Annotated in this window: 57 protein-coding genes and 1 pseudogene; 30 read left to right on the top strand and 28 right to left on the bottom strand. The window is 68.7% G+C overall.

Going from position 1 to position 55,832, the window contains the following annotated elements:
- Positions 1-69: 69 nt before the first annotated feature.
- From ABZ345_RS35090 to ABZ345_RS35080, 3 genes are all read right to left on the bottom strand, one after another.
- On the bottom strand, positions 70-975 hold the full coding sequence (locus ABZ345_RS35090; RefSeq protein WP_359858577.1) for an NmrA family NAD(P)-binding protein: 906 nt from the start codon (positions 973-975) through the stop codon (positions 70-72).
- A 190-nt stretch (positions 976-1,165) separates the two neighbouring features.
- Positions 1,166-2,593 (bottom strand): coniferyl aldehyde dehydrogenase, encoded by a 1,428-nt coding sequence (locus ABZ345_RS35085; RefSeq protein ID WP_359858574.1) that lies wholly within the window; start codon positions 2,591-2,593, stop codon positions 1,166-1,168.
- Positions 2,594-2,650: 57 nt separating this feature from the next.
- Positions 2,651-3,463: an SDR family oxidoreductase gene (locus tag ABZ345_RS35080; RefSeq protein WP_359858571.1), complete on the bottom strand. Its 813-nt coding sequence runs from the start codon at positions 3,461-3,463 to the stop codon at positions 2,651-2,653.
- A 73-nt stretch (positions 3,464-3,536) separates the two neighbouring features.
- Here ABZ345_RS35080 and ABZ345_RS35075 point away from each other — a divergent pair, with 73 nt between their 5' ends.
- The 8 genes from ABZ345_RS35075 (at position 3,537) to ABZ345_RS35040 (ending at position 10,354) form a co-directional block, all read left to right on the top strand.
- A complete protein-coding gene (locus tag ABZ345_RS35075) occupies positions 3,537-4,127 on the top strand; it encodes a helix-turn-helix domain-containing protein (protein WP_359858569.1) in 591 nt (196 codons plus the stop codon).
- Positions 4,128-4,411: 284 nt separating this feature from the next.
- Positions 4,412-4,570 carry a hypothetical protein gene (locus ABZ345_RS35070; RefSeq protein WP_359858566.1) on the top strand — a complete coding sequence of 53 codons (159 nt, stop codon included), beginning with the start codon at positions 4,412-4,414 and terminating at the stop codon, positions 4,568-4,570.
- Positions 4,563-5,192: a methyltransferase domain-containing protein gene (locus ABZ345_RS35065; RefSeq protein ID WP_359858564.1), complete on the top strand. Its 630-nt coding sequence runs from the start codon at positions 4,563-4,565 to the stop codon at positions 5,190-5,192. Before ABZ345_RS35070 ends, ABZ345_RS35065 begins: the two co-directional genes overlap by 8 nt.
- Before the next feature lie 29 nt (positions 5,193-5,221).
- The gene (locus tag ABZ345_RS35060) at positions 5,222-5,572 is read left to right on the top strand and encodes a VOC family protein (protein WP_359858561.1); all 351 of its coding nucleotides are present in this window, start codon (positions 5,222-5,224) and stop codon (positions 5,570-5,572) included.
- Positions 5,573-5,649: 77 nt separating this feature from the next.
- Positions 5,650-6,630, top strand: a complete 981-nt coding sequence (locus ABZ345_RS35055) for an acyl-CoA desaturase (RefSeq protein ID WP_359858558.1) — start codon at positions 5,650-5,652, stop codon at positions 6,628-6,630.
- A gap of 93 nt (positions 6,631-6,723) precedes the next feature.
- Positions 6,724-8,592, top strand: a complete 1,869-nt coding sequence (locus ABZ345_RS35050; RefSeq protein WP_359858555.1) for a hypothetical protein — start codon at positions 6,724-6,726, stop codon at positions 8,590-8,592.
- Positions 8,593-8,643: 51 nt separating this feature from the next.
- Positions 8,644-9,345 carry a 3-oxoacyl-ACP reductase family protein gene (locus tag ABZ345_RS35045; RefSeq protein WP_359858552.1) on the top strand — a complete coding sequence of 234 codons (702 nt, stop codon included), beginning with the start codon at positions 8,644-8,646 and terminating at the stop codon, positions 9,343-9,345.
- Between the two features lie 64 nt (positions 9,346-9,409).
- Positions 9,410-10,354, top strand: coding sequence for a LuxR C-terminal-related transcriptional regulator (locus tag ABZ345_RS35040; protein ID WP_359858549.1), 945 nt, complete (start codon positions 9,410-9,412; stop codon positions 10,352-10,354).
- Here ABZ345_RS35040 and ABZ345_RS35035 read toward each other — a convergent pair.
- Complete coding sequence (locus ABZ345_RS35035) at positions 10,351-11,217, bottom strand: hypothetical protein (RefSeq protein WP_359858547.1); 867 nt, start codon at positions 11,215-11,217, stop codon at positions 10,351-10,353. The genes ABZ345_RS35040 and ABZ345_RS35035 overlap by 4 nt on opposite strands.
- Positions 11,218-11,405: 188 nt before the next feature.
- Between ABZ345_RS35035 and ABZ345_RS35030 the strand changes: the two genes are divergently transcribed.
- Complete coding sequence (locus tag ABZ345_RS35030; protein ID WP_359858544.1) at positions 11,406-11,927, top strand: RICIN domain-containing protein; 522 nt, start codon at positions 11,406-11,408, stop codon at positions 11,925-11,927.
- On the opposite strand, the gene ABZ345_RS35025 is transcribed toward ABZ345_RS35030, so the two are convergent.
- The 5 genes from ABZ345_RS35025 to ABZ345_RS35005 form a co-directional block, all read right to left on the bottom strand.
- Positions 11,928-13,133, bottom strand: coding sequence for a cytochrome P450 (locus ABZ345_RS35025; RefSeq protein WP_359858713.1), 1,206 nt, complete (start codon positions 13,131-13,133; stop codon positions 11,928-11,930).
- A gap of 14 nt (positions 13,134-13,147) precedes the next feature.
- On the bottom strand, positions 13,148-13,930 hold the full coding sequence (locus ABZ345_RS35020; protein ID WP_359858541.1) for an ABC transporter permease: 783 nt from the start codon (positions 13,928-13,930) through the stop codon (positions 13,148-13,150).
- Positions 13,927-14,859, bottom strand: a complete 933-nt coding sequence (locus tag ABZ345_RS35015; protein ID WP_359858538.1) for an ATP-binding cassette domain-containing protein — start codon at positions 14,857-14,859, stop codon at positions 13,927-13,929. The genes ABZ345_RS35020 and ABZ345_RS35015 overlap by 4 nt, the downstream gene beginning before the upstream one ends.
- Before the next feature lie 4 nt (positions 14,860-14,863).
- The gene (locus tag ABZ345_RS35010) at positions 14,864-15,706 is read right to left on the bottom strand and encodes a hypothetical protein (protein WP_359858535.1); all 843 of its coding nucleotides are present in this window, start codon (positions 15,704-15,706) and stop codon (positions 14,864-14,866) included.
- A gap of 69 nt (positions 15,707-15,775) precedes the next feature.
- Positions 15,776-16,291, bottom strand: coding sequence for a ribbon-helix-helix protein, CopG family (locus ABZ345_RS35005; RefSeq protein WP_359858532.1), 516 nt, complete (start codon positions 16,289-16,291; stop codon positions 15,776-15,778).
- Between the two features lie 207 nt (positions 16,292-16,498).
- Here ABZ345_RS35005 and ABZ345_RS35000 point away from each other — a divergent pair, with 207 nt between their 5' ends.
- Both ABZ345_RS35000 and ABZ345_RS34995 read left to right on the top strand, forming a co-directional pair.
- The gene (locus ABZ345_RS35000) at positions 16,499-17,071 is read left to right on the top strand and encodes a SigE family RNA polymerase sigma factor (RefSeq protein ID WP_359858529.1); all 573 of its coding nucleotides are present in this window, start codon (positions 16,499-16,501) and stop codon (positions 17,069-17,071) included.
- A complete protein-coding gene (locus ABZ345_RS34995; protein ID WP_359858526.1) occupies positions 17,061-17,843 on the top strand; it encodes a hypothetical protein in 783 nt (260 codons plus the stop codon). Before ABZ345_RS35000 ends, ABZ345_RS34995 begins: the two co-directional genes overlap by 11 nt.
- 15 nt (positions 17,844-17,858) lie before the next feature.
- Here the strand turns inward: ABZ345_RS34995 and ABZ345_RS34990 are convergent, their stop codons facing one another.
- The 4 genes from ABZ345_RS34990 to ABZ345_RS34975 are packed head-to-tail and all read right to left on the bottom strand — an operon-like array spanning position 17,859 to position 21,377.
- Complete coding sequence (locus tag ABZ345_RS34990; RefSeq protein WP_359858523.1) at positions 17,859-18,644, bottom strand: TIGR02452 family protein; 786 nt, start codon at positions 18,642-18,644, stop codon at positions 17,859-17,861.
- A 36-nt stretch (positions 18,645-18,680) separates the two neighbouring features.
- Positions 18,681-19,664, bottom strand: a complete 984-nt coding sequence (locus tag ABZ345_RS34985; RefSeq protein ID WP_359858520.1) for a hypothetical protein — start codon at positions 19,662-19,664, stop codon at positions 18,681-18,683.
- 37 nt (positions 19,665-19,701) lie between these two features.
- Positions 19,702-20,133 carry a universal stress protein gene (locus ABZ345_RS34980; RefSeq protein WP_359858518.1) on the bottom strand — a complete coding sequence of 144 codons (432 nt, stop codon included), beginning with the start codon at positions 20,131-20,133 and terminating at the stop codon, positions 19,702-19,704.
- A gap of 2 nt (positions 20,134-20,135) precedes the next feature.
- Complete coding sequence (locus ABZ345_RS34975) at positions 20,136-21,377, bottom strand: SLC13 family permease (protein ID WP_359858515.1); 1,242 nt, start codon at positions 21,375-21,377, stop codon at positions 20,136-20,138.
- 445 nt (positions 21,378-21,822) lie between these two features.
- On the opposite strand from ABZ345_RS34975, the gene ABZ345_RS34970 reads away from it, so the two are divergent.
- Positions 21,823-22,650, top strand: a complete 828-nt coding sequence (locus tag ABZ345_RS34970) for a DUF4082 domain-containing protein (RefSeq protein WP_359858512.1) — start codon at positions 21,823-21,825, stop codon at positions 22,648-22,650.
- A 32-nt stretch (positions 22,651-22,682) separates the two neighbouring features.
- Positions 22,683-23,045 carry a nuclear transport factor 2 family protein gene (locus ABZ345_RS34965; RefSeq protein ID WP_359858509.1) on the top strand — a complete coding sequence of 121 codons (363 nt, stop codon included), beginning with the start codon at positions 22,683-22,685 and terminating at the stop codon, positions 23,043-23,045.
- Positions 23,046-23,085: 40 nt separating this feature from the next.
- Here ABZ345_RS34965 and ABZ345_RS34960 read toward each other — a convergent pair whose 3' ends face one another.
- Positions 23,086-24,672: an endo-1,4-beta-xylanase gene (locus ABZ345_RS34960; RefSeq protein WP_359858506.1), complete on the bottom strand. Its 1,587-nt coding sequence runs from the start codon at positions 24,670-24,672 to the stop codon at positions 23,086-23,088.
- 27 nt (positions 24,673-24,699) lie between these two features.
- Entirely contained in the window at positions 24,700-25,830 is a 1,131-nt protein-coding gene (locus ABZ345_RS34955; RefSeq protein ID WP_359858504.1) for an ROK family transcriptional regulator, read from the bottom strand.
- A gap of 126 nt (positions 25,831-25,956) precedes the next feature.
- Between ABZ345_RS34955 and ABZ345_RS34950 the strand changes: the two genes are divergently transcribed.
- The 3 genes from ABZ345_RS34950 to ABZ345_RS34940 all read left to right on the top strand — a co-directional run bounded on the left by ABZ345_RS34950 (position 25,957) and on the right by ABZ345_RS34940 (position 28,632).
- Positions 25,957-26,913: a hypothetical protein gene (locus ABZ345_RS34950; RefSeq protein WP_359858501.1), complete on the top strand. Its 957-nt coding sequence runs from the start codon at positions 25,957-25,959 to the stop codon at positions 26,911-26,913.
- A gap of 47 nt (positions 26,914-26,960) precedes the next feature.
- Entirely contained in the window at positions 26,961-27,650 is a 690-nt protein-coding gene (locus tag ABZ345_RS34945; protein WP_359858498.1) for a class I SAM-dependent methyltransferase, read from the top strand.
- A gap of 124 nt (positions 27,651-27,774) precedes the next feature.
- A complete protein-coding gene (locus ABZ345_RS34940; RefSeq protein ID WP_359858495.1) occupies positions 27,775-28,632 on the top strand; it encodes a histidine kinase in 858 nt (285 codons plus the stop codon).
- Positions 28,633-28,646: 14 nt separating this feature from the next.
- Here the strand turns inward: ABZ345_RS34940 and ABZ345_RS34935 are convergent, their stop codons facing one another.
- From ABZ345_RS34935 to ABZ345_RS34905, 7 genes are all read right to left on the bottom strand, one after another.
- Complete coding sequence (locus tag ABZ345_RS34935; RefSeq protein ID WP_359858492.1) at positions 28,647-30,182, bottom strand: helix-turn-helix domain-containing protein; 1,536 nt, start codon at positions 30,180-30,182, stop codon at positions 28,647-28,649.
- Positions 30,179-31,240 (bottom strand): DUF917 domain-containing protein, encoded by a 1,062-nt coding sequence (locus tag ABZ345_RS34930; RefSeq protein WP_359858489.1) that lies wholly within the window; start codon positions 31,238-31,240, stop codon positions 30,179-30,181. The genes ABZ345_RS34935 and ABZ345_RS34930 overlap by 4 nt, the downstream gene beginning before the upstream one ends.
- Positions 31,241-31,296: 56 nt before the next feature.
- A complete protein-coding gene (locus tag ABZ345_RS34925) occupies positions 31,297-32,367 on the bottom strand; it encodes a DUF917 domain-containing protein (protein WP_359858486.1) in 1,071 nt (356 codons plus the stop codon).
- Positions 32,360-33,931, bottom strand: a complete 1,572-nt coding sequence (locus tag ABZ345_RS34920; RefSeq protein WP_359858483.1) for a hydantoinase/oxoprolinase family protein — start codon at positions 33,929-33,931, stop codon at positions 32,360-32,362. The genes ABZ345_RS34925 and ABZ345_RS34920 overlap by 8 nt, the downstream gene beginning before the upstream one ends.
- Before the next feature lie 15 nt (positions 33,932-33,946).
- Positions 33,947-35,266, bottom strand: coding sequence for a cytosine permease (locus ABZ345_RS34915; RefSeq protein WP_359858480.1), 1,320 nt, complete (start codon positions 35,264-35,266; stop codon positions 33,947-33,949).
- A gap of 115 nt (positions 35,267-35,381) precedes the next feature.
- Positions 35,382-36,014 carry a hypothetical protein gene (locus ABZ345_RS34910; RefSeq protein WP_359858477.1) on the bottom strand — a complete coding sequence of 211 codons (633 nt, stop codon included), beginning with the start codon at positions 36,012-36,014 and terminating at the stop codon, positions 35,382-35,384.
- Between the two features lie 63 nt (positions 36,015-36,077).
- A complete protein-coding gene (locus ABZ345_RS34905) occupies positions 36,078-36,629 on the bottom strand; it encodes a hypothetical protein (RefSeq protein WP_359858474.1) in 552 nt (183 codons plus the stop codon).
- Between the two features lie 56 nt (positions 36,630-36,685).
- On the opposite strand from ABZ345_RS34905, the pseudogene ABZ345_RS34900 reads away from it, so the two are divergent.
- The 9 genes and pseudogenes from ABZ345_RS34900 to ABZ345_RS34860 all read left to right on the top strand — a co-directional run.
- Positions 36,686-36,856: pseudogene (locus ABZ345_RS34900) on the top strand (YbaB/EbfC family nucleoid-associated protein); the annotation flags it as partial.
- A 46-nt stretch (positions 36,857-36,902) separates the two neighbouring features.
- Positions 36,903-37,082, top strand: coding sequence for a hypothetical protein (locus tag ABZ345_RS34895; protein ID WP_359858721.1), 180 nt, complete (start codon positions 36,903-36,905; stop codon positions 37,080-37,082).
- Positions 37,079-37,387: a hypothetical protein gene (locus ABZ345_RS34890; RefSeq protein ID WP_359858471.1), complete on the top strand. Its 309-nt coding sequence runs from the start codon at positions 37,079-37,081 to the stop codon at positions 37,385-37,387. The genes ABZ345_RS34895 and ABZ345_RS34890 overlap by 4 nt, the downstream gene beginning before the upstream one ends.
- Positions 37,384-38,682 (top strand): hypothetical protein, encoded by a 1,299-nt coding sequence (locus tag ABZ345_RS34885; protein ID WP_359858468.1) that lies wholly within the window; start codon positions 37,384-37,386, stop codon positions 38,680-38,682. Before ABZ345_RS34890 ends, ABZ345_RS34885 begins: the two co-directional genes overlap by 4 nt.
- Positions 38,679-39,128 carry a DUF6346 domain-containing protein gene (locus tag ABZ345_RS34880; RefSeq protein WP_359858465.1) on the top strand — a complete coding sequence of 150 codons (450 nt, stop codon included), beginning with the start codon at positions 38,679-38,681 and terminating at the stop codon, positions 39,126-39,128. Before ABZ345_RS34885 ends, ABZ345_RS34880 begins: the two co-directional genes overlap by 4 nt.
- Entirely contained in the window at positions 39,125-39,277 is a 153-nt protein-coding gene (locus ABZ345_RS34875) for a hypothetical protein (protein ID WP_359858462.1), read from the top strand. The genes ABZ345_RS34880 and ABZ345_RS34875 overlap by 4 nt, the downstream gene beginning before the upstream one ends.
- A 114-nt stretch (positions 39,278-39,391) precedes the next feature.
- Complete coding sequence (locus ABZ345_RS34870) at positions 39,392-40,786, top strand: TIGR02677 family protein (RefSeq protein ID WP_359858459.1); 1,395 nt, start codon at positions 39,392-39,394, stop codon at positions 40,784-40,786.
- Positions 40,783-41,868: a TIGR02678 family protein gene (locus ABZ345_RS34865; protein ID WP_359858456.1), complete on the top strand. Its 1,086-nt coding sequence runs from the start codon at positions 40,783-40,785 to the stop codon at positions 41,866-41,868. The genes ABZ345_RS34870 and ABZ345_RS34865 overlap by 4 nt, the downstream gene beginning before the upstream one ends.
- Positions 41,861-45,643: an SbcC/MukB-like Walker B domain-containing protein gene (locus ABZ345_RS34860; RefSeq protein ID WP_359858453.1), complete on the top strand. Its 3,783-nt coding sequence runs from the start codon at positions 41,861-41,863 to the stop codon at positions 45,641-45,643. The genes ABZ345_RS34865 and ABZ345_RS34860 overlap by 8 nt, the downstream gene beginning before the upstream one ends.
- Here the strand turns inward: ABZ345_RS34860 and ABZ345_RS34855 are convergent.
- The 3 genes from ABZ345_RS34855 to ABZ345_RS34845 are packed head-to-tail and all read right to left on the bottom strand — an operon-like array spanning position 45,627 to position 49,236.
- Positions 45,627-46,130 (bottom strand): hypothetical protein, encoded by a 504-nt coding sequence (locus ABZ345_RS34855; RefSeq protein ID WP_359858450.1) that lies wholly within the window; start codon positions 46,128-46,130, stop codon positions 45,627-45,629. The genes ABZ345_RS34860 and ABZ345_RS34855 overlap by 17 nt on opposite strands.
- Positions 46,127-46,930 (bottom strand): exonuclease domain-containing protein, encoded by an 804-nt coding sequence (locus tag ABZ345_RS34850; protein ID WP_359858447.1) that lies wholly within the window; start codon positions 46,928-46,930, stop codon positions 46,127-46,129. The genes ABZ345_RS34855 and ABZ345_RS34850 overlap by 4 nt, the downstream gene beginning before the upstream one ends.
- 32 nt (positions 46,931-46,962) lie before the next feature.
- Entirely contained in the window at positions 46,963-49,236 is a 2,274-nt protein-coding gene (locus ABZ345_RS34845; protein WP_359858444.1) for a LuxR C-terminal-related transcriptional regulator, read from the bottom strand.
- Between the two features lie 85 nt (positions 49,237-49,321).
- On the opposite strand from ABZ345_RS34845, the gene ABZ345_RS34840 reads away from it, so the two are divergent.
- Entirely contained in the window at positions 49,322-50,374 is a 1,053-nt protein-coding gene (locus ABZ345_RS34840; protein ID WP_359858441.1) for a cytochrome P450, read from the top strand.
- On the opposite strand, the gene ABZ345_RS34835 is transcribed toward ABZ345_RS34840, so the two are convergent.
- Genes ABZ345_RS34835 through folP form a run of 3 tightly spaced genes read right to left on the bottom strand, consistent with a single transcriptional unit; the run spans position 50,331 to position 52,441 of the window.
- Positions 50,331-50,615 carry a hypothetical protein gene (locus ABZ345_RS34835; protein ID WP_071812532.1) on the bottom strand — a complete coding sequence of 95 codons (285 nt, stop codon included), beginning with the start codon at positions 50,613-50,615 and terminating at the stop codon, positions 50,331-50,333. The two genes, ABZ345_RS34840 and ABZ345_RS34835, sit on opposite strands and share 44 nt — an antisense overlap.
- Positions 50,616-50,663: 48 nt before the next feature.
- Positions 50,664-51,602, bottom strand: a complete 939-nt coding sequence (locus ABZ345_RS34830; protein ID WP_359858438.1) for a hypothetical protein — start codon at positions 51,600-51,602, stop codon at positions 50,664-50,666.
- 14 nt (positions 51,603-51,616) lie between these two features.
- Complete coding sequence (folP, locus tag ABZ345_RS34825; protein WP_359858435.1) at positions 51,617-52,441, bottom strand: dihydropteroate synthase; 825 nt, start codon at positions 52,439-52,441, stop codon at positions 51,617-51,619.
- A gap of 62 nt (positions 52,442-52,503) precedes the next feature.
- Here folP and ABZ345_RS34820 point away from each other — a divergent pair, with 62 nt between their 5' ends.
- From ABZ345_RS34820 to ABZ345_RS34805, 4 genes are all read left to right on the top strand, one after another.
- On the top strand, positions 52,504-53,559 hold the full coding sequence (locus tag ABZ345_RS34820; protein ID WP_359858432.1) for a DUF2786 domain-containing protein: 1,056 nt from the start codon (positions 52,504-52,506) through the stop codon (positions 53,557-53,559).
- A gap of 40 nt (positions 53,560-53,599) precedes the next feature.
- The gene (locus ABZ345_RS34815; RefSeq protein ID WP_359858429.1) at positions 53,600-54,835 is read left to right on the top strand and encodes a hypothetical protein; all 1,236 of its coding nucleotides are present in this window, start codon (positions 53,600-53,602) and stop codon (positions 54,833-54,835) included.
- A gap of 50 nt (positions 54,836-54,885) precedes the next feature.
- The gene (locus ABZ345_RS34810; RefSeq protein ID WP_359858426.1) at positions 54,886-55,368 is read left to right on the top strand and encodes a hypothetical protein; all 483 of its coding nucleotides are present in this window, start codon (positions 54,886-54,888) and stop codon (positions 55,366-55,368) included.
- Between the two features lie 64 nt (positions 55,369-55,432).
- Entirely contained in the window at positions 55,433-55,705 is a 273-nt protein-coding gene (locus ABZ345_RS34805) for a GlsB/YeaQ/YmgE family stress response membrane protein (RefSeq protein WP_359858423.1), read from the top strand.
- Positions 55,706-55,832 lie beyond the last annotated feature (127 nt).

Raw genomic sequence — 55,832 nt, 5'->3', positions numbered from 1 at the left:
GGGGCGGATCGTTGATGGCAAGCTCACGACCGACCATCGGCCGCGACGGACCTGAGATTGCTGTGGCAGTCAGCCGAGGTAGAAGTCCTTGCGGACGGCGACGAACTCCTCGACGGTCAGGGGCCGCTGCCCGGTGATGCGCTCGACGTCGGTGGTCGCCCTGTCGTAGCGGTTCTCGTGGTGCAGCTGCGCCATGGTCGCGATGTGCTGCTCGGTGTGCTGGGGCAGGCCCGCGTGCGCGAGTACTTCTGTGCGCCACCGGTGCAGGGGGACGTCCTGATAGGTCACCGTGCGGCCGAGCGCCGTGGAGAACTCCTGGGCCACTTCGGTCATGTCGAGCGTGCGCGGTCCGGTCAGTTCGTAGACCTTCCCGGCGTGGTCGCCGGGATCGAGCAGGATGGTCGCGACCACCCCGGCGACGTCGTCGGCGGCGATCGGCGAGGTGCGTCCGGTGCCGAACGGCAGTGCCAGCGTGCCGTTGTCGCGGATCGACCGTGCCGCGAGGGCGGTGAACAAAGGGTTGTCGAGGAACGTAGTGGGGCGCACGTGCGCCACGGGCAGGCCGGACCAGTCCAGCACCTGCTCCGCCAGCCAGTGCAGCCGCTGCTGGTGGGATTCCGCGGTGCTGGTGGCGGTCATCTGCGACACCGTCATCTGCGACAGGTCGACCAGCACGTCGAGTTCGGCGTGTGCCTTGGCGACCGTGGCCAGGACGGTCGCCGCGAGCAGGTGGTCCGGTGACACGCTGAGCCCGAAGTACGTGCGGCGGACGCCGTCGAGCGCGGCCGCCACCGTGTCGGCCTGAGTCAGGTCGCCGGTGACGACCTCGGCGCCCAATGCCCGCACCTGGTCCGCGCGGTCGTCCTCGCGGCGGACCAGGACGCGGACCGGCACGTTCTGCGCGCGCAGCCGCTCGGTGACGAGGCGGCCCACGCCGCCGGCGCCGGTGACCAGAACGAGGTCGTGGTCAGTCATCGGTGGGTTTCCTTTTCAGAGGGTGTTCGCCGCGGCCAGGGTCTGGCCGTTGCACGGGTGGTGGCGGGCTCTGGTGCTCGCCGTCGCCGCTCGCGGTCTGCGCCGAGCCGCCGATGGTCTCGACCAGCGGCCGACCGCGCTCGTGGGGTGTGGTGTTCGGGGGTCCTGCGGGGCGCGGGTGATGCCTCGTTCAGCGGAGGAAGAAGTTGAGCAGGGTGTCGGTGCGCTTGGTGAAGGGGGCGCGCAGCAGGCGGGTGGCGTTCCAGCGGCCTTGGGTGTAGATGCCTTTGGGGTGGCTGAGGGTGCGGAAGCCTTCGATGCCGTGGTATTTGCCCATTCCGCTGGCACCAACGCCGCCGAAGGGCAGGTCGTCCTGGGCGACGTGCATGAGGGTGCCGTTGATGGTGACATTGCCGGAGGTGGTGCAGTCCAGGACCCTGCGCCGGTCGGGGCCGTCGTCGCCGAAGTAGTAGAGGGCGAGGGGTCGGGGCCGGGCGTTGACGTGGTCGATGGCGTCGTCGATGGTGCGGTAGCCGAAGATCGGCAGGATGGGGCCGAAGATCTCCTGGTGGGCGATGCGCATGTCGTCGGTGACGCCGAGTACGACGGTCGGGGCGAGGGTGTGCGGGCGGTCGGCGGCGTCGCCGGGCCGATGTCCGACTTCGATGATGCGGGCGCCGTGGGCGCGGGCGTCGTCGATCAGGCTGGTGAGGTTCTGGTACTCCTTGTCGTTGACGATGGAGGTGTAGTCGTCGCTGGTCGGGCCGGCCGGGTAGGCGGCCTTGACGAGCCGGTCGTAGGCGGTGATGAAGGTGTCGATCTCGGATTCGTGGACCAGGGCGTAGTCGGGGGCGATGCAGGTCTGCCCGCCGGACAGGAGTTTGCCGAAGACGATGTCGGACACGGCCTGATCCGTGACGTGTCCCCTGGCCACGATGGTCGGCGATTTGCCGCCGAGTTCGAGGGTGACGGGGACGAGGTGTTCGCTGGCGGCCTTCATCACGGCCCGGCCGACCTCGGTGCTGCCGGTGAAGACGAGGTGGTCGAACGGCAGGCTGGAGAACGCGGAGCCGTCACCACTGACCATGGTCACCTGCTCCGGCGGGAACAGATCGGCCAGCATCGCCGCGAGCACCGCGTTGGTCGCCGGCGTCAGCTTCGAGGGTTTGAGCATGACCCGGTTGCCGGCGGCGATCGCGGTGAGCACGGGCACCAGGGACAGGTTGACGGGGTAGTTCCACGGGGAGATGACGCCGACCACGCCCAGCGGCTGGTACTCGATGCGGTTGCTGCCGAAGCGCAGCAGCAGGTCGATGTGCCGGCGGGTGGGGCGCATGAACCGGCGCAGGTTGCGCCGCAGGTAGTCGATGTTTTGCACCACGCCGACGATCTCCATGAACGCGGTCTCGTGGCGTGAGCGGTGCCCGAAGTCGGTGTCGATCGCTTCCTCGATGGCGCCGCGCCGGGCGATCAGCGCCGCCTTGAGCCGGGCCAGATCGTTGAGCCGTGCTGCGAGGGACGGTGCGCCGTCGCGGAGATAGGCGGCGCGCTGCACCTGCAGGAGGTGCTGGAAACGCTCGGCGTCGGTCGGCTGGGCGGTGACGTCGGTGACGGTCATGACGGTGCTCCTCAACTGGTGCGGATGGCGGTGGAGGGCTGGGCGTGCGGGCTTTCCTCAGCGGGTGGCGGCCGTCTCGGGGCGCGAGCGGCGGGCGGCCCAGCCCATGATCCGGACCATGGTGCGGCGGGGCAGGAGCTTGCTGGCGACGGCGAGCGAGCCGCTGTTGGTGATCACCGACGGGGGTGCGGAGCGGCGGTCGAGGGTGTCCAGGGCGATCTTGACGACCTGCTCGGGGGTGGCCCGTTTCGTGCCGTAGTCGGCGTTCTGGCCGGCGGCGTCGTAGAACTCGGTCTTCGTGGCGCCGGGGGCCACGGCCAGCACGCGCAGGCTGGTGCCGTGGCTTTCTTCCCACAGCGCTTCGGTGAAGCTCAGGACGAAGGCCTTGGTGGCGCCGTAGACAGCCATGTACGGGTTCGGCTGGAAGCCGAGCAGGCTGGCGACGTTGATCAGGATGCCGTTGCCGGTGGCGGTCAGCGGGCCGACGTAGGCGCGGCTGAGGTCGACCAGCGAGGCGATGTTCAGCGCGATCATGCTCTGCAGGCGGTCGGGGTCCTCGTCGGTGAACGCGTCGTGCGTGCCGAAGCCCGCGTTGTTGACCAGCCCAGTGGCATAAATGCCGCGGGACTCGAGTTCGGCACGCAGGGTGCGGCCGGCGTCGGGCAGGCCGAGATCGCGGGCGACGGTGGTCACCGTGACGCCGTGGGCGCGGGTGAGCTCGCCGGCCAGGCTCTCCAGCCGGTCGGCCCGGCGGGCCACCAGCACGAGGTTCGCGCCGCGGCGGGCGAGCTGGCGGGCGAATTCGGCGCCGAGGCCGGAGCTGGCGCCGGTGACGATGACGGTCTGGCTGCGGTAATCAACTTTGCTCATGCCGTTCACTCTACGCACATGCTTGCACTGAGTGCAAGCATGTGCATTGTGTGAGATGAAGTACCATCGGTGCATGGCTACAAAACAGACACCCCTGCGCGAACAGACCCGCACCGTCGTCCGCTCACTGCTCGCCCGGACCGCCATCGAGCTGTTCGCCGAGAAGGGCTACGACAACACGACCCTCGAAGAGGTCGCCGCCGCCGCGGGCATCTCCCGGCGAACCCTGTTCAACTACTTCCGCAGCAAGGAGGACCTCGCGCTCAGCAGCCTCGCCGAACAAGGCGAACTGATCGCCGCATGCCTCGCCCAGCGCCCGGCCGACGAGGATCCCTGGGTGGCGTTGCGCGCGGCGTTCGAGGTGCTCGAGGAGATCGACATGACCGCCGAGGGGCGGCTGGAGTTCATCACGCTGCTGTTCGGCAACGACTCCCTGCGCGCCGGGCACGCCGAGAAACAAGCCCGCTGGCAGGACCTGTTCGCACCACTGATCGAACCGCGACTGCCCGACACCGACCGCCGCACCCTGCAAGCACGCGCGATCGCCGCCGCAGCGATCGTCTGCCTGCAGGTGGCCAACGAGGAATGGGTACGCCTGGGCGGACAAGCCGACATGCTCGACCTCTACGACACCGCCGTCCAGGCCATCCGCTGCCCCACCTGAAACCGGCCGCATCCAGCTCCACCACGCTCGTCGACGTGGAGACCAGGGCCCAAACCGCCTAACCACACCCAACCAGACCGAACGATCCGGCCGCTGTAAGCGCAGCCAGAGGTTGAAACAGCCACCTGACGCCACGCGCCTACCCGAAACTTTCCGGCCATCCGACGACTAGGACGGCGTCGGGCATCCTCACAGGTCAACGGTCAGCTCGAAACGGTCTCTACAAGCCCGCGAGGTGCAAGCTCGGCCGGCACACGCTCGGCCACTCCCAGTTCCGGGCGGTCGTGCGGGACGGTGAGGCCAGCATCAGCTGCCTGGCCTGTGCCACGGACGGCGCCGACCACTCGTGGCGGCTGGCGACCACCGCACCCGCTCCCGATCGCGCCGAGCTGTCCGAGGAGCTCTACTTCGCGCTTCGTCGCGGGGCGAGGGGCCATGGCTGACCGGGGCGCCCGCTGGCAGCGGTACTGGGACCGCAAGTCGGCCTCCTACGACAGGGAGATGGGCGTCCTGGACCGCCGACTCTTCGGCGACTCCCGCCGGTGGGCGTGTTCCCAGGCGTCCGGCGAGGTGCTGGAGGTCGCCGTCGGCACCGGGCTCAACCTGCCCCACTACCCCGCCGACGTCGTCCTCACCGGCCTCGACCTGAGCGAGCGGATGCTCGGCCTCGCCCGGTCCCGCGCCCAGGCCCTCGGCCGCGCCGTGACGCTGCAGCAGGGCACGGCGCACGCTCTGCCGTTCGGTGACGCGAGGTTCGACACGGTCGTGTGCACGCTCGGCCTGTGCGCGATTCCCGACCACGAGGCCGCGGTCGGGGAGATGGTCAGGGTGCTGCGTCCCGGCGGGCGGCTGATCCTCCTCGACCACGTCGCCGGCACGTCCCGCCTCACGCGCGGTGTTCAGTGGCTCGCGGAACGGGTGACGGTCCCGATGGCGGGAGAGCACTTCCTGCGCCGGCCGCTGCGCCTGGTCGAGGCTCGGGGTCTGGAAATAGAGCAACGGCAGCGGTTCAAGCTCGGCCTGGTGGAACGGCTCGTCGCCCGCAAGCCGACATCAGGACAGTAGTTGTCCGCATAGGCGGCCACAATCCGTTCATGATCGGACGTTGGCACGGCCTGGTGATCGACTGCCCCGACCCGCGGGCACTCGCGGAGTTCTACGAGAAACTGCTCGGCATGGTCCGCGTCCAGGACGAGCCGGACTGGGTCGTCATCGGAGACGCCCCCGACCGTCCCGGCGTGGCGTTCGCACGAGTGAAGACCTGGCGCCCCCCGGCCTGGCCCGGCGAGTCGGCGCACATGCACTTCGACGTGCGCGTTGACGACCGCGAAGCGGCCGGGGAGAAGGTGCTGGCGCTCGGTGCGCGCAGGCTGGAGGGCGGTGGCGAGACGTTCGACGTCTACGCGGATCCAGCCGGACACCCGTTCTGTTTGGTCGCCTGGTAGCCGCGCGACGCGTGGGTTTCGCACCTACTTCATCGCCCGTGCATTGCGTGGACGCCGCGACCGGGCATTATGCGCAAATGACACTCCGGCAGGCGAGCGACTTCGCCCAGTTGTCCACCGAGATCAAGCAGGCCGGCCTGCTTGCTCGGCGGCGCGGTTACTACATCGCCAGGATCAGCGCGAACCTGCTGGTCTACGCGGGGGCGTGGGTCACGTTCGCCCTGCTCGGCGACTCGTGGTGGCAGTTGGCGGTGGCGGCCGTGCTGGCGTTCATGTCGACGCAGCTGGCGTTCATCGGGCACGACGCCGGGCACAAGCAGATCTTCGCGTCGCGGCGGTGGAACGAGATCATCGGGTACGGCCACAGCGGGCTGGTCGGCGTCAGCTACGACTGGTGGGTGGGCAAGCACAACCGGCACCACGCCAACCCCAACCACGAGGACGAGGACCCGGACGTCGACATCTCGGTGCTCGCGTTCACGCAGCGCCAGGGCGAGTCCAAGCAGGGTCTGCTGCGGTGGATCGCGTCGCACCAGGCAGCGTTGTTCTTCCCGCTGCTGCTGCTCGAAGGCTTCGCGCTGCACTGGCACTCGATCCGCCACTCCGGGCGTGAGCGGGCGCTGATGATCGCCAACGTCGTCGTCTACCTGACCGCGGTCTTCTGGGTCCTCTCCCCCGTGTACGCGATCGCGTTCGTGCTGGTGCACCAGGCGCTGTGGGGCTTCTACATGGGATGTTCCTTCGCCCCCAACCACAAGGGCATGCCGGTGCTGTCGGCCGGGCACACGCTCGACTTCCTGCGCAAGCAGGTGCTGACGTCCCGCAACGTGCGCGGCGGCTGGTTCGTCGACTTCCTGCTGGGCGGGCTGAACTATCAGATCGAACACCACCTGTTCCCGAGCATGCCGCGGCCGAACTTGAAGCACGCGCAGCTGATCGTCAGCGAGTTCTGCCAGCAGCGCGGGATCTCCTACGCGCAGTGCGGGTTGTTCCGGTCGTACGGGTACGTGCTGGAGTACCTGCACGAGGTCGCGGCACCCCTGCGCAAAGCCGCCTGATTGTCCGGAAGTGGACAAAGCCTCACCAAAAGGCTCGTCCACCGCACGACGCGCTGGTTTCCTCGGTGACACACCGAACTGGGGGAACTACACATGCGCAAAAGGCTGTTCGGCGTGCTCGCCGCAGGTGTGGCACTGTCACTCGTCGCCGCAGGTCAGTCGGCCGCGGAACCCGTCGCGCAGCAGGTGAGCCAGCCCGATCCGATGCTGGCTTTCCTGCCTGCCGAGGCCAAGATCGACTGGAACGCGGTGCAGCAGAACCGCGAGTCCCGCAAGCAGTCGCGGACCAAGGTGCGCACCGCGGGCTCGCCGCTCGCCTACAGCGAGAAGGAGACCGGGCAAGGCGCGAACGACACGCCCGCCAACGCCGAGCACGTGGCCGGGTTCGGCACGGGACGCGGCAAGAACCCGAAGCTCAAGCTGACGGGTGACCTCGCGGGCGACCCGACCATCCCGGTCGTCACGCCGTTCCCCGAGATGAACGACGCCGTTCCGAACGCCGGCGACACCCACGTGCCCGCGCAGGGCAGGGCCGTGCGGACCAGCGGCACGATCGGCGACGGCCCGTACGGCAGCGCGGGTGACGGCTCCGGCGACCACGACTTCTACAAGCTGACCGGCGGCGCGACCGGTCAGTGGGCGACCGTCGAGACGCACACGCCGACCGGCGGCCTGGACACGTTGCTCGCCGCGTTCGACGTGAACGGCCAGCTGCAGGGCCAGAACGACAACCTCGTGGGCACCACGGACAGCAGGCTGCGGGTCTTCGTGCAGCCGGGCACCGACGTCTACGTCATGGTCGCGGGCGCGGGCCCCGGCGGGATCCCGGCCGACCCGCTGAAGCCCGGCACCGGCAAGCACGTCACCACCGAGGGCGCGTACGACCTGACCATCGCGACCGGGGACGGCCAGGTGGACAGGGACTTCTTCTCGGTCGACCTCAAGGCGGGCGATGTGCTCGGCGCGTCGGCGGCGGGCAGGGCCACCAGGGTCATGATCCACGACCCGGCCGGGCGCGAGGTCTTCGGTTCGTCGCAGGACGTCAGCTTCCTCTACGCCGAGACCTCGCCGATGCCCGCCGGTGGCAACGCCGTCGCGGACTTCGTGGCACCGAAGGACGGCCGCTACACCGTTGGCGTCGAGAACGGTGACGGCGCTTATGACGTCACGGTCGAGGCCTACCGCCCCGGCTCGGAGCTCAACCCGCGCCCCGAGGTGCTCTCGATCTACCTCGACTTCGACGGCGCCCGCGTCAACACCCGGATCTTCGGCGCCGAGCCGGCCGGCAACCGGGACCTCTCACCGCTCAGGAACTTCCTGCCCGCGTGGGGTCTCACCGCCGCCGACGAGAACGCCGTGATCGACTCCGTGGTCGCGACCGTGCGCGAGAACATCGAGCACGATCTCGCCGCCAAGGGCACCAACAAGCGGTTCGCCGTGCGCGTGCTCAACAGCCGCGACCACGCCGACCCGTGGGGCCAGAAGAACGTCAGTCGGGTGGTCGTCGGTGGCACCATCGCCGAGTCCGGCATCTCGACCGTCGGCATCGCGCAGTCGATCGACGCGGGCAACTTCGGCAAGGAGGAGACCGCGCTGGTGCTGCTGGACGTGCTCAGCAAGCCCGCCGGCCAGTCCGCCACCTCGCTGAACACCTACATCACCCCGGCCACGGTCAACAAGACCGCGTTCATCGGCAGGGCGATCGGCAACATCACCGCCCACGAGGCCGGGCACATGTCCGGTAGCTGGCACCAGGACCAGTTCAACGCGGTCAACAGCATCATGGACCAGGGCGGCAACCCGAAGGGCATGTTCGGGGTCGGGCCGGACGCCATCGGTGGCACGGCGGACGACGTCGACGTCGACTACCAGGAGGACGTGCTCAACCCCAACGAGGGCTTCACCGGTGTCGAGGACTCCCTCAACCGGACCGCCTGGGCCTACACCCGAGGCAACAACTGACGGTCCGATTCCCGCCAGATCCTCGACGTGATCTCCGCCAGGCTCGACGGAATGGGATCACTTGAAGGAAAAGCAGCCCTGATCACCGGCGGAAGCCGCGGGATCGGGGCTGCTGTGGCGTTCAAGCTCGCCGCACTGGGCGCGCGAGTCGCCGTGACGTACCAGAACACCAAGCCGGACAACGTCCTCGCCATCCAGGCGGACAGCGAGGACCCGAAAGCCGTTGTGGCGGCGGTGGAAGAGACCGCGGCGGAACTCGGCCGGCTCGACATCCTCGTGAACAACGCGGGCGTGTTCGAAGTTGGACCGTTGGACGACCTCGGCCAGGAAGAGTTCGACCGCACCATGGCGGTGAACGTGCGCGCGCCGTTTCTCGCGTCACGGGCGGCGGCGCGGCACATGCGCGAGGGCGGGCGCATCATCAGCATCGGCAGCAACGTTGCCGTGTACGCGCCGTTTCCCGGCTTCGCGTTGTACTCCGCCAGCAAGACAGCGCTCATCGGCATGACGAAAGGCCTCGCGCGCGAACTGGGGCCGCGTGGCATCACCGCGAACATCGTCAACCCCGGTCCTACCGACACGGACATGAACCCGGCGGACGGGCCGATGGCGGACACGATTCGCGGACTGACCGCATTGGGACGCTACGGACAGCCGGCAGAAATCGCCGAAGTCGTTGCCGCACTGGCGGGTGTCACGGGTGCGTACATCACCGGTGCCAGCATCAACGTCGACGGAGGCTTCACGGTGTGAGGCTGTAAAACCCGTTTAGCAGTCGTCGGCTAGGTTCTCCGCCACGTCGTGGAGGAGAGCGGAAATGACGGACTTGCTGGCCGGGCTGCTCAACGCATCAGCCGCCGAGCTCTACCAACGGCTGCTGCGCGCGGGCCAGCTGCCGATCACCGACGCTCCCGAGGTCGAGGAGCTGGTCGAGGCCGGGTTCGCCCGCAAGAGGTTCGTGGGCGAACCCGTGATCGTCCCGGTCGAACCGTCGCGCGCGGTCGACCAGGCGCTGATCACCGTGCAACGCCAGCTCCTCGACCAGCACCGCATGATCGTGCGAGCGCGCGAGCAAATGCATGTGCTGCAAAAAGAATTCGTCGCCAATGCGGACCGGGACGACAGCGGCATCAGCGTCCACACAGACCCGGCGGAGATCGGCGCGCTGTCCGTCGAGCTGTGCCTGTCCGCCGAACGCGACTTCTCCAACCTCGAGACCGAGCACTACCGCAACCCGCCGGACGGCCGGTCGGCCAAGGTGCCGCCGGCCGCCGTGCTCGAACGCGGTGTCCAGTTCCGCAACATCTACTCCAGACCCGTGCTGGACCTGCCGTTCGCGGGCGAGATGGTCAGACGATGTGCGGAAGGCGGGTGGCAGCTGCGGGTTCTGCCGGAGCTGCCGATGAAGATGGTGCTCGTCGACGACCGCGCGGCGCTGCTGCCGTTGGACCGCACCGGCATGGAAGGTGCCGTGCTGGTCCGGGCTCCGGTCATCGTGTCCGCCCTGCGCATGTACTTCGAGATGCTGTGGAACAACGCGCTTCCGTTGCACGACAACGGCACGGTGAGCAAGTTCTCCGCTCATCAGCGCACGGTGCTGCGGTTGATGATCGGCGGGATGACCGACGCCGCGATCGCCCGTCACCTCGACGTGAGCGAACGGACGGTGCGGCGGCACATCTCCGCCGCACTCGACCTGCTCGGCGTGGACAACCGGATCACGGCGACCGCGATGATCGTCCGCGACGGCTGGCTGGACTAGTTCGCGGGCCCGCCAGGTCCGGCGCACTGCCACTCGACCGGCGCGACGCCGCGCTGCTGGTAGCCACCGCCGAAGATCTTGCGGTAGCCACCGCCGGTCTCGTCGTCGGCCCGCCAGTCGCGCTTGAGCTTCCCGCAGTTGATCGGCAGCAGGACGACGAGCTTGCCCGCGGAGGTGAGCCCGAAGCCCGAGTTCCGGTACTTCTGCTGCAGGTCGAACGGCACGACGGAGGCCGGGTCCACGCCGACCGGCACGGTGATGCGGAGCTTGACCACGCCGAAGTCGTCCGACCACACGGTGACGACGTTCTCGAGACCGGCGCTGGTCAGTGCCGCGAACCCGTCGCGGGGGTGGCCGAGCAGCACGCTCCCACCGGGAAGGTTGCCCGCCGCAACACTGCCGGCCCACGTGTCCGCGCCGTTCTGCCAGCCCAGGTGTGTCAGGCGGCGCACCGCACCGGACGGTTCGACGGCGTAGATGACGCCGGGCTGGGTGGAGATCAGCGAGGTGAAGCGGCTCCAGTCGGTGGTGGCGCCGATCCGCTGCCACGACACGAGATCGCCCGACCAGTACAGCGCGGGGCCGATCACGCGGTAGTACACCCCGACGCCGTACACCTCGCCCGACCAGAAGGCCGTGGACACGTTGTCCCAGCCCGAGGTCGCGACCACGTTCTCCCGGACCCAGCGCGACACCGTGCGGTCGGCGTCGAGGCAGAACGCGTGCTCGACCAGGCCGCCCGACGCCGTGATGGCGAAGACCTGCCGCTCCCACAACGGACACGGCTCCGCCGCCTGGGCCGGCGTGACGATCAGCGCCGACAGGCTCACCGCGACGGCGAGCAGAACTTTCCGCAATCCCATGCGCGCAACCTAAACGCTGGGCGCCCGCCGCGGAACGACCGGATCCGGACACTGTCCGGACCCGGTCACCTCCCCCTGGCCGGTAGCGGCCATTGGCCGCTCGTTCCCTTACGTGCCACCGGATTCTCCGCCTAGCTTGTGCCACACCCCGAGGGGGAAGCAATCCACACCAGTTGGGAGTTCGACACATGCGCAGCAGAATCGTCCGGGGCATCGCCCTCGCCGCCGGTATGGCGATCGCGGCACTGGCCACGATCACCGCACCCGCCAGCGCCGCGCCCGGCGCGTTCTACGCAGAGGCGATCAACCGCAACAGCGGCAAGTGCGTGAACCTGGCGGGCCAGTCCGGCGACAACGGCGCGTGGATCCAGCAGTACCACTGCGACCACACGCCCGCCGCGAAGTTCCTGTTCCTGCAGAACCGCGACGGCTTCTACGAGATCTCGAACCAGAGCAGCCGCAAGTGCATCGACATCGAGTCCGGCGGCTGGTGGAACGGTGCCCGCACCCAGCAGTTCAACTGCAACGGCAGCCTGACCCAGCAGTGGCGGCTCGACGACCTCGGCAACGGGTACTACAACTTCGTCAGCCGCTACAGCAACCGGTGCCTCGACGTGCCGTGGGCCAGCACGGACGACCGCGTGATCCTCAACATCTGGGACTGCGTGGCGGGTACCGGGGAACAGCAGTTCCGGCTCAACATCGGCTGATCAGGCGTCCTGTGCCCAGGTGACGGGCAGGGCGTGCACGCCGTAGATGTTCATGTCCGTCTTGAGCTTCACCTCGCGGGCCTCCACCGCGAGGTGAAGGCTCGGGAACCGGCGCAGCAGTCCCTCGAACCCGGCGCGCATCTCGATGCGGGCCAGCTGCTGTCCGAGGCACTGGTGGATGCCGTGCCCGAACGCCAGGTGCCCGCGAGCGTTGCGATGCACGTCCAGCGTGTCCGCGTGCTCGAACTTCGCGGAGTCGTGGTTGCCCGCCAGCAGCGACACGACCACCGTCGAGCCCTCGCGGATCGTCTCCCCGAAGAACTCGATGTCCTCGGCGGCATAGCGGAAGAAGATGTCGCCGACCGCCAGGTACCGCAACAGCTCTTCAACAGCGTCCGGGATCAACGCTGGCTGGTCCCGCAGCGCGGCCAGCTGGTCCGGGTGCTCCAGCAGCGCGAAAGTGCCCAGCGCCAACATGTTCGCCGTCGTCTCGTGGCCGGCGAGCAGCAGCAGGAACGACATGCCGACCAGTTCCTCGATGCTGAGGTCCTCGTCGCGGGCGAGGTCGGACAGCAGGTCGTCGCCGGGCTCGGCGCGCTTGGCCGTGACCAGTTCGGCCAGGAACGTGTTCAGCGCGACCCAGATGGCCATCTTCTCTTCGAGGTCGATGTCCCTCTCCATGAACCTGGAGAAGTTGTGCTGGAAGGACTCCCGGTCGTCGTAGGGCACCCCGAGCATCTCGCAGATCACCAGTGACGGCACCGGAAGCGCGAACGCCTGCACGAGGTCGACCGGCGGCGTGAGGCTCGCCAACTCGTCCAGCTGCCGTTCGGTGATCTCGATGATGTGCTCTTCCAGAGCCTTCATCCGCCTGACGGTGAACGCTCCGGTGAGCTTGCGCCGCAACCGGGTGTGGTCCGGCGGGTCCATGGCCAGGAACAGGCCGGGCACCTGCGGGGACGGCTCGGTCTGCTCCGGCATGCCGGGCACCGGGTACGGCACGTGCAGGATGCCCAGGTCCTGCCTGCTGCTGAACCTGGTGTCGGCTAACGCCGCCCGTACCGCTTCGTAGCCGGTGATCAGCCAGCCCTCGTGGCCGTCGGGGAAGAGCATCGGGCTGACCGGGCGGGTCGACCTCAGCTCGGTGATCCGGGCGGGCGGATCGAACGGGGTGACGTCGCGGTCCATGGGAAGTCCGTGCTGCATCACAGGGTTCTCCTTCAGCGGGTGGATTCGCGGTTGAAGAGCTTCTTGGACCAGAGGTAGCCGCCGAGGCCGATGACGACGCACCAGCCGAAGGCGATGTAGCCGCTGTTGCCGATCGGCGTGCCCATCAGCAGGCCGCGCAACGCGTCGATGAACGGAGTGAACGGCTGGTACTCGGCGAACCAGCGCAGGGCCGTGGGCATCGAGTCGGTGGGCACGAAACCGTTGCCGAAGAACGGGAGCAGGATCAGCGGCAGACCGATGTTGCTCGATCCCTCGACGGTCTTGCTCGCGAGTCCCAGCGCGGCGGAGAACCAGATCAGCGCGAACGCCATGCCCACCAGCAGCCCCACCAGCGCGAGCCACTCGGCGAAGCTCGCCTGCGGGCGGAAGCCGATCGCCACCGCGACACCGAACACGGACGTCATGGCGAGCACGGTCTGAACCAGGCTGCCGATGACGTGTCCAGTGAGGACGGACACTCGAGCGATCGCCATGGTGCGGAACCTGTCGACGATTCCCTCGGTCATGTCCATCGCGATCGAGATCGACGTGCCCTGCACCGCCGCGGTGATGGCCATCAGGATGATCGTCGGCGTGACGTAGTTCAGGTACTCCGCCCGGCCGCCGGTCGGTCCGCCGATGCCGGCGCCGAGCGTGCCGCCGAAGACGTAGACGAACAGCAGCAGGAAGACGACCGGCATGATCAGCAGCTGGAACGTCATCGACGGGTAGCGGATCATCCGCTTCAGGTTGCGGCGCACCATGGTCGCCGAGTCGGTCAGTACGTAGGTCATGGCTGGTGCACCTTCTCGGTCAGGGCGAGGAAGACGTCGTCGAGGTCGGGGGTGTGCGTGCTGAGCGAGTCGACCGGCACCGAGTGCTCGTCGAGCTGGTCGAGCAGTGCCTTGAGCGAGCTGACGCTGCCGTCGTTCGGCACGCGCAACGCGAGCGCCTCACCGTCGCGGGAGGCGTTGCGCACCACCCGGGCAGCGGCTTCGAGGTGGCGGGGATCGTTGAACTGCAACAGGACGTGCCCACCGTGGATGAGGCGTTTGAGCTCGTCCGCGGTGCCCTCGGCGACGATCTTCCCGTTGTTCAGCACGGCGATCCGGTCCGCGAGCTCGTCGGCCTCGTCGAGGTACTGGGTGGTGAGGAAGATCGTGATGCCGTCGGCCACAAGCCTGCGCACGATCTCCCACATGGCCCGGCGGCTGCGCGGGTCGAGACCGGTGGTCGGCTCGTCGAGGAAGATCACCTGCGGCGTTCCCACCAACGTCATCGCGAGGTCGAGCCTCCGACGCATACCGCCGGAGTAGGTGGACGCCGACTTGTCCGCGGCGTCGGCGATGTCGAACTGCTCCAGCAGCCGTTCGACCTTGAGCTTGCCCTCCGCACGGCCGAGGTGGTGCAGGTCGGCCATCAGCTTCAGGTTCTCGCGGCCCGTCATCAGGTTGTCGACGGCGGAGAACTGGCCGGTGACCCCGATCGCGGCGCGGACCGCGTTGGGATCGCTCGCCACGTCGTGGCCCGCGACGGAAGCACTGCCGGCGTCCGCGCGGATCAGCGTGGACAGGATCTTGACCATGGTGGTCTTGCCGGCGCCGTTCGCGCCGAGCAAAGAGAAGACGGTGCCGCGCTGGACGTTCAGGTCGACGCCCTTGAGCACCTCGTGGTCGCCGTACGAGCGGCGCAGGCCGGTTGCCTTGATCGCGTTCATGGTCATCCCCTCAGGCGCGGCGGATCGTGATGTCGCCGAAGGCGGTGTGGGCGGTGATCTTGACGGTCTCGCCCGCGTCACCAGGGCCTTCGCTCGCACCCAGCGAGTTGTGCACGCGGCCGAAGCTGGTCTTGGTGTCGAGCCACGCGGCGGTGCCCTGGGCGATGCCGACCTCGATGCTGCCCATGGCGGTGTTCAGCGAGGCGGTGTCGCGCACGACCTCGCCGACGATGAGGGATCCCATGGCGCTCTTGGCTTCCAGCGAGCCGCCGACGCGTTCCGCGGTGATGTCGCCGTTGGCCGCGCGGGCCTTCAGGTCGCCGCCGACCACACCGATCTCCGTGTTGCCGTTGGAGTTCCTGACGTTCAGCGACCCGGTGACGTCACCGATGCGGACCTGACCGCTGCCGGTCTTGACCTCGGCGTTGCCCGTGACGGCTCCGACGCGCACCTGACCGGCGCCGGTGTCGACCCTCAACGGCCCGGTGCGGTCGACGTGGACGTGCCCCGCCGACATGTCGATCTCGGTCTGGCCCAGCACTCCGGTGGTGCGTGTGCTGCCCGCCGTCACGTCGGCGTCCACTTTGGACCCCGTCGGGAGCTCGATCACGATGTCGACCGACCTCGTCTTCTTGGAGAAGTCGAACGTCCGCTTCTGCCCGCGGATCGTCAGCACGCCGTCGGCGAAGTCGACGCGGGTCTTCTGCGCGGCCTCGATGTCGGAGGGGTCGGACGGGTCGGACGGCCGCACGTCGACCACGGTGTCGGCGCGGTCGCTCGCGAGGATCTGCACGAAGCCCGCGTAGACGTCGAGCAGTACGGAAATCGGTTCATAGGTTTCGTAAGAAGGCATGGCTGTCCCCTCAGGAGGTGTCGGAAGACCGTCTCCGCAGGTCGGAGACGTGAAGAAGAACGGGTGCGGTTAGCGGACCCAGCCGACGAAACGCTGCGACGAAGGAGCGGGCCCACCGGTCAGCGGTTCGCTCGGCTTCGGCGCGAGCTGGGCGGACGCGGCGCGCACGAGCCACGCGTTGACCGAGCGGCCCTCCTTGGCCGCCGCCTCGTCGATCGCGGCCTTGAGCGGCTCTGGCAGGCGGACGTTGATGCGCACGGTGGTGCCGTCCTCGAAGCCGGCCGCCACGTCCTCGGCGGGTGCCGCGACGGGCTCCGGCGTGGCGGCGCCCGGCTGCTCGACCGGCCGGCGCGTCACGACGAACTTGGGGTCACGGCCCCGCAGCAGCACCTGCACCGAGTCCGGCGCCAGGTCCGCGGTGATCTCGTCGGCGGCGGCGGACAGCGCCTCGAGCAGCGCCAGCCGGATCGCCGACTCCATCGTCACGGTCAACCGCTCGACCAGCGCACTCGCTTCGTCGCCGCCGGTTTCGACGGCGGTCAGCAGCTCGCGACCGAGGGAGGCCACATACGGGGTCAGATCCATGGCACCACTATGGCACACGGTGGCACCACGGACAAGCATTTCTGGCTCAGCTTGGCATCATTCTGGCTCACTGCAGGTCAGAGGCCTGATCGAGGAACGTGACGGTCTCCTCGAGGGCGCGCGGCCCGTGCGTGGCTCAGCCGAGGTGCCATCCTCTTAGCCGATCGACATGCCGCAGCAGAGGACGAGCTCGTCGCGCTCTCGGTCATGATCGGCGTGCCAACCCATGTCAACCGCCGCCTTCGGATGGTCGTCTACCTGATCGTGCAACGAGAAACGAGCGCCGACTTCGACCGGTTCGTGCTGGACCGGTCGACCGCGCTGCTGCGCACAGCCGTGCTTCTGGTGGGGGACGTCGGTCACGCCGAGGACATCCTGCAGACGGCGCTGCTGCGCGTGGCCACGCGCTGGAAGTCGGTCCACACGGCACCCGAGGCGTTCACCCGGCAGGTGCTGGTCAACCTGGCGCGCGACCGGTGGCGACGGGCGCGCAGACGGGTGCCGGAACAGGAGCTGACCAACGTCGAACACGTGACGGCCGGACGCGATCCGGCCGACACCGTGGTCGACCGCGACGCATTGCGGCGGGCGCTGGCGAAGCTGCCTCGCCGGCAACGAGAGGTGGTGGTGCTGCGGTTCTTCGACGACCTGTCGGTCGCGGAGACGGCCAAGACGCTGCGCACGTCCGAGGGGACCGTCAAAGCGCACACGAGCCGTGCCGTCGCACGGTTGCGGGAACTGCTCGGCGACCAGATCAGGGAGAACGTTCATGGTGCCTGACAACGAACTCCTCGACGACGTGCGCACCGTGCTGCGTGCCGAGGTCGCGGACGTGACGACCAACCCCGCCGCGCTGCTCGCCTCGGTGAAGCGCGGGCAGACCCGCCGCAGGTGGCCGTGGCTCGTGGTTCCCCTGGTCGCTGCGGCGGCCGCCGCTGCCGTCCTGGTGCCGCAGAAACAGCCCGAGGCCGCGCCCATCGAGGTCGCGCACGTCCTGGAACGAACCAACGCGGCGATGGAAGGCATCCGGGGCATGGTGATTCACGAGCAGGCGCCGTCCGACGAGCGCGACAAGTACTTCAGGCCAGGAGAAAAGGGCCTGAGCGAACGCTGGCACGCCGCGGACGGCAGCGCGTTCCGGTACCGGGCTTCAGTCGACGGCAGGACGATCGTGGACCTGAGCCGTTCGGCAGCCGGTGACGTCTTCGTCGACCACCGGGCGCGGACGTACCGCAGCAGGCCGGGTGAATCGCCAGAAGACCAGGTGTGGACGCCGGAGGAGATCCAGAAGGCGATCCGGGAAGGCCACATCACCGTCGTCGGACCCGGCGAGCCGATCAACGGCACCCAGACCGTGCGACTGGACATCGCCTCGGACAAGGGCGGAGTGGCGACCGAGATGCGGGTCGACGCGAACAGCTACCTGCCGGTGCGCTGGCGATGGGTGCAGGACGGCGGGGCACCGTTCGACGTGACGTGGCTGCCGCCAACACCGGAGAACCTCGCGCAGCTCAAGACCCAGATCCCGGATGGGTTCACCGAGACGAGGTGAATTGGGGGAACGCCCTCACGCCAACGCCGCCGCGAAGGCGTTCAGTGCGGGCGTTCCCTTCTGCCCGTCGAGCACCGCGAACACGACGTGTTCGAAGAACCTGTTGTCCTGCAACGCGTTCCGGAACGTCTCGGCGACGACCACCGGGTCGTTGCCGAACACACCGCAACCCCACGCCCCCAGCACGAGCCGCCGGTGCCCGTGCGCGGCGGCGACCTGCAGCACTCTCGCAGCTCGCCGCAGCAACACGGCGGGCACGCCCTCGGCCCGATCCGGCTGGTTGCGCAGGATGGCGCCGAGATTGGGCGCCGCGGCGGTCAGGAACGAGACCGGGTACGGCTCCGGCAGCAGGTTTCCCCTGTCGTCGCGGAACACCGGCACCCGCGGCGAGTAGATCACGCGGTCGGTGTAGGTCAGGTCTTCGTGCGCGCGGTGGTGCCGGTAGAAGTCGCCGGCCGCGAGCAGGCAGGGGTAGAGCGCCGACGCACGCGCGACGCTCTCCTCCTGAGCCTGTGCGCCGTTGAGGAACCCGCCACCGGGGTTGCGCGCGGAAGCGAAGACCAGGGCGGCGATGTCACCGCCGAGCCGTCGCGTCGCCTCCAAAGTGGACTCGTTGGTGACGTCCACGCGAGGAAGCTCTCCCTGCGCCGGCAACGACAACTCGTCGCCGGGCAGGTGGAGCCGGGTCCCGGACACCGCCGGGGTGACGGCGATCGGGACCTCGCGGTCGTCGACGGAGTAGGAGCCTCGCTCCGAGATCTCGACGGTGTCGCGGGCGATCGCACGCAGCCTGCTGCTCATGATGTGTTCCATCATTCCAAGCAGGCCAAGCGGTTTTCAGATCCGCGCGTAGACCTCGGCCACGGCACCGAACGCGGCCTTGGGCTCCCAGTGCAGGTCGTCGTAGACCTTCACAATGCCCGGACTGGCCATGTCGAGGTCGCGGCTCGGCTCGTCCGGCCGGTGCGGATAGTTGTTGAGCGCGAACATGTACACGAACGCGGCGTCCACGCGCTCGGCCTCGAAGATCTCCAGCAACTCGCGCAGGTACCCGGCCTGCTCGTCCTCGTCCCGGACGTACCCGTCCTTGACGCGCACCGGCAGACCCTCGTGGTGCTCGACGATCTCCATGCTGCGCGGCGCGACGGCACCCGACCCCTTCCAGGCCGCCGTGCCGAACCCGGTGATCGCCACCGGCTTCCCCTGCGCCACCAGGCTTCGCACGGCCGCGGGGAACTGGTCCGCGACCTCGGCCGACCGGATCAGCTCGAACGACATGACGTCGAACAGGCTCCAGTCGACCCGCTCGAACTGGATGCAGGCGTAGGTGAGCCTTCCCCGGAACTCCGCGCGCACCACCGCGACCGCCTTCACCAGGAACTCGTTGAGCCGCTTGCCGGCCTCCACGATCCGGTCAGGATTGCCGAACAACCTGGTCACCCGGTCCAGGACGTCGTCGCCGTCCATGAACCCGACGTTCATGATGCTCAGCTCGACACCCGCCACGAACACGACCTCGGCGCCCTCGGCCCTGACCCGTTCGGCTCGCCGGGCGCAGTCGGCGAACAGCTCGAGGATCTCGGGCTGCGTCAGTTCCAGCGGGTACGGCGAGAACCACACCTCCAGGCCCAGCGAGGCGGCGATCCTGGCGGCCTGCTCCAGCCGTTCCGGATCACCGCCGACGAGGTGGACGGCGTTGCAGTGCAGCTCGTCCCTGATGATCCGCAGGTCCCGCGCGACCACCTCGAGATCGAACTCCGGCACGGAGATCTCGCCGTGCCGGACGAAGCCGGTGTCGTACGCAATGCCCTTTGCTCTCATAAATACATGCGTACACGCAAAGTTGCGCACACGCAACTTACGAAGGCCAGACCAGCAGCACCGGACAGGGCGCGTGGTCGACGACGAACCGCGTCGCCGGCCCGAGGCTGCGCGGACCGACGTGGCTCACGTCGCCGTCACGGCACACCACGAGCAGAGAGGCATCCTGAGCAGCAGCAACGACTTCGTGCTCAACGCGTCCCACCCGCGCGGACGTCGTGCACGGAAGGCCCAGGCGAGCGGCGGCGGCCTCCAGCAACCTCGACGCGTGACCGGCGGCGAGGTCGTCCAACCGACTGCCGGGATCGCGGGACGGGTGACGTCCGAACAGCCCGGCGAACGCGCCGTGGGCAGCACCGGGAATGTCGTGGTCACCGACGTAGAGCAGCAGGAAGTCGGAGCCGTGCTCCCGCGCGGCGTCCACACTGGACTGCCAGGTGTCGTCGGTGATCCACACGACGACTGTCATGGTCATCCTCCGATCACGTGCAGGGACGCCCACAGTGCCACGACGGCGCCGGCCAGGGTGGCAGGCACGGCGAGCAGGCCGAGCCTGGTGAACTCGGGCAGGTTCACCTCGGTGTCGTGGTCGTGCACGATCCGCCGCCACAGCAACGTGGCCAGCGACCCGGCGTAGGTGAGGTTCGGCCCCAGGTTGACGCCCAGCAGCACCGCCAGCACCGCACCGGACCCGAACGGCACGACCAGCGGCAGCAGCACGAGCACGGCGGGCAGATTGTTGATCACGTTGGCCAGCACGGCCGCGACCGCCGCCACCCCGAGCAGGGCGACGAGGCCGTTGCCGCCCGGCACCACGTGCCTCAGCACGTCGTCGAGACCGTTGTCCACCACCGCCCGCACCACGACACCGAGGCCGAGCACGAACGCGAGGAACGGCAACGACGCGGACTGCACGATCTTGAACACCGTCGTGCGCCTGCGAACGAGCGCACGGACCGCCATCGCGCCCGCACCCGCACACGCCGCCCACGCCGGGTCGATTCCGGTCGCCGACGCGAGCACGAACCCGACCAGCGTCAGCCCGACCGTGACCAGCGCGAACACCGGCAGCTCACGTGCCGGCGCGGTCTCCGGCGCGTGCACCGGCGCGTCGAGGTCGGTCCGGAAGAACAGCCGGAACACCACGTACTCGACGGCGATCGCGACCACCCACGGCAACGCCATCAACGCCGCGAACCGCGTGAAGCTCAGCCCGCTGGACGCGAACGCCAGCAGGTTCGTCAAGTTCGACACCGGCAGCAGCAACGACGCGCTGTTCGACAGGTGCGTGCACGCGTAGACGTGCGGCTTCGGCCGCACCCCGAGCTGCGCGGCAGTCGCGAACACCACCGGCGTCAGCAGCACGACCGTCGCGTCGAGGCTCAGCACCGCCGTGATCACCGACGCCGTGACGAACACGCCACCCAGCAACGTCCGCGGCCGCCCGCCCGACGCCCGCGCCATCCAGGTGCCGCACGCGTGGAAGAGGCCCTCGTCGTCGCACAGCTGCGCCAGCACGAGAATCGCCGCCAGGAACCCGATCACGGGCCCCAGCCGCACCGCCTCGTCCACCGCGTGGCCGACCGGCAACGCCCCGGCCAGCACGACGAGCACCCCGGCCGGCACCGCCACGGCCGCCTCGGGCAGGCCCCACGGTCTGACGACCGCGCAGACCAGCACGGCCACCAGCAGCACGATCGACAACGCCAGCACGGCCTCACGCTAGGTCATCTGGACGCCGCCAACCGCAGCACCCGCCCACAGGCTCCACCAGCACCACCGCACCACCGGCACCACCGCTTCACCCGCGCCACCGGCCCACCGCACACCAGCGCCAGCTGCCCCACCGCACACCCGCCCACGGCACACCCACTCCACTGCACCAACCGCCCACAACGCGCACCAGCGCATCACCCGCACTAGCCGTCCCACCGCTCCACCCGCATCACTGCACGACCCGCGCCGCCCCACCGCACGACCCACTCCACCCGCACCACCACTCCGCCCGCCCCGCGTAACCCGCCCCACCTGCCCACCGCACCCGCGCAACCCAGCCCTGCCCAGCTGGACCAGGCGGGTACGACCGTCAGCCGGATGGGTCCGGGGCCGACCGGCAGATCGCCGTAACCACGGCTCCACCAGGAACGATTCGCCGAACATGAGACGATTAGCTGTCCTGCTGCTGGCACTTGTCCTGGTCTCTCCCACTCCGGCGTTCGCGGCCGACAACCCCTTCGCCACGCTCTACTCCCCGACCGCCGACGCCTCCGTCCCGCTGAACGAGCCGCTGCTCGTGTTCGGCGGCGCCTTCAACGGCGAGTCCTCCGGCATCACCGAGGTCGACGTCTCCACCGACGACGGCGCCACCTGGACGTCCACCGACGCGCACACCGAGAACTGGGCCCTGGTGCTGACGCCGACCACTCCGGGCCCGCTGACGATCCAGGCCCGCGCCCACACCGCGTCGACCACCGGCCCGGTCACCGCGTCGCGCACGATCCAGGTCGGCGGCACCACGACGCCACCGTTCACGGGCTCCGGGCTCGTCCTGCACGACACGCCCGCCCCCGACCTCAACGACCCGGACACGGCGGCCGTCGAGCTCGGTCTCCGCTTCCAGGTCGACCGCGACGGCTCGCTCGTCGGCATGGGCCTGCGCCGCGGCGACTACACCGGACCGGTCACCGCGCACGTGTGGTCAGCGGACGGCACGTTGCTGGCCGCGCAAGCCGTCCCCGCAGCCCAGCGTTCGCAGCAGATCACCTTCACCACAACGATTCCCGTGACCGCCGGCACCGAGTACGTCGTCTCCTACTACACGCCGTCAGGTGGCTACTTCGCCACGGAGAACTACTTCCTCGGCGGCATCGCGCAGACACCGTTCTACACACCCGTGAACGCCGGTGTGTACAGCTACGACGGCGGCTTCCCGGCCGAGACATGGAACGCCAGCAACTACTGGGTGACACCGTACTTCGCGGCCTGACCCACGCGGCGGGCGTCGCTATGGTCGTGGACATGGACGCCATCACCTCACTGCACCGGGCACTCGAGGCCGGCCAGTCCGGCGACGAACTGCGCCGGTTCTTCACCGACGACGCAGTGACCGTCGAGCACCCGAACCTGATCAAGCCGACCGGCGCCCGCACACCTCTGGCCCAGATGCTCAAAGCCTCCGAGGTGGGCGCCGACCTGTTGGCGAGCCAGAAGTACGACGTGCACTCGGACGTGCGGTCCGGCGACACCGCGATCCTGCGGATGACGTGGACCGGTGTGATGCGGTCCGGCGTCAAGTTCACCGCGCACATCGCGCAGTTCGTCGAGACCCGCGACGGGTTGATCAGCTCGATCGAGACGTACGACTGCTACGAACCGTTCTGACGGGAGGAGCGGGCCGGGCAGGACCCGCTCCTCCACAACCTCAGGGCCGCAACGCGTCCACCATCGCCGTGTGCGCCTTCTTCGGCGTGATCGACGAGGTCCACGGCAGCGCGGTGCCCGGTAGCGCCGGGTACCGGTTGGTCGTGGCGGTCGAGCCGTACCTGTCGGTGAAGCCCCACGAGGTGAACCCGGTGCAGTTGACCTCCTGCCGGCAGACGGCGACGCGCTCACCGAACTGCTTGGCCTGCAACGTCTGGTCCGTCGTCACGACGTCCATTTCGGACACCCGGACCTTCAGCCCCAGCTCCGCCAGCGCGCGGACGTGCTTGCGGAACGTCTCGGCGGGCACCCGGTCGCCCGCCTCGTACTCGTGGCTCTGCAGACCGACGCCGTCGATCGGCACGCCGTCCTGCTTGAGCTTCTTCACCAGGGCGTACAGAGCCTTCCAGCGCGGTCCCTCTTGTTCTGCGCCGTACTCATTGAGATACAGCACGGCGTTCGGATCTGCTGATCGTGCGGTGCGGAAGGCCTGGGCGATGTAACCGGCTCCCATGGCCTGGTACCAAAGGTTGTGTTCCAGTCCATCGGAGTTGTCCTCGTTCATCGGTTCGTTGACGACGTCCCACTCCGTCACCCGGCCCTTGAAGTGCCCGGCGACGGCCTTGATGTGGTCTGTCATCACGGTCTTCTTGTCCGAGGCCGACCTCATCCACGTCGGCAGCGCCTCGAACCACACCAGCGTGTGCGCGTGCACCGCGATGTCGTTGGCACGGGCGAAGTCCACGATCGCGTCGGCTTCCTCGAACGCGAACACCCCGCGCGTGGGCTGCACGAACTGGGGCTTCATGTCGTTCTCGGGCGTGATCAGGTCGAACTGCTCGCCCGCCGTCGCGCGATAGGCGTCATCGGCCACCAGCGGCGCCACGGCGAGCGCGCTGCCCACACCTATCTTGCGCGGCAACGCTTCCGCGCGTGACCGCAACGAGCCCGGCACGGTCTTCTGCTTCCAGTCCGGCGCCTTGCGAATCACTGTGGCACCGGTGGCCGTCAGGGACTTGAGCTTCCACGACCCGTCCGCGCCGAACCACACCTGGCCCGACGAGAACACGCCCGGATCCGGCAGCGTGCCGAGCTGACGACCGGCCGCCGAGAACGCGAACGTGGAACCGGAGCGCTTGACCTGCACCGCGACGTCCCCGGACAGCCCGGAGCCGAACTTCTTGGCCTGCACCGGTTTGTCGCCCTTGCCGTTCCACAGGGCGACGTCGAGCTGCCCGCCGATCACCCCGACCCGGACGCTCGGCGGTTCCTGCCGCCACTCGTCGTAGATGATCGGTGGCGAGCCGTAGAGCTGCAGGTAGCCGGAACCGGACATCGTCGCGTCGACCTGGAACGCGCCGTTGACCAGAAGACGCGGCCCGAGCAGGTTGACCGGCGGGTTGGGCTGGGATCGGGTCCCTTCCGTGGCAACGATCCAGCGGTCCAGCGGCCGGATCTGCACGCCGTCGGCGGTCTGGGTGGCACCGGCGAAGTGCGCCCAGTCCTGGCCTCCCAGCAGATCGAGCGGGGCGTGCGCGGCCGGCGGTGTCCCGGCCGCGAGTAAGAGAGCAGCGAAAATGCGCAGCATCGAGCCTCTCCTGATGGTGGTGGCAACTCAGCTGGCGGCGGAAACCCTGGTGGTGACGAGATCTGCGAGCACGGACGTGAGCCCGGTGGCGACGGCACCGGCGAGGATGGCGCCCTCCCCCAGCCGGGACGTCTCGACGGCGGGTGGATAGGCGGACAGGCCGGACAGCGTGGCGCGCACGGGTTCGGCGAGCAGGTCGCCGTTCAACCCGATGCCGCCGCCCAGCACGATCAGCGACACGTCGATGACCGACGTGATCCTGGCGGCGTGTTCGGCGATCCGCGTCGCCTCCCACGCCACGAGGTGCAGCGCGCGTTCGTCGTTCTCGCGCGCCGCGGCCATGACCTCCTCGGTGGTGATGAAGTCGGAGTGCTGCCAGACGTGGGCGAGGAACGCGTCCGCGGCGGGGCTGTCGGAGCGAAACCGCTGCCCTTCCGGTACGTGGTCGATCTCGCCCGCGGCGCCGTTGACGCCCCTGTGCAGCCGGCCGCCGAGCACGAGCCCGGCGCCGACACCGCTGCCGATGGACAGGAACGCGAAGTTCCGCACCCCGAGACCGACCCCGCGCCAGCCCTCCCCGACGGCGGCGAGGTTGACGTCGTTCTCGGCGATCACCGGCAGCTCCAGCGCGGCGGCGAGCTCGGCCTGGGCGGCGAACCCCTCCAGCGCGTCCTGGTTGGCGTCGTGGACGATCCCGGTGCGCGGGTCGATCACCCCGCCGATGCCGATCGTGGCGATCTCGGGCGCGGACCCGGCAGCGGCGGCGAGCTCGTCGCGCACCACCTTGGCCACGTCCAGCACGTGCGCGGGGTCGTTGCTGCTCACGGGCTTGTCGAGCCGTGCGAGCACGGTTCCGTCGAGGTCGGAGACGCACGCACGCAGGAACCGGCTGCCGAGGTCGAGCGCGAGCACCGTGGCCGCCGTCGCGCAGGGCCCGAAGTACACCGCGTCGTACCCGGCCGCGTCCTGCGGCCTGGGCACCTCCTCGACCAGCCCGGCACCGAGCAACGCGTCGATCGCCCGGTTCGCGGTCGGCTTGGACATGCCCAGGTACCGCGCGAGCTGCGCGCGGGTGACCGGGTGCGCCTGCCGGATCGCCTGGTAGACGGCCTGCAGGTTGGTCTCCCGCACGTGTGCCCCTGTCACGGCTCCTGTCATGCCCGCCAAACTAGTAACGAGACGTTACCGGTGTCTAGTGGCGGCTGTTCACATACCGCTCGCATACCGGATCTCATACCCCGGCGCTGTTGCCTGTCGGCGTTCCTCGACGAAGGGAGACCGCCGATGTCCGGCGAGAAGCAGTACAGCCGCCGAGCGATGGGCAAGCTGGCGGCGGGCGCCGTCGCGGCGGCGGGCATGGTGTCACTGCCGGGCCAGGCATTGGCCGTTCCGCACTACCGGGCGCACGGCCCGTTGCTGACCGACGGCTACCAGACGTGGATCGACGCGATCAACAACCAGGCGGCCAACCTCGCCAAGGTCGTCACCGGCTGGGGCACGCCGGGCCCCGGTCCGTGGGCGAACTACCGCGACCACGTCTGGACCGCTTGTGGCGCAACGAACTTCCTCATCGTCCGCACGGTCACCGGCGACACCGACAACGTGATCGACCCGAACCGCGCGGTCGCCGAGATCCGCGACTCGCGCTTCTTCGAGTACAAGAGCCTCCGCAGCGGCGCCGACAAGTGCATCATCGAACTCGGCAACGAGCCGAACATCCGCGTCGCCGACCCGTGGACCTACGGCTACAACCTCAGCGTCACGATCGACCGCATCCGGGAGACCTTCCCCGGAGCCAAGATCTGCGGCACCGCGCTGTCGCCGAACAAGGGCACGAACCCGGACACGTGGTACGGCAACCCGAACTTCGTCAACGCCATCAAGAAGTGCGACTTCGTGGGCGTGCACTTCTACAGCAACCCCGACGACGGCAGCTTCAATCGTCAGGGCGACTTCTACGAGCTGACGTACGCGGAAACGCTGTCGCGGTGCGCTTCCAAGTGGCCCGGCAAGCCCGTGATCGCGACCGAGTACTCGATCAGGACCACCGCGCTCACCCCGTACCAGAAGGGCTACAAGTACGGGAACTTCATCCACTTCGACGACTCGGTCGCCGGCAGCCTGTGGGGTGCGACGTACTACCACGTGCAGACCAATCCCGGCGGCGTCGACTTCAACGAGAACGTCGGCTCCGAGGGTGCCCGCGGCTACCGCAAACGCCTCTCCGAAGGCGGCCTCTGAGGTAGACTGAAAGCCTGTCTACCTGGGGGTATGCGGTGCAGCGGCACGTGCGGACCGTTGATGACCTGCTGTCGTTGATGGACGGTCTGTTCGCTCCGGAGGCCGACCGCTGGACCTCGGCGGCGGGCAGCTGGTGGGACGGCTTCTACGCGGACCGGGACCGCGAGGTCCCGTTCTTCGTGGACAAGCCGGACGAGAACCTCGTCGGCTACGTCGAGCGCGGGCTGGTGGCTCCCGGCCGCGCGCTCGACGTCGGCTGCGGGCCCGGCCGCAACGCGATCTACCTGGCGCGCAACGGTTTCCAGGTCGACGCCGTGGACATCTCGGCCACGGCGATCGCGTGGGCTTGCGAGCGGGGCGGGGACCTCGTCCGGTTCCGGCAGGGTGACGCGTTCGCGACCGAGGGGTCGTACGACCTGATCTACGACTCCGGCTGCTTCCACCACCTGCCGCCGCACCGCCGGATCAGCTACCTCGCCCTGCTGGACCGGGCGCTCAAACCCGGCGGCCACTTCGCGTTGACCTGCTTCACCGCCGACGAGGGCACCTCCACACCGGACGCCGAGCTGTACCGCCAGTCCGGCCTGAGCGGCGGCGTCGGTTACCGGCCCGGCGACCTGCGGTGGATCTTCCAGGACCTCACCGAGGTCGAGCTGCGGCGGATGACCGACGAACCTTCGGGCTCCTCCGCGTTCGGCAGGTCTTTCCTGTGGACGGCGCTGTTCCGCAAGGATTGACGCGGCGAACGGACGTGCGTGTCCGGCAGGCGGATCATCACGGCCCCGCCACCTGCGAAAGTAGGGTGTGTGCCCTGCTCCCGTAGGTGATCGCGGACACCTACCCGGCAGTATCGTCAGGCGCGTGAAGCGGGCCGGAGAAGTCGCGCTGGTGCTGCTCGCCGCGGCACCGGAGATCCTGCGCGACCTCACCCTGCCCGAACCGGCAATCGCTTTCCAGCCGCTGTCCGCCCCGAGCCTGCGCGGCACCGCCACCGGCCTGGGCGTGCTCGCGGTCGCCGTGCTCGCCGGCCTCTACCTGACCTCGCGCCGCGTTCTAACCCAACGCGCGGAACAGGCCGAACGCGACCTCCTGACCGAACAGGCCCGAGCCGACGAACGCACCAGGCTCGCCGCCGAGATGCACGACGTCGTCACCCACCGCCTGAACCTCATGGTGCTGCACGCCGGAGCGTTGAAGGTGGCCGCCAAGGACGACGACGTCCGCAAAGGCGCCGAAGAGCTCCGCACCGCCGGCTGCCAGGCGCTGGAAGAACTCCGCGACCTCGTGGGCGTCCTGCGCTCAGGCCGCACCGCCCGCATCCCGGACGTCCTGCCCGACCGCCTGGCCAACCTGGTGGCCGACTCCGCCGCCACGGGCCTCGAGGTGACCCTCACCGAACACGGCGACGCCGACATCATCTCCCCCGCCGTCCGCCGCACGATGTACCGCGTGGTCCAGGAGTCCCTGACCAACGTGCACAAGCACGCCCCCGGCGCCCACACCGAGATCACCATCCACTGTGGACCGAGCAGCGTCCGCGCCGTCATCCGCAATGCCGCCCCGCCGTCCACACCGGACACGGCGATGGGCCGCTCCGGTTCCGGGTTGAGCGGCCTGCGCGGCCGGGTGGAGATGGTCGGCGGCACCCTCACCGCGGGCCCGACGGACGACGGCGGCTTCGAGGTGGACGCCGTTCTCCCCGCGTTCGTGCCGACCTGATCCTCGGCCCCGCGTCACTCGTCCGAGGCCCGCACCGCACGACAGGCGAGGTGAACCGCGAGCCGCTCGTCCGGGTTCAGCAGGCTCACGCCGAGCAGCTGCTCGGCCCGGTTGATCCGCTGCGCCACCGTGTTGCGGTGCACCTTCAGCCGCACCGCCGCCGTGGACGTCACCGACTCCTCGTCCAGGTAGATGGCCAGGGTGCGCAGCAGCTGCCCGTCCTCGACCCCCGCCAGCGGCTCCAGCAACCGGGCCGCCTGCTCCACCAGCGCCGGCGTCTCCGCGGCCATCGACAGCAGCCGCCGCACGCCGAGCTCGTCGATGTGCACGACCTTCGCCGACCCGGTCATCCCCGCTGCCTCCCGTGCCTCGGCGAGTGTCCGCCCCACCCCGGCGGAACCGGGATGCGGACGGCCCACACCGGCGACGAGGTTGCAGGAGCTCAATGCGTGGGCAAGTTTCGCTGTCAGCTCGCGGTGCTGCGACTGCGGCGGCTCGGCGTCGTTGGTGATCCAGAACGACCAGCCCTCCGCGCCCTCGACCAGCTGGCCGTGCAGGCCGCGCCGGGAGAGCTCGACGCGCAGGCGTTCGGTGTGGGCGGCATCGAAGATGCCGGGCGACGGCGGGTTCGGCATCGCGAACACGCCCGTGTGCCAGCCGTCGAGACGCCATCCGGCTAGGACGGCCTGCTGCACCAGTTGCGGTGGCACGTCGGCGCCCGCGGCGAGCAGTTCGGACAGCAGCGAGCCGCGGGAACGGGCCCGGCGCTCGGTTTCGAGGCGTTCGGAGGCCACCCAGTTGCCCAGAGCCCAGGAGGCGACCTGGCTGATCTGCTGGACGGTCTCGGCCCAGCGCTTGTTGCGGCCGCGGGTGTGCGAGACGAGCCACAGGTGCACGTGCCCGGTCCGGTCGGTCTCCACCGGCACCGCCACCGCGACGCCGTCGGGCATCTCGACGGCCGTGGCGACCGAGCCGACCAGGAGGTCCGGCGGCAGGCCCGGTGGCGAGACGCCCTCGATCGCCGTGCCGTCCGCGCTCATCACCGCGCACGTCACGTGCAGCTCGCCGGACAGGATCGTGATGACCGAGCGCGGGTCCGGCTTGCTGCGGCCCAGCCGCGCCGTGACGGCGTTGAGCAGCCTGGCGGCGGCGACCTCGGGGCGGCGGACGGCCGTGCGCAACGAGTCGGCGACCAGCAGCGGGTCCTCAGCCCTCGTCTGCAGGAGCGGAACGCCGAGCCGGTTGGCGAAGGAGATCGTTGCGGTGGAAGGAGGTTGGTAGGTGCCGCTCGACGGACGGACCAGCACGACGGCCCGCACGTCGGCGCTGTAGGCACGGCGCAGCGCCACCTCGACGAGGTACGGCTGGTGCCCGGTCAGGATCACCAGGTCGCCCGCCGAGCACGCCTCGACGGCCGAGATGTCCGCCGCCAGCCGCACGTCCGCGACCTCGGTGCCGACGCCGCGCTCGCCCGCCAGCAGGCACGCGTCGCCCAGTGCGCCGATCTCCAGGAGATCGCGCACGGTCAGCGAGTCGGCGTCGTCGATCATGTGACGTCCCGGAACGGCACGTAGTCGAGGTCGTAGCCGAACGCGCGCGGGTCGACGCGGCCGAGCATCTCCTGGCGCACCCACTGCGGCGGTGATGGGAGCGCTACCACGTCGACGACCGCGCCGAACCTGAGCCGCTCGGTCGACACCGGTTTGCCGGACTCCGCGTCCAGGCAGCACAGCAGATCAGGGGTCGTCACGAGCGGCTCACCGTCCGCGAGCGCGACGAGGTACTCACCCTGCATCTCCAGGCGCACGTACGCATCGTCGGCGTCCAGGCACCGCAGCGCCACCGTTCCGCGGGGAAAGTCCCCGGCGGACTCGCGCCACACCTCGACGACCTTCCCCCGTGCCACGAGGAAACCGCCGGACGCCTTCGCGCGTTCGTCGACGGAAAGCGTGTGCTGGGACCAGATCCCGCCGAGTTCCAGCGCCCGCGCGAGCGAGCCCGGAATGCCTGCTTTGAGCGCGTCTGCGAGTTTCAACGGCTTCGCGACCATCATCGCCCAGCCGCCGAAGTCGACCATCACCGTGCGCGCGAGCTTCTCGATGCCCGTCGCGTCGAGGACCGCGCGGTTGCCGCTGGGTTCTGTGATGGCCAACGGGGTCGTGGGCAGCCCGGCCGCGTCGTAGGTCGTCTGGTCGATCCGTGGGAACGCTCTCCCCATCCCGTCCACGTCGACGTACGGCAGCCCGAGCCGCGCGGCCAGGATCAGCGGCAGCAGCCCGTTGCACCCGCCGACCTCCCACCCGATGACGGCCGTGGCCGACGTGGAGTCGTGCGCCTGCAACGCCTTCAGCGCGTCCTCGGCCTCCTGGCCCGACGGCAGCTTCTCGATCATCACGGTCGGCGCGCCGATCAGCCCGAGCCGCGCGCCGTACCCGTCCGGATCGGCCTCATCGGGAGAAAGGACCGTGACAGGTCCGCTTTGTCGCATTTCGTGCCGGAGGATCGCCGCGAACGCGTGCGTCTCGGGCTCGCCACCTCCACCGCCGCTGCCGAGCATGACCACGCCCAAGGCGAGCTGGTCAACCTCGTCAGGCTGGAGCAGGTGCATGCGCGAGACAGTAGTGCCGCCGGTGCTCGCGCGAGAAGCTCTTGGTACTGGCGGGTCTACTGGCCCCCCAGGGGAACGTATTCGTGCGAGTAGCCGAACGCCGACGGTCCGACCAGGGCAAGGCCTTCCGGCGTCCGCCAGCGCGGATGACACGGGGCCCCGACGACCGCGACCCGTTGCCCGTACCGCAGCCGTTCGGCGGGCACGGGCTCACCTTCGCCGTCGAGCACGCAGATCAGGTCCGGCACCGAGGCGACGACCTCGCCGTCCCGTGTCGCGACGAGGTGCTCGTTCTGGAACGCGAGCCGGCAGTTCGCCCCGTCGTGGGCGGCCGTGCCCTCGAGCCACGCCTCCCCCTTGGCGAACCCGGGATCGGTGGCGCGCATGACGTCCACGACCTTGCCGGTGAACAGCACCTGGCCGCCGAGGAAGTCCGCGATGGCCTCGCACGGGTCGGTGCGCTGCCGCCGCACCTGTTCCACCAGCATCCCCAGCCGGGACGCCAGCGTGAGCGTGCCGGGGATCGTGATGTCGCGGGCCTGCTTGCCGGACATGGGAAAGCTGCTCATCAACGCCGTGCAGCCCATGCCGATCGTGGCCGAGCGCGCGAGCCGTTCCGCCCAGTGGTTGTCGCGGACGTCGAGGACGATCGAGTTGCCCTTCTCGTCCGCGATCGCGAGCGGTTTGGCCAGCACGCCGTCCAGCGTGCAGACGACCATCTGCACCATCGGGAACGCGCGGCCCATGCAGTCCGCGTCGAGCACTGGCAGGCCCAGCGACGCGGCCACCGGGAACGGCGCCAGCGAGTTCATCCCGCCCACCTCGATCGGCAGCACGTGCGTGATCGGGCGGCCGATTTCCCGTTGCAGGGTCAGGAAAGCCGTGACGGCCTCCTCGCCGGCGGGCAGCTTCTCGATCATCACGGTCGGCGCGCCGATCATGCCGATGCCCGCCACCAGCGCGTCGTCCGGCACCTCGTGCAACTCCGCCACGAGCACCGGTCCGTACTCCAGCACGGCCTGTTCCGCGACGAGCCGGCCGATGTACGGGTCACCACCGCCGCCCGTGCCGAGAATCGCCGCGCCGCGGGCGATGTGCCTCAGTTCGTCCGCTCCGATCTCACGCACGTGCCCTCCTAGGGGCGTCCTCCAGCACGAGATCGCCCACAGCTCTCGCGCGCACCCTGCTCGCATTGCCCGGCAGGTAAGCCAACGGAATTTCCTCGACCTCGACGATCCGCACGCTGTCGGCCCTCGCGCCCGCCGCCACCGCCTTGTCCACGGCCTCCTGGCGGGCCGAGTCGAGCACCTCGTCACGCCGGTTCGGGTCGATCGTGAAGACCCTGTCGACCTCGCCGCCGACCTGCGCGATCGCGGCGCCGATGGCGTTGGCGAACGCGTGGTGCGGCGGCCTGATCAGGTCGCTGACGCCCTCGACCTTGTCCGGCACCAGCACGCTGCCGCCGCCGACCAGCACGACGGACAACGGCGCCGGGCTCGTGCGCATGCGGTCGACCTGCGTGGCGATCTGGTCGCAGATGTGGTCCAGCACCGAGCCGACGAGCCTGCGGTCGAGGTTCTTGACGAGCGCGCGGTCGCCGATGTCCGCGAGACCCGCCGCGACCGCGATGTCCGTCGCCGTCAGCGTGTCACCGCCGAACACCAAAGCCTGCTGGCACAACCGGTATCCGACGCTGTCCGGACCGACCTCGACGCCGCCGGGCTGCTCGCGCACCACGCTGCCGCCGCCGAGCCCGACCGACAGCACGTCGGGCATCCGGAAGTTCGTGCGCACGCCGCTGATCATCACCTCGGACGACGCCTCGCGCGGGAAACCGTTGTGCAGCATGCCGACGTCGGTCGTGGTGCCGCCGACGTCGATCACCGCGCACTCGTCCAGTCCGGACAGGAACGCCCCGCCGCGCATGGAGTTCGTGGGGCCGGAGGAGAACGTGGCGACCGGGTAGCAGCGCGCGTACTCCAGGTCCATCAACGTGCCGTCGTTCTGGCTCAGGTACAGCGGGGCGTGGATGCCCTGTGCCGTCAGCGACTCCGTGAGCCCGTCGGCGATCTGCTCGGCCAGCTCGCGCAGGGCGGCGTTGATGATCGTCGCGTTCTCCCGTTCCAGCAGGCCGAGCCGGCCGATCTCGTGGGAGAAGCTGACGAGCAGGTCCGGCACCTCGGCGGTGAGGATCTCCGCGGCCTGGCGCTCGAAGTCGCCGTTGACCAACGAGAACACCGACGAGATGGCGACCGACCGCACGCCCTTGGCCGCGATGTCCGTGGCCACGCCGCGCAGCTCGTCCTCGTTGAGCGGCGAGATGATCCGGCCGTCGTACTCGTGGCCGCCGTGGCAGAGGTAGGAGTGCCCTCCGATGACCTGGCGCAGCCGCTGCGGCCAGTCGACGAACGGCGGAAGTGCTTTGGTGGCGGGGAGTCCGAGCCGCACCGCCGCCGTCTGGGCGAGTCCCCTGCCCTCGACGATGGCGTTGACGAAGTGCGTCGTGCCGATCATGACCGCTTTGATCGCCGATGGTTCGAACGCCTGAGCCGCCTGCAGGCCCTCCACCGCTTTGACGATCCCGGTCGTCACGTCGACCGTGGTCGTGGTCTTGCACTCGGCGAGGACACGCCGTCCCTCGACGAGAACGGCATCGGTGTTGGTGCCGCCGACGTCGATACCGATGTGCATGTACGAAACCACCCCTCAGGCGGCCGACGCTTCTCCCACCACCTTACGGTTGGTAGCCCTCCTAGTCCTCATGCGGAGCAGGTCCAATCTCCCAGCTGAGACGTAGAGGGCGAACGCGAGCACGAGCGAGTTCACACTGGACTGGCCGAAAGGCAGCAGCTCACCGACGATGGCGGCGGCCGGCCAGATGACCACGGTGGCGGGCACCCACGAGGGAGCCGATCTCGGTACGTGTGGCCGGGTCGAGATGATCTCGTTGCGCCAGCGCCGCACGACGTAGTACTCGGCGATCATGATTCCGGTGACGGGCGGGAACACCACGCCCAGCAGCACCAGGAAGTGGCTGAACTGGTTCACGATCCCGGCGGCGGCGAGGAAGCTGCCCGCGCACCCGACCATGACGGTCACCTGCGCCCGGCTGATCCGCACCGCGAACACGGCGTCGAAGAAGTTCACGAGCCCGAGCGACGCCGAGTAGAGGTTCCAGTCGTTGATCTTCAACACGGCCGTGACGACGACCAGCGCCCCGATCCACCCGCTGGACGAACCGATGACGCTCATGATGTCGGTGGTGCCGAGCCCGTGCGCGATGATCACGCCGGCCAGACTGATGATCCACTCCCCGGCCGTGATGCCGAGGATCGTCTGCTTCACGACGTCCCACTCGCTGCGGTTGAAACGCGTCATGTCCGGCGCGATCGCCGCACCGACGATGAAGCTGCCGGTCACCAGCGTCACCGCCGTCACCATGCCGATCGGCGTCCCGGGGGCTTCACTGCTGAGCGCTCTCGGCAGGTCGTCGACCTTCGTCAGCACGAGCCACCCGAGCAGCAGCAGGAACGCGGGCACCGCCACGTAGGCCGTCCACGCCATCCACCGCACGCCATAGGCCGCGATGACCGTCACGACGATGCCGAAGCAGAGCGACCAGACGGGCGCCGGCAGCACCCCGGTGACGTCGGCGAGCGTGACGCCCGCGAGCCCGGTCTGCACGCCGAACCACCCGGTGCAGGACAGGGCGATGATCAGCCCGAGCATCGCGCTCCCCGCGTGCCCGAACCCGGTCCAGCGGGTCAGCATCGCGGTGGAGAGGCCTTCGCGCTGCCCGATCATCCCGACGGTGATGGCGATGGCGTTGAGCACCACCGCCCCGATCGTGAGCGCCAGGAACGCGTCCCAGAACGTCATGCCGAACCCGAGTGTCGCGCCCAGCAGCAACTGGCTCAGCGCGGTCGTCTGCCCGAAGCGCTGGGTCGCGACCGACAACCACGGGTGCCGAGCCTGGTCAGGAACGCGGCTGAGGGCCTGGTCGTCATGCCCGAGAAGAGCGGCCACAACTCGTCCCTCCGCCCTGTGATCGACAACTCGGACAGTAATCGCCGACTCACCATCGAGCTACAGACAATGTGCACTGTCGGAGGAATCATCACGTTGCGATTCGCACAGGCAGCTAATTCATCGCGAGGGTGATTCTCCGCCGCGCGACCAGCCGCGTCTGGTGGACATCAACGCTCACACCCAGCCCAGGCCGCCGCTCGAACCGGTCGTAGCTGCGGCTGAGCAGCCAATGAGCCGCCTCGGCCGTGATCGACTCCAGCCGCACCTGCTGCTTGAGCTGTTCGAGCGCCTCGTCGACGTGCCGCGTGATGAACGCGTGCCGCGTCAAGCTGCCGCTGATTTCATCGATCATGAAAACCATGGCGTGCGGTTCGTCCCCATATGCGTAACTGCACAGCAGTGCCAGATATCCGGCGTCGATCGACCGGTCCCCGATCCAGCACTCCCCGAACCGCAACGTCCTGAGGTCCCACGGCGGCGGCTGCTGCTCTCGCGCCGCCTGCCCGGCCCACTGCCCAGGCCTTCCGGGAAGCACGTGAGCAAGCGCGGTGAGCAACGCGGCACTACGCCTGCTCGGCACCTCCTGCAGATGCCGGACAACGACCTCCCACAGCTCCTCGTTGTCCGCAAAGGGCCCCACGAACGCACTGACCTGCAACTCGACCTCGAGCGGATCCGTCAGCTGCGGCAACGGACGCCCGGCATCCACCACCGCCTGCTGCATGGGGGTCAGCCTCGTCCGCACGCGCGGCAGGTTAGCCCGATCGGCGCAACACAATGCCATCCTTGATCCACGCCACCACGCGGATCACCCCATCGTGATCACCGCACGCAGCCCGTCGACGAGCAACTCACCTGGAATCTCGAACTGCACCCCGCCTTGCGCGTTCACCAACAACGTCACCGGACGCTCGAGCGCGTCCACGACAACAGCGAGTTCCGCGCCACGAAACCGGTGCCAATGGGGCGGCCAGTCATGCGGCCGCGCTCGTTCCGACGCGAAGGCATCTACGACGTCTCCGCGCATCACCAGGTGTCCGCGCGGTTCGCGGGCCGGATCGGCGGGCAGCACGAGCTCGGCGGCCAGCACCGCATCGACCAAATCCCGCTTGTCCGCATACCCGCGGTGCACGAGGTACATCAGCGACTCGAGGTCGTTCTCGAAGGTGACCTCACGCGGCTGGTACCGAGGATTCGGCACGTACTGGTCGGTGATCTGCCCCTGAGCGTCGACCAGATACCGCCCGATCACCGCCTCCGCGAGAACTCCGTCGTACGCGGGGTCGACCACGTGCAACCAGTTGTTGGGCACACGCCGAGCACGTTCCCGCATCTCCCGAGTGACGAGCGGCTTGGCCATGCACACATTGTGCCGAACCGTGCGCGAAGAGTGGGCTCAAATGGGATCATTCGCCCGTGACCGATCCGCACCAGTACCTCGCGACCTTCGAACAACGCCTCCAGCAGGCCCAGGAACAGGCCAATGCCATCCAGACCGCGTTCCGCGAATCTCGCACCGAAGCCCAGAGCCCAGACGGTTCGGTCATCATCACCGTCGGCTCCGGCGGCCGCATCGAATCACTGCAGCTGACCCCGCGCCCAGGTCGAAGCTGCGCGCAAGATCGAGGACACCATGCGCCCTCTCCTCGGCGACGGCGAGGGCATGGCCTTCCTTCGCGAGCAGGTCGAACAGGGCATCGCCGTGATCGACCCCGCCGGCACCGTGGAGGAGCCCAAGCCGACGACGCCCGGCCGCCCCGCTCCGCCGCAGGGCGATGACGACGACTTCGGCGGAAGCTCGGTGCTGCGATGAGTGGCGGGTTCGCGGCTCAGTCCGAGGCGATCGCCGCACACGGCAAGCAGATCGTCGGCCGGCTCGCTCCATCCCTGCAGGAGGCCGTGTCCGCCTCGCAGGTGAATCTGGGCCCCACGGTGATGGGCGAACTCTGCCAAGCGTGGTCGTGGATCTTCAACGAGGAACTCGACGAGGCCAAGGCTCTGCTCGCCGCGCTGCCCAGGGCATTCGAATCGACTGGCGACGAGCTGTGCTCGACCGCCGAGACCTACCAGCAGGTCGAGGAAGGCAATCGCACCGCCGTGCAGGGGATGGACCGATGAGCAACCCACTGATCGCGAAGAAGGAGAAAGACCCGAAGCGGCTCGCCGGCGCCGGCATGTTCGACACGGCCGAGGATCTGGTCATGCCTTTCGCCCAGGGCAAGAGCATCGATCCCATCGCCTTCGGCATCGACGGCGGCGCGCTGGCGCTGGATGTCGCAGGCTTCCTCACCGACCCGCTCGGCACCCTCGCCTCGTCCGTCGTGGGTTGGATCATCGAGAACGTCGGCTTCATCCGTGAACCGTTCGACCAGCTCATGGGTGACCCGCCCGCCATCGAAGCGATCGGCACCACGTGGGAGAACATCTCCAAACGTCTGAGCGACGAGGCCGACAACTACGAGTCCCAAGCCAAGACGCTCGGCGATTGGACCGGTCACGCGGCCGATTCGTACCGGACCCGATGCAGCAGCCTGGTCGCGCACCTCCGCGGGTCATCGGCCGCCGCGTCATCCGCGGCAAACAAGATCAAGGTGGCTGGTGCCGTCGTCGCGGCGACCAGAGCACTGATCCGCGACCTGCTGGCTGACCTGGCAGGAACCCTGCTGATGTGGGGCATCCCGGCCGCGGCCTCGGCGATCCCGACCGCAGGCGCCTCGATCGCCGCGTTCATCACCCGCGCGGTCACCAAGGCCGTCGAGATCGGCACCAAGATCGCGCGATTCGTGTCCAAGCTGTTCAAGGCCTTGGACAAACTCGGTTCCCTGGCGAAGAAGGCCGGTGCCGCGATGCGCAAACAGGCCGACGACCTGGCCTCACTGAGCAGGCAGATGCCGAACAGCCGCCACGGCAACCAGCGCGCGGCTGAACTCGCCTCCGACTCCGCCACGAAGGTGTCCAGGGCCGACTCGCTCGACAAGGTCGGCGATGGACTCGGCAACGCGAGCAGGCGCATCCAGGACGGCGTCGACAACACGATGAACAAGGTCGACGAACTCGCCCAGCGCACGAGTCAGAAGGTCGACGACTGGGCGAACCGCGTGAGGGAGAACGGCCCGGCACGCAAGCAAAAGGTCAGAGACTTCTACGAGTCGATGAACCAGCCGCCGCTGTCCACGCGCAAGGAGAACACAGGTGATCCTCAGGCCGGGCTGGCCCGTGCGGCCGACCGGGTGGACGCGCCGATGAGCAAGGGCCTGCTCGACGGCCAGAACTGGGTGCGCGCAGTGTCCAGCAGGGACATCAGCCACCTGATGCCGAACTGGGGCGACCTGGTCCATCCGGCGAAGGAACTCTCGAAGGAGCTGAACAAGGCCGAAGGTGGCGGCCACAAGGATCCCGAGGAGGGCCAGTGACGAAGACGAAGCGCATCGCCGTCGCGGCTGTCCTGTGGATCGCCGCCCTCTACACCGCGCATGTCGGCACGCTGTTCTTCGACGGTGAGGCAGGCTCAGGCGGAGAACCCGAGGGCTACGCGGAAAACATCTCCTGCTCTCGCAACTGGTGGGCGTTCGGCGCCCTCTGGTCCTGCGGTGCCACCATCGTGGCCGACGACGGCAAGCGATACCCCTACAACAGCAGGAACTCCTCGCTCACTCCCGCCGACATCGGCAAGCGGGTAGCGATGACCACCAACCGCGTGCGGGCCGGACGATCCTCGCAGGCAAGCCTCGAGTGGGCGCTCGCAGAACGCAGGGAGCCCAACAAGGTCGCCTACATGCTTTGCCTCATGGGAATCCCGGTCGTCGCCCTCTTCATCACGTTCCGCATGTTCCGCGAGAAGGCGGAACCGCTGGCGTGAAAGACATCAGCCGCGACGAACTCGCCGCTGGTGAGGTCGGCCGTTCGCTCACCGCCACGCCGGTAGAGGCGGGCTGGGATCTGTCCTGGCGGCGACGACGCACCACACCGGCCGCCGCATCGAGCAGGAGCTCGTGCCGGACGATCTGATGGGCGATCTGCCGGGCGATCTGCCGGGCTGATCCCGGAACGGGAGCTCCGTTACGAAGATCGGCCGCGCCGTGTCACCCGAACGAGGTACTGCGACCATCTAGGGTGGGCCACGTGACGACGTCTCACAGGGTGCCCGCGGACCTGTTCCGCTTCACCACGGCCGACCGCGCGGAGCTGCACACTGCGGTTTTGCGCGCGTTCGGGGTGGCGAACGAGCGCATGGAGACGTCGTTGACCCTCGACGACCTGCAGCTACGACTCCGGGACGTCGGCTGGTCCGAGCAGGTGACGGAAGACGAGCTGGCCGCGTCTGCGAACGCGTTGAGGCAGTGGGGGCTGATCGAGAGCACCCAGCACCGGTTCGGGCTGACGAAACACGGCGAGGCGGCGTACGCGGGCATCCAGCGCGCGCTCCGCACCCTGACCAGCAGCGGTGCGTTGCAGACCGCGGTGCTCGACGCCATCGCGGACCGCCTCGAAGAGCTCAACACGCCGACCGCGCGGGTGTTCGCGGCGTTGATGGAGCTCGAAGGCCATGTGGAAGCGCTCCAGACGAACACCGCGACCTTCAACGCGGACCTGCAGCGGCTCCTCAAGGAAGAGCACGACCTCGCCACGTTCCAGGACGTCAAGCGCACGACGATCACCTACCTGCGCGACTTCATCGCCGACCTGGACGCGCGCAAGCACCGGATCCGCGAAGCGACGAGCAGGATCGACGCGAAGACCGTCCACGAGCAGGCCAGGGAAGGCGCCGGCCTCTACCAAAACGACGACGACTGGCTGCGGCAGAGAAACGAGCGGTGGCAGAACCTGAAAGCCTGGTTCCACGACACGCCGTCCAAGGCCGACGAGCTGCAGGACGTCGCGCGGAAGGCGATCGTCCAGCTCCTCAGAGTCCTCGACCGGATCAGCGAGCAGCGCAAACGGCCGACGAACACCGCGGCCGACTTCAAGGCGTTGGCGCACTGGTTCGCCAAGAGCACCGAGGACGAGGCCCACGAGCTGTTCAACGCCGCCTTCGGGCTGTGGCCCGCACGGCACGCCCACCTCGCGCACGCCGACGGCGAGCTGATCCCGAGCGGCGAGCCGTGGCACAACACGCCGCCGGTGGACGTGTCCCCGCAGCTCCGGGCCACGGGCAAGCAGGAACACATCGGCAGCACCGGCAAGATCCGCGACGTCGAAGAGGTGCGCCGCAACCGCCGCGAACAGGCCGAGAGGGAACGCGCGGAGCTCGAACGCGCGTGGCGGCAGGTCCAGACCGACGGGCCGATCCGGATCTCCACGCTGACCAGCCTCGACCACGACACGTTCCACCGGCTGATCGACCTGGTCGGCAGGGCTCTGGGCAGCGACCCGGACAGCACCGGCACGCGCGCGGCCGGCACCAGCGACGGGCGGATGCAGATCAACCTGCGCAACGCTCGCGGCTGGGCGACCATCACCACCCAGAAGGGCACGCTGAGCGGGCCCGACTACGTGATCGACGTGCAGAGCCGATGAGCAGGACCGGGAACCAGCTCGCCCGGCTGGAGAGCGAGGAGGTGGCGCGCGGCGTGAGACTGCTGCTCGCCCGGCCCCTGCTCGCCGCCGCGCACGACCCGGACGGGTTCGACCTCATCAGGCGACGGCGCGAACCGATCGTGAAGTGGTTCGACTACTACTGCGGCTGGCGTGTGCTCGTCGAGCCGCGCGCCGGGTACGCGCGCTTGTTCAAGACCACGCAGCGACCCGACCGCACGCGGCCCGCACCGGACTTCGACCGGCGGCGCTACGTGTTGTTGTGCCTCACGTGCGCGGAGTTGCTCACGACGCCGACCACCACCATCGACGCGTTGGCGGACCGCGTGCAGCAGGCGGCGAAACTGGAGAACCTCCCGCCGTTCGACCCCACGAGGCGCGCTGACCGGTTGTCGTTCGCCGACGTGCTGCACCTCCTGGAACAGCACGGCGCCATCGAGTTCGACGAAACCCGGCTCCGCAGCGATCCGGTGATCGTCACGAGGTTGCTGGCCACGCCGATCTCACCCTCCACAGTGGACAACATCGAGGACCTCACGCGCGAGACCCGGTACGAGAACGCGCACCACAGCCTGTGGCAACGGCACTCCACCATGCGCAGGCTCATCGACGACCCCGTGGTGTACAAGGAAGATCTGACCGCGTCCCAGCTCGCGTTCCTGACGAGCCCCACCGGACGCAAGATCGTCCAGACCGGCGTCGGGCTCGCCGGATGCACGCTGGAGGAACGCGCCGAGGGATATCTCGTGGTCGACGCCGACGCGATCGCCACGGACACGAGGTTTCCGGACGACGACAGCCACGCGAAGGTCGCCGCGTTGTTGTTGCTCGACCGGTTGGCACGAGGTCCTGCGAAGCAACAGGACCTGGTCGAAGAAGCACGCGAGCTGCTCACCAAGTTCCGCAACTGGGCCAAGGCCTACCAGTCGGACGGTGGCGCGGGCAGGCTCGCGGCGGACGGACTCGCGCTGCTCGAGGCGTTCGGGCTCGCGCGCACGGTGAACGGCACCGTTCGCAGGCTGCCCGCGGCAGCCAGGTACGCGGTCGAGGAGCTGCATGACTGACCGGTGGCAACCCAGCCGCGCCGGCATCATCAACGTCTGGCGCTACTACGACGAGATCTTCACCTTCCACCAGGGAAGGCTGCTGCTCAGAGGACCCAACGGCACGGGCAAGTCGAAGGCGCTCGAGCTGCTGCTGCCATACCTCTTCGACGCGAACCTGCGCCCGCACCGCCTGTCGACGTTCGGCAGCGCGGACCGGACCATGCACTGGAACCTCATGGGCGAGGGCAACCAGGGCAGCACCCGCGTCGGCTACGTGTGGCTGGAGTTCCAGCACGACGACGAGTGGTTCACCTGTGGCGCAAGACTTCAGGCCACCACGAACACGTCGAACGTCAGCGCCGCGTACTTCACCACCAGCCAGCGCGTCGGAGATCTCGCACTAGTCAACGAGTCCGGCCGCCCGTTGACCAAGACGGACCTCATCGCGGCGATAGGCGACCACGGCGTTGTGCACGCCTCACCGGCCGACTACCGCCACACGGTGCGCACGACGCTGTTCCCCGGCGTGAGCGAGCAACGGTACGACTCGCTGATCACCGCGCTGCTGCAGCTGCGCACGCCGAAGCTGTCCGAACGGCTCGACCCGAGTGTGCTGTCGTCGTTGCTGTCCAAGGCACTTCCGCCGCTGGACCAGTCGGACCTCACCGAGATCGCCGAGGGTTTCGAACGGCTCGACCGGCAACGCGAGGAGCTGCGCAGGCTCGACGAGGAGATCACCACCGCCGAACGCCTCGCGGACGTTCAACGCACTTATGCGCAACGGGTTCTCGGTGCGGCGTCGTGGGCGTTGTCGTCGTCGTCCGAGCAGTTGGAAGACGTCACGCGCGCCGCACGGATGAGCGAACGGCGCTACCAGCGCCAGGTCACGCTGACCGACGAGGCCTTCGAGCAGCTCGCGGCGCTGGGGCGGGAGGCGAGCGCGGTCGACGCCGAGATCTCCGGCATCTCCGATCTGCCCGCGTACCAGGAGGGCAAGCAGCTCGACCTGTTGCGGCAGCAGCACTCCTCCGCTGTCCACCGTGCGGCGGAAGCTGCCTCGCACGCCGCGAAACTGCGCGCACGGGCCGTTGCGGACGACGAGCAGGCGGCTCAGGCCAAGGCCGATGCCGCCGCACGCGCTGATGAGCTGCGGCATTCGACGCTGGAAGCCCGCGAAGCAGCAGAGCGCGCGGGCATGCCGTCGGTGTTCGAGGAGATCGACGCCGGAGCCGACGCGCGAACGGGCCGTCAGCTCCTCAGCGCCGCCGTGGACTCACGCAGCGCCGAGATCAACGCGGTCCTGCGTGCCGTTGCCGCCCACGAGAGGGCTGTCGACGCACGGGACGCCGCACGCCAACGGCTCGACGAGACCCGCGAAGAACTCGACCTCGCCACGGACGCGGAAACGGCCGCGCAACAGGCGTTCGAGCAAGCGTTTGCGAAGTTCGGCGCCGACTTCGAGACGTGGGCTCACGGCTGCACTGAGCTGCGCGTTTCCGAACACGGCGAGGTGTCCGAGGCCGCCGCCCTCGCTCGCGAGGAGTTCAGCGCCATCGAGGCACGTCTGCACGAGACGCGCACGGCGTTGAACGGCCAGCTCGCACAGTACAACGCCATCCGCGAGAAGCTCGCCAATCAGGTCGACGTGCCGCCGCCCGCGCCGTATACGCGCGACAGCGAATACCGCTCGTCTGCCGTGGGCGCTCCTTTGTGGCGTCTGGTGAACTTCCGCCCCGGCACGCCACCCGACGTGTGCGCCGCCGTCGAGGCCGCGCTCGAAGCGTCAGGGCTCCTGGACGCGTGGCTCACGCCGGGCAACTCGTTCGGCCTCTCCGACCGGGACCGCTTCGCCGAACCACTGCTGGCCTCCCCCGCTCCCGGCCTCACGTTGCTCGAAGTGCTCGTCACCGACGACGACCGTGCTCATCGGTTCTTGGAAGGCATTGCCTTCGGCGAGACGGCCACGGGCCACACGGCTGCTATTGGTGCCGACGGAACGTGGCGCCTCGCGAACGCGCACGGCCGTTGGACCAAGCCCTTCCCCACCTACATCGGCGCCGACTCCCGCAAACGCGCGCGGGCGGGCCGCATCGCCGAGCTCACCGGCCTGATCGAGCAGCTCGCCACCGACCTGGCCGGGGTGGACGCAGCGCTGTCGCAGACCGCCGTCCGCCGCGCGACCCTGGCGGGCGAGCTGGCCAGGCAGCCGTCGACCGACCCGATGGAGATCGCCGAGGAGCAGCGCACCAAGGCGCAGCTGCGTTGTGCGGCGAGGAAAGACGCCGTCGCCGCCGCGGCTCGCCGGGTGTCCGACGCGGACTCCGCGGTCGCGGAAACGCTGCGTCTCATCAACGGCGACGTCTCCGTGAACCTCGACGCCGTCGCCGCGTTCGGCACCGCCGGCCACCGCTGGCTCGACGACCGCCACGACGCTCTCGCGGCCGAAGCCCTCGCCGCCGACGCGATGACCCGATCCTCGGTGAGCAGCGCCCTGGCCGACGAGGCCGAGGAGTCCGCCTCCGCCCGTCAGCAGGAGGCCGCCGACCTGGCCATCACGCTGGAGACCGTCGAACGCTCCGCCGGTTCCGAGTTCCACGCCCTCGACCAGCAGCTCATCACGTTGCGCACCAAGGCCCTCGAACTGGCCGAGCAGCGCGAGACGTTGCAGGACAAGCAAACCGCACTGGCGCGCACCCTCGGCACGTTGGAGGAAAAGCGCAAGGTGGACACCGCACGTGCCACCGAAGCCGCAGCGGTGAAGGAGGCGGCCGAAGCTCGTCACCGCCACCTCAACGCGGGCCACCTGCCCGTCGACGCCGGCGACGTGCCCGATGGTCCAGTCGACACGAGGTTGATCCGCGACGCCGAGTCCCGCCTGAGCCTCGCCGTTCACGCGGCCCAGCAAAAACTGGCGGGCCGCATCGACCTGTCACTGGACCCCGACGACGACGCCACGATCCTCAGCGCGACGATGGACGGCGCGCGCATGGGTGCTCACGCGTTGCTTGAAGCGTTGCAGGCCGAACGCGACCGCATGCGCACACACATCACCGACGCCGAGCGCGACCTCTTCGACCAGACCCTCACCGGCGACACCCGCAGGCACATCGCCCAGCGCATCCAGGGCGCGGCCGAGCTCGTCGGCACGATGAACCAACGCTTGGAGCGCGTCCAAACCGCGTCCAACATCCGCGTGCAGCTCGACTGGCAGGTGGACCCTCAACTGCCGCCGGGCACTCGAGAAGCCCGCGACCTCCTGTTGCGCTCGGACCTCGACGAGGCCGAACGCACTGTGCTGCACCGGTTCTTCCGCGAGCGTGTCGAGGAAGCACGCGCACACGACACCGCAACGGGCTGGGAACAACAACTCGCCCAGGTGCTGGACTACACGACGTGGCACCAGTTCGTCGTGAAGGTGGACCGCGGGGACGGCTGGGTCCCTGTCACCAAACGCGTGCACGGCGCGTTGTCCGGCGGTGAGAAGGCCATCGTGCTGCACCTGCCGTTGTTCGCCGCAGCAGCAGCGCACTATCACGCCACACCGAACTCACCCCGCCTGATCCTGCTGGACGAGGTCTTCGTGGGTGTCGACGCGACCAACCGCGGCCAGCTCCTGGAGCTGCTCGTCGCGTTCGACCTCGACCTGGTGCTCACGTCGGACCACGAGTGGTGCGACTACCAGGAGCTGACCGGCATCGCGATCCACCAGCTCACCACCGGAACCGACGGCGACGACGCCGTCACGACCGTCCGCTTCACGTGGGACGGCCACAGCCTCAAGGCTGATGACTGAACAAGGCCAGCAGTTCCCGCTGCTCGTCGTCGAGAGGAAACGCCGGGTTGTGCCGCGGGTAGATCTCCGCGGCCTCCCACAGATGTGCGCGCACACTCGACGCGACGCCGATCTTCAGGCCACGCGCCCGTAGCTCGGCCACCACACTCGCGGTGTCGAACAGGTACACGGCGTCCACGACCATCGGCTGCACGTCCGCGGCCACCTTCGGGCCGGTCAGCACCAGGTAGCTGTCCGGTCCGTCCTCGCGCAGGTCCAGCAGGTTGTCGCGCTTGAGGTACCACCGGATGTTGACGGTCCGGCCGTCCGCGAACCGCCCGTCGACGCCCTTGGCGGTGTGCTGCTCCAGTTCGATGCCGAAGACCTGCGCCGCGATCCAGTCGCCGAGGTGCCCCACCTGCACGGGCCGCCGGATGCACGCCGTCAACGCGGCGTCGATGCGGTTGCGCGCCTTGATCAACTCCGCCACCCGCGTCACGTCGTTCACGCTCGTCCTCCCGTGAGTTCGCCGACCAGAGTGAAATATCCGCGGTGAAGCTCCATCACCTCCGCCGCGTCCAGGCCTAATGCGCACGCCACGTCGGCCAGTTCCTCCTCCATGGGACGCCCATCGGCCAGTGCGCGGTCCACGACGTCGAGGTACTCGTCGTACCGACGCGTCCCCACGCGAGGAAGCACCTCCACGCGTTCGGCCAGGAAGTCCCGGTTCGGGATGTGTGCGCGACGGCGTTGCGTGGCATACGCGTTCACGACCTGCGGCACGTTCAGCCGCACCGGCGGGACATCACCAACGCGGTCAAGGCTGCGCATCAGCAGACCCGCTGCCGCACGCGCGCTGTTCAACGCGGAGCGCGCACCGCACATCGGCACGTCAGCTGCCTCACAACACGCGGTGAGAGAACGCGACGACGCTCCGAGGAACTGTCCCGCGAGCTCCATCGTGCACAGCCCCGAAGCGGCGAGCTCGAACCCCAGCCGGGCGTACTCGGCGCTGAGGAACCGCAGGTCGAACGACAGGTTGTGCGCAACCAGCACCCGGCCGGACAGCCGGGCGGCCAGTTCGCCCGCGATACCGGCGAACTCGGGTGCGAGACGAACCTCGTCCGCGCTGATGCCGTGCACGTGCTGAGCGCCGAGGTCGCGACGCGGGTTGACCAGCGTGCACCACTCGTCGGTCCGGCGGCCGGAGAAGTCGACGTGGACGACGGCGACCTCGATCACCCGGTGGTGACGACCGGGTGAGAGCCCGGTGGTCTCGACGTCGACGATCGCGTACCCGTTGCCCATGCAGGGGGTGTCGTTCGGACCCGTGCCTTCTGTTAACTGTTGTCATCCATTAGGGCTAACGCCAGCTCTCCGCGCGTCGCGATGCCGAGCTTCGCGTAGGCGTTGGACAGGTGGTTGTCGACGGTCCGCACGGAGATCACCAACGACGCGGCGATCTCCTTGTTCGTCAGCCCACGCGCGGCCAGCACGCCGATCTCCCGCTCGCGGCGGGTGAGCGGCGCTGCCGTCATCAAAGCCAACGCGGGAGTGCGCGCGCCCTCGCAGAAGCCGACCAACCGGCTGTACAAGGCGCGATTGCCCGACGCGGCAGCAGCTTCCGCCGCGTGCAACATCATCCCCGCCTCCTCGAACCGTGCGGCGACCGCCACCAACGCGTCGGAGTCCTTGCGCACCAACGCATCCGCATGCGCCGCATAAATCGGCACGAGCAGCCCTGTGGTCGTGGAAGCAAGCTCCTGCAACCGTTCCAAGGCATCAGCCGCGTGCCCGAGCCGCACCGCCTCGTGCAGCAACAACGCCTCGGGCGCGAACTCGCCGTGTGCGCGAACCTCCGCAACCGCGTCGAACGGCGATGCGCCGCCCGCCCAGATCCGGGCGAGCCACAGCCCGACTCGGTAGGGCCGTCGGCCCCGCGGTGCCGCCTTCTCCGCCGCGACAAGCAACTCCCGCGCATCGTTGCCCAGCATGGCCTCCACGTACGCGAGCCCGGACAACCGGGCGAACGGCTGGACGGGGCGCGCCTCTCGCAGCAACCTGCGAGCTTCTTCGAGCCTGCCGATCGCACACACGATCGTGGCTCTGGACACCGCCCAGATGGAGCGCATGGAGTCCCACTCGGTCCTGGCCTCATGTGCTTGCACGGCAAGGCGTTCAGCCGCTCGCAGATCACCGTGCGTGGCGAGGACGAACGCCTCGGCCAGCAGCGTCGTCTCGCTGGCCAGCCGAAGGTCCGGACGCGGCGGAACCTTCGGAAACGGCCCGACATAGCGGCCCTGAACCACGTCGACCATCGCGAGGATGGCGGCTTCTTCCGGTTCTTCACCGGTGAGCAGCGCGCGGGCCTCGTCGTACCTTCCGGCGTCGAAGAGCAGGTTGGCCCGCGCGGCGTCCATGTCGAGAATGGCTGCTGCTTCGTCGATGCGCCCGAGTCCCCAAGCGAGGTTCATGGCCCGGAGAGCACGCGTCTCGATCGGGTCGTCGTCAGTGGCGATCATGGCGAAGACCTCTTCTCCGTCCTCCGCACGGTCGGTGACCACCAGTACCTCTGCCAGCAACCGTCCGGCTTCCACACCGCCACCCACGGCCCACGCAGCGCGTGCAAGTCGTTCTGTCAGAACAACTCCACCGGTCGCGCTGGCCAGACGTGCTGCCGTCAGCAGCTCTGCCGGGTCGTCGGCCGTACCGCTGTCCAGCCGCAACACGGCGACGCGCAGCGGATCGTCCAGCACCGAAGCCAGATGACGCTGATGGTTGCGCTTGCGCAGAGGCGGGCACTGCGCGCGCAACACCTCGCCATACAACGGATGCGCGAGCCGCAGGCCGTCGGAAGACACGGTGACAAGCCCGTCCAACGCCTCGGAAGCGGCCAGGTCCAGCGGTTCGCCGAACGCGAGCAGTTCCAGCACCCGGCGTTCGTCGTCAGGCACGGTGGCGAGATGCGCCTCGATCAGCTCGATCAGTCGTGGCGACAGCGGCACCGGCCCGTCCAGCGACCAGACATCGCCGTGCGAGACCCACCGTGCCGCGAAGTGCATCTCCCGCAGCAGCAACATGTTGCCCGCGGACGCGGTCCACAACCGGTCAGCCGAAGCCGAGTCCACGGCGCCACCGAGCACGATCTCCAGCACCTCGGTCACCGCACCGCGCCCGAGCGGTGCGAGTTCGATGCGCGGCAGCAGCTCGTCCTTCCACAGCGCCACCACGGGTTCTGGCGCGCGCTCGCCTGAACGCAGCGTCGCCACCACCACGGCCTCGCGGTGCTGGACGAGAAGGTGCAACAAACCTGCCGACGCGTCATCAAGCAGGTGCACGTCATCGACCACCACGACGCGACCGCGCAACACGTCCCGTGCAGCGTGCAACATCGCCAACGGCGAAGGCTCCACCGACGGCAAGAAGGGCGCGAGAACACCGAGCGGGATTTCCGCCAGCGCCGCCGTCGCCCGCAACCGGACCTCGCACGTCACCTCGTCCAGCAGCCGCGTCTTGCCCACGCCGGCCGGCCCGGCCACGATCAACCCGGCCGTGCGCACCGCCCGTCGAACCGCGGCGAGCTCGGCGTCCCTCCCCACGAACGGCCACCCCATGCGGTCAGGCTAGGTGATTCGCGCGGTGAAGATGGGTGATCGCCTACTCAGGCGCTCGACCAGCGCGAACACCACGATCAACGTCATGAGTTTCTTCACGGACCCGACCCCGTACTTCCATCTGTGGCGCGAGCAGGGCCCGTTTCTGACCGAGACACCGGACGGGCAGAAGTCGTGGGTGATCAGCCGCTACGACGACGTCGTGCAGGCGCTCAGCCACCCCGGCCTCAGCAGCGCGATCATCCCGGGCGGCATGCTCAACCACACCGACCCGCCGGAGCACACACACCTGCGCAAGCCGATCGCCAGAGCGTTCACGACACGGCGGATGGAGGCGCTACGGCCGCGAATCGCGCAGATCACCGAGAAGCTGCTCGACGCCTGGGAGACCGAGGACGAGGTCGACGTGATCGCCTCGTTCGCGTACCCGCTGCCGATCACGGTCATCTGTGAACTGCTCGGTGTGCCCGAAGGGGAAAGAGACGAGCTCCGCACACTCACCTCGGAACTGCTCGTCCCGGAGACCATGGCCGGCGCCTACGGCAGGTTCGCGGTGTTCGTGCAGCGCCTCCTGGACACCAAGGAGCCCGGTGACGACGTCATCACCGAGCTCCGCGACGAACCGAACCTCGTGCAGACCCTCGTGTTGCTCATCACAGCGGGCCACGAGACGACCGTGCAGCTCATCGGCAACGGTCTGCTGGCCCTGCTGCGTGATCCCGCCATGAAGAGGAGGCTGATCGACGACCCGCTCCTGATCCCGGACGCCGTCGACGAGCTCCTGCGCTACGACGGCCCGCTGGCCATGGGGGTGGGTCGAATCGCGACGTCCGACGTGGTGATCGGAGGTGTAACGATTCCGCGGTCGGCGCACGTCACCGTCTCACTGGGGGCAGCGAACCGGGATCCGTCCCGGTACCCGAATCCTGACGCGTTGCAGCTGGGTCGAGACCCACACGTCGCGTTCGGGCACGGCATCCACTTCTGCGTGGGAGCGCGGCTGGCTCGCATCGAGGGCGAGATCGCGTTCGGAACGCTTCTTCGGCGTTTCCCGGAACTCGTGCTCGCCGCTGAGCCCGAGTGGCGGGAGTCATTCATCCGAGGCTTGGCGTCATTTCGCGTGCGACCGAAGCCCTGACGGCCGCTCGGGCAGCCGACAGGTCGTCGACGGCGTAAATCTCCGGGCAGGAGGCGATGACGAGGTCCTTGTCTGACGCGACAGTCAACAAAGATGCTTTCTCGGTCAACGACTTGGCTTGCCGGACAACTCCCTTGGCATCAACGCGGATCAGCGTGACCCACGTCTCTGACCAGGGAAAGTCCGCGACGGCGCTGGATTTCCGCAGGCCTTCCACATCGAACTCGGCAAATCTGGGCATGCCACCAAGATAACGAGTGAAGGTTGCGGAAAGTCAAAGATCACCCTTTCACCGCAATGCAGCCAGCAGATGAGACAGGTTGACACCAACGGCGTCCGCCAACCGGCGGACGACTTCTGGAGCGGGTGCCAGCGGGTGGGTGTCGCGGGTGAACGGCAGGCCTTCACCGCCGGAAAACTTGGATTGCGGGGTAACGGGCGCGAGGATCGGGTAGACCCTCCAGCGCGGCACCTTCGAGTCCGCCATCGCGAGCGTGTTCTCGTGCCACAACATCACCGCGGATTGACGGATGTTGCGCGCGAGGACGCACCCGTAGCCCGTGAGGGTGATCGCGCGCGCGGCCGCCCGTACGGCGTTGCGGAAGTCCCCTTCCACCACCCAGACGCCGTTCATGATCTCCGCGGTGAAGCCCTCGGTCTCCAGCGCGGCGATCGTCTCGGCGTGCTGGTCGTCCGCCGCGGCCGTGGCGAGCTCGATGACCTCCTGCACCTCCGAGGCCGTCACAACGCGCGCACCGGCCTCCGTGGAGGCGTGCAGGAGGCGTTCCACGTGACGGTCTTCCGCGTAGGCCGCCCACTCCTGGGCCTTCGCCCACGCCGACCGTGCGATGACGTCGGCCTCAGAACCGCCGCGCAGCCGTGCGTCCTGCAGCAGCTGTGCGAGCACCACGGCGATGACGGAGCTCACCAGAGCGTCGTCATGCGACTCGTCGTCGCCGGGCACGAGAGTGGTCACCAGGTCGCGCAGATCCGCGCGCCAGCTCTCGTCGCCCGCCCACACGCCGATGGCGAGCAGGTTCAGGTAGTGGTCCGCGATGGCCATCCGCACGAGCAACGGCTGAGAGCCCGCCTCACGCGCGTCGCGCCGTGCGGTGACCTTCATCTGCTGCCGTTCCGCGGGATCGACCACGCTCACGCGGATCTTGTCGAGTTCGTCGAGGAAGTCGTCCCACCGGCCCTCCGAAAACCGGGCGAAGACGTCGTCCACCTGATACCTCCAGCTCACAGTCGAGCGACGGACTCGAGTACTCGTCTGGTGCGCGCCACTTCGTGCGCGCGGAACACCGCGGCGCCCGCCACCGCCGCGATCGCTGTCGCGACGAGGGTGCCCTCGACGCGCTCATGCAGTTCTACGCCGAGGGTCTCCCCGACGAAGTCCTTGTTGGACAGAGCCATCAGCACCGGCCACCCGGTCGCCACCAGCTCGTCCGTGTGCCGCACCAGCGCCAGGCTGTGCCACGTGTTCTTGCCGAAGTCGTGTGTGGGGTCGATCAGCACGCTCTTGCGCGGCACACCGAGAGAGACCACCTTCTCGGCGTGCGCGGTCGTCTCCGCGATGACGTCCTTGATGAGATTCGGATAACTAACCCTATGCGGACGCGTACGCGGCTTCACACCGCCCGTGTGCGAACAGACGTAGCCGGCGCCGTACTCCGCGGCGACCTCGGCCAACTGCGGGTCCGCGCCCGCCCACGTGTCGTTGAGCAGGTCCGCGCCGGCCTCGCAGGCGAGCCTGCCGACGTCCGCGCGCCAGGTGTCGCTGCTGATGATCAGATCGGGGTAGGCCTCGCGCACACGGGCGATGAACGGCACGACGCGGCGCACTTCTTCTTGAGGGTCGACGAGGTCGCCAGGGCCCGCCTTCACACCGCCGATGTCGACGATGTCCGCGCCTTCGTCCACGACGCGGTGGACGGCCTCCATGGCGACGTCCTCGGAGTAGGTGGCGCCCCGGTCGTAGAACGAGTCCGGGGTGCGGTTGATGATCGCCATCACCAGTGCGCGGTCGCGGACGACGGTCCGGCCGCGGAACTGGAGCTCGATCACATCCCGTGTCTACCAGGTGGTCCCCGACCTTGGCACATGGCGGACGTCTCATACTGCCCTGTGTGGAACTGGTTCAAGCGGTCGACGCCGCGTGGCAACGGGGCTGGCTGCCCTACGACGTTCGCGAGATCGTGTCGCGTTCGCTCGACGAGTCGGCCACCTCTCTCGTGGTGGACGTGATCGCTTTGTCCTGTTCACCTCATGTCGAGGCGACCGTGCACCCGCGTTGGCGGCGGCAACTGGACGAAATCGGCGCCTCTGTGTGGTGGGAAGGCCCGTTGTTGGAGGCGTGGGCCACGCGCCACATCGAGACGCCGTCCTACGCGTCTCGTACGGCTGCACGGCTGTTGGACTTCCTCCGGCGGTTGCCGTCGTTGCCGCACATCCTGCCGTTGCCGGGCGACAGGTTGATGTCGGCCGTGCGCGCGGGCCTGGACCCGAAGGTGCTCAACCGGGTGCGCGCGCTGCTCGCGAAAGCCGAGTCGACGTCGTTCCCGGAGGAAGCCGAGGCGTTGTCGGGCAAGGCGCAGGAGCTGATGAACCGGCACGCGCTGGAACGGGCGATGCTGGACGCGGACCTGCCGGCGCAGGCGACGTCGCGGCGGATGTGGCTGGACAAGAGCTACTTCAAGGAGAAGTCGCAGCTCGTGCACGTGGTGTCCGACGCTTTCCGGTCGCGCGCGGTCGCGTACGACGGGTTCGGGTTCGTCGCTCTGGTGGGCGACGAGGTGGACCTGGAGAGCGTGGAGCTGCTGTCGACGTCGCTGCTGGTGCAGGCGACGCGGGCGATGGTGGCGGTCGGCGGCGGTGCGGGCAAGGGCAGCGAGGCGCGGTCGCGGCCGTTCCGGAAGGCGTTCCTGGTGGCGTTCGCTTCCCGGATCGGCGAGCGGCTGGCCGCCGTGCCGGACGTCTCGGACGCCCCGGCTCTCGCGGACGAGCGTTTGCTGCCCGTGCTGGCCGACCGGAAGAAGGCCGTGGACACGTTGTTCGAGGAGATGTTCACGCGGACGCGGACCTCGCGCGTGACGGTGCGGTCGGCGGCCGGGTGGGGTGCCGGACGCGCGGCCGCCGACACCGCCGACATCGGTACCGGTCGAAAGACCGTGACTTCGGGCTAAGCTGACGGCGCCGCCCCGCGACCTTGGGTGGTGCACGTCTTTGTTCGGGAAGTCTCTTGCTGTTGCCGCGGTGCTCGCGGTGGCCTTCTCCTCGTCTGCTTCTGCCTCGTTCTCGCTGCTCAGACCGCTGACGCGGGGCAACGGCGACTCCACTACGCCGGTCATCAGCGCTGATGGGCGCTATGTCGCGTTCCCCTCGCTAGCGTCGAACCTCGTGTTCGGCGACCGCAACGGTGTCTCCGACATGTTCGTGAAGGACCTGCGGACCGGTGTCGTGCGGTCGGCGTCGCGTGGTGGTGACGGGCCTTCGTTCGACCCACCGGCGTTGAGCGCTGACGGGCGGTTCGTGGCGTTCGTGTCGTCGGCTGCCAATCTCGTTGCCGGTGACACCAACGGCGCGGACGACGTGTTCGTCACCGACATGCGTAGTGGGCGTGTCGAGCGCGTGAGTGGCGGCAACGGTCCGGCGTTCGGCAGTCCGGCCATCAGTGCCGACGGACGTTATGTGGCGTTCCGGTCCGAGGCGTCGACGTTGGTGGAGGGTGACACCAACGGCGTTGCGGACGTGTTCCTGACCGACCGCGTGACGGGGGTCGTTTCCCGGATCAGCACTTCGGCCGCCGGGGTGCAGGGCGACAAGCTGGTGCACCACGGGCTGGCGATGAGCGCTGACGGCCGGTTCGTCGTTTTTCCTTCCGCCGCAACGAATCTGGTGCCGGGAGACACGAACGGCAGCGTGGACATGTTCGTGAAGGACGTCGTTTCCGGTGCGGTGGAACGGGTCAACGTGTCCGCGTCCGGTGCGCAGACTTCTTCTTACACGCTGATGCCCGCTATCACGCCTGATGGTTCGCGCGTGTTGTTCGTGGCGTGGGGTGACAATCTCGTGCCCGGTGACACCGAGGACACGCCGGACATCTTCATGAAGGACAGGCGCTCCGGTTCGATCACGCGCGTGAACACGCGTGCTGACGGGACCGTGTCCGACGCACAGCCGTATCAGCCGTCGGTGAGCGCGGACGGCCGGTTCGTCACGTTCTCGTCGCTGGCCTCGAATCTGGTGCGGCGTGACACCAACAACGTGGACGACGTGTTCCTCAAGGACATGCGCTCGGGTTCGATCACGCGCCTGAGCGAGCGATTCGGCAGGCAGGGCAACAACTTCTCGCTGGCTCCCACGATCAGCGCCGACGGCCGCTCCGTGGTGTTCTCCTCGAAGGCCACGAACCTGACCCCCACCCCTTCGAGTGAACTCCTCCTTCACAACCGCGTCTGAAGGGCATCTCCCGGCAAAAACCGTCAGACCCCCTCCCTAACGTCGACCCCATGACAAGCACGTACAACAACGAGATCAAGCTCGGCGAGGTCACCTACCGGCTGAGCGCGACCACGGACTCGGAAGAGTCCCTGACGCTGGACCTGCTGGGGTCGCTCGACTCGGGAGAGGTGATCGCGGACGGCCGCCTTCGGCTCCCCGTCGAAGGCGGCGCCACGATCGGCAAGCTCCTCTCGCGCGTCCTGGGCGCGCACACCCGCCTGCGCAGCCGCCCGAACCGCCACGCCAACGCCAACCAGCCCTGGACCGAGTCCCTCGACGCCGACCTCCGCACCGCCTGGCTGGCCGAGTCCGACGACAACGCGGCCAAACGCATCAGGACCCTGGCCGACGACATGCAACGCTCCCCCACCGCGATCCGCGCCCGCCTGCCCAGGGTCGGCTGCGACCCGGACATCCCCGGCCGCGAACTCTCGGAGGTGGCCGCCGCCCTGCTAGGGGGAAAGTCAGGGACCACTCAGGGAAAGACCTGATTCGCCGAAGCCCCCACCAGCGGACCCTGGAGTAGCAAGCACCAGAGTCTCAGGGGGTAACACAGTGGAAATCGGCGGCCTGTTCACCGCACTGCTCTTCGGCGCCATCATCGGCGGCCTGGGCCGCCTGGTGGTCCCAGGCAGGCAGCACGTCTCGCTACTGGCGACAATCCTGGTGGGCATAGTCGCCGCCCTGCTGGGCACCGCAGCGGCCACCGTCCTGGGCGTGGCCGACACCCCGGGCATCGACTGGATCGAACTGGCCCTCCAAGTGGGCCTGGCCGGCGCCGGCGTAACCCTGCTAGCCAACCGCTCAAGGCCCAAACTCGCCCACTAACCCCACCCACCAGGCCGCAGACCCGAGCCCGCCTGGGGTTGCCCCGTTTTGACGGACAGGGTCGATGAGGTGTTGTCACGCTACCTGATCGACTGGTTGGTATCGGGTGGCTTCGTAGGCGGTGGGG

This window comes from Lentzea sp. NPDC005914 (genome assembly GCF_040629405.1).
Lineage (GTDB): Bacteria > Actinomycetota > Actinomycetes > Mycobacteriales > Pseudonocardiaceae > Lentzea.
This window is presented reverse-complemented; position numbering and strand designations above follow the sequence as displayed.

Excerpts from the sequence above, each read along its gene's own strand:
- ABZ345_RS35090 (WP_359858577.1), bottom strand. The coding sequence starts at position 975 with ATGACTGACCACGACCTCGTTCTGGTCACCGGCGCCGGCGGCGTGGGC.
- ABZ345_RS35085 (WP_359858574.1), bottom strand. The coding sequence starts at position 2,593 with ATGACCGTCACCGACGTCACCGCCCAGCCGACCGACGCCGAGCGTTTC.
- ABZ345_RS35080 (WP_359858571.1), bottom strand. The coding sequence starts at position 3,463 with ATGAGCAAAGTTGATTACCGCAGCCAGACCGTCATCGTCACCGGCGCC.
- ABZ345_RS35075 (WP_359858569.1), top strand. The coding sequence starts at position 3,537 with ATGGCTACAAAACAGACACCCCTGCGCGAACAGACCCGCACCGTCGTC.
- ABZ345_RS35065 (WP_359858564.1), top strand. The coding sequence starts at position 4,563 with ATGGCTGACCGGGGCGCCCGCTGGCAGCGGTACTGGGACCGCAAGTCG.
- ABZ345_RS35060 (WP_359858561.1), top strand. The coding sequence starts at position 5,222 with ATGATCGGACGTTGGCACGGCCTGGTGATCGACTGCCCCGACCCGCGG.
- ABZ345_RS35055 (WP_359858558.1), top strand. The coding sequence starts at position 5,650 with ATGACACTCCGGCAGGCGAGCGACTTCGCCCAGTTGTCCACCGAGATC.
- ABZ345_RS35050 (WP_359858555.1), top strand. The coding sequence starts at position 6,724 with ATGCGCAAAAGGCTGTTCGGCGTGCTCGCCGCAGGTGTGGCACTGTCA.
- ABZ345_RS35045 (WP_359858552.1), top strand. The coding sequence starts at position 8,644 with ATGGGATCACTTGAAGGAAAAGCAGCCCTGATCACCGGCGGAAGCCGC.
- ABZ345_RS35040 (WP_359858549.1), top strand. The coding sequence starts at position 9,410 with ATGACGGACTTGCTGGCCGGGCTGCTCAACGCATCAGCCGCCGAGCTC.
- ABZ345_RS35035 (WP_359858547.1), bottom strand. The coding sequence starts at position 11,217 with ATGGGATTGCGGAAAGTTCTGCTCGCCGTCGCGGTGAGCCTGTCGGCG.
- ABZ345_RS35030 (WP_359858544.1), top strand. The coding sequence starts at position 11,406 with ATGCGCAGCAGAATCGTCCGGGGCATCGCCCTCGCCGCCGGTATGGCG.
- ABZ345_RS35025 (WP_359858713.1), bottom strand. The coding sequence starts at position 13,133 with ATGCAGCACGGACTTCCCATGGACCGCGACGTCACCCCGTTCGATCCG.
- ABZ345_RS35020 (WP_359858541.1), bottom strand. The coding sequence starts at position 13,930 with ATGACCTACGTACTGACCGACTCGGCGACCATGGTGCGCCGCAACCTG.
- ABZ345_RS35015 (WP_359858538.1), bottom strand. The coding sequence starts at position 14,859 with ATGACCATGAACGCGATCAAGGCAACCGGCCTGCGCCGCTCGTACGGC.
- ABZ345_RS35010 (WP_359858535.1), bottom strand. The coding sequence starts at position 15,706 with ATGCCTTCTTACGAAACCTATGAACCGATTTCCGTACTGCTCGACGTC.
- ABZ345_RS35005 (WP_359858532.1), bottom strand. The coding sequence starts at position 16,291 with ATGGATCTGACCCCGTATGTGGCCTCCCTCGGTCGCGAGCTGCTGACC.
- ABZ345_RS35000 (WP_359858529.1), top strand. The coding sequence starts at position 16,499 with ATGATCGGCGTGCCAACCCATGTCAACCGCCGCCTTCGGATGGTCGTC.
- ABZ345_RS34995 (WP_359858526.1), top strand. The coding sequence starts at position 17,061 with ATGGTGCCTGACAACGAACTCCTCGACGACGTGCGCACCGTGCTGCGT.
- ABZ345_RS34990 (WP_359858523.1), bottom strand. The coding sequence starts at position 18,644 with ATGAGCAGCAGGCTGCGTGCGATCGCCCGCGACACCGTCGAGATCTCG.
- ABZ345_RS34985 (WP_359858520.1), bottom strand. The coding sequence starts at position 19,664 with ATGAGAGCAAAGGGCATTGCGTACGACACCGGCTTCGTCCGGCACGGC.
- ABZ345_RS34980 (WP_359858518.1), bottom strand. The coding sequence starts at position 20,133 with ATGACAGTCGTCGTGTGGATCACCGACGACACCTGGCAGTCCAGTGTG.
- ABZ345_RS34970 (WP_359858512.1), top strand. The coding sequence starts at position 21,823 with ATGAGACGATTAGCTGTCCTGCTGCTGGCACTTGTCCTGGTCTCTCCC.
- ABZ345_RS34965 (WP_359858509.1), top strand. The coding sequence starts at position 22,683 with ATGGACGCCATCACCTCACTGCACCGGGCACTCGAGGCCGGCCAGTCC.
- ABZ345_RS34960 (WP_359858506.1), bottom strand. The coding sequence starts at position 24,672 with ATGCTGCGCATTTTCGCTGCTCTCTTACTCGCGGCCGGGACACCGCCG.
- ABZ345_RS34955 (WP_359858504.1), bottom strand. The coding sequence starts at position 25,830 with ATGACAGGAGCCGTGACAGGGGCACACGTGCGGGAGACCAACCTGCAG.
- ABZ345_RS34950 (WP_359858501.1), top strand. The coding sequence starts at position 25,957 with ATGTCCGGCGAGAAGCAGTACAGCCGCCGAGCGATGGGCAAGCTGGCG.
- ABZ345_RS34935 (WP_359858492.1), bottom strand. The coding sequence starts at position 30,182 with ATGATCGACGACGCCGACTCGCTGACCGTGCGCGATCTCCTGGAGATC.
- ABZ345_RS34930 (WP_359858489.1), bottom strand. The coding sequence starts at position 31,240 with ATGCACCTGCTCCAGCCTGACGAGGTTGACCAGCTCGCCTTGGGCGTG.
- ABZ345_RS34920 (WP_359858483.1), bottom strand. The coding sequence starts at position 33,931 with ATGCACATCGGTATCGACGTCGGCGGCACCAACACCGATGCCGTTCTC.
- ABZ345_RS34905 (WP_359858474.1), bottom strand. The coding sequence starts at position 36,629 with ATGGCCAAGCCGCTCGTCACTCGGGAGATGCGGGAACGTGCTCGGCGT.
- ABZ345_RS34895 (WP_359858721.1), top strand. The coding sequence starts at position 36,903 with ATGCGCCCTCTCCTCGGCGACGGCGAGGGCATGGCCTTCCTTCGCGAG.
- ABZ345_RS34890 (WP_359858471.1), top strand. The coding sequence starts at position 37,079 with ATGAGTGGCGGGTTCGCGGCTCAGTCCGAGGCGATCGCCGCACACGGC.
- ABZ345_RS34885 (WP_359858468.1), top strand. The coding sequence starts at position 37,384 with ATGAGCAACCCACTGATCGCGAAGAAGGAGAAAGACCCGAAGCGGCTC.
- ABZ345_RS34865 (WP_359858456.1), top strand. The coding sequence starts at position 40,783 with ATGAGCAGGACCGGGAACCAGCTCGCCCGGCTGGAGAGCGAGGAGGTG.
- ABZ345_RS34860 (WP_359858453.1), top strand. The coding sequence starts at position 41,861 with ATGACTGACCGGTGGCAACCCAGCCGCGCCGGCATCATCAACGTCTGG.
- ABZ345_RS34850 (WP_359858447.1), bottom strand. The coding sequence starts at position 46,930 with ATGGGCAACGGGTACGCGATCGTCGACGTCGAGACCACCGGGCTCTCA.
- ABZ345_RS34845 (WP_359858444.1), bottom strand. The coding sequence starts at position 49,236 with ATGGGGTGGCCGTTCGTGGGGAGGGACGCCGAGCTCGCCGCGGTTCGA.
- ABZ345_RS34840 (WP_359858441.1), top strand. The coding sequence starts at position 49,322 with ATGAGTTTCTTCACGGACCCGACCCCGTACTTCCATCTGTGGCGCGAG.
- ABZ345_RS34835 (WP_071812532.1), bottom strand. The coding sequence starts at position 50,615 with ATGCCCAGATTTGCCGAGTTCGATGTGGAAGGCCTGCGGAAATCCAGC.
- ABZ345_RS34810 (WP_359858426.1), top strand. The coding sequence starts at position 54,886 with ATGACAAGCACGTACAACAACGAGATCAAGCTCGGCGAGGTCACCTAC.